Here is a 57,671-nt window from a genome sequence, read left to right as displayed (position 1 = left end):
GCGAAGCGCCTCGACTGCGGCCTCGCGGCTATCTTTGGAGCCTGCCTTGTCGGGCTGCTTCGGGAGCTTGCCTGGTTCCTTCTTGGCTGGCTTGCCGGAGTGGTCGGTCGCCTTCTCCGACTCAGCGGCGCCGGCTTCGGGAGTTCCGGCAGAGGTCTCAGCTTCCGCGGCCGCAGCTGCCGCAGCGTGCATCTTGTGGATTGCGTTCGTGTCGTCGATGCGGATCGTTTGCGTTTCGTTCAGCGCGGAACTGGGGCCAAGCAACCATTCCGAGATATCGGCGTCGCCCACCGAATCGGTCGGTTTGCTAGCGGTCCGAGCTACCGCTTCAGCGACGCTCTTCACTTCCGGCTTTTTAACGCTGTTCAGGCTAGTGCTGATCGTGAGCAAGAACTTGAGGGGACCGACGGTGATTTCGTCGCCCGAGGCGAGCTCCACCGTTCCCTCGATCTTGTTGCCATTCACCAGGGTGCCGTTGCGGCTACCCATGTCTTGAACGGTAACCTTCGATTCGTCGCGACTGATCATGCAGTGCTGACGACTGACCGCGCTGCTGCCAGCGCAAAGGCTGCAACTCTGGCTGCGGCCGATGGTGAATTCGGCCTTCTTGATGGCGATCTTCGCGCCGACTTTGGCGCCTTCCAACACTTTTAACGTAACGTCCATGGCCGAGCCTCTAATGAAGCCGGCGCGTAGCGGGGCGCTAGGAGCGCGTGCCCATAGGCCCACCGCGCGCAGGCTGCTGTCCCTGAACGCGCTTCCACGCGCTCAAAAGCCTTTGGTCGCAGTGAGATCAACCCAATGAGATCAACCCTGTCGGCGAGTCTGGTCTCTTCCGGCCGTATCGAATAGTCAATCGGAGCCCCCCACAGGCTCTGATTGCGAGAATAACACGGCCGCTGTAGTCCGTACAGCAAAATCCAGACCCGGTCCTGCGGGAATTCTACCGCTGGACCCGAAATCACAAACCCCCCTCGGGCGTTATTTTATCTGCGCCGCGGGAAGCCGCACGTGGGTCGGGCATTCTTGCCTAACTGACCGCCTACTCAAATCCGATGCCCAAACGTTTCGTCGCCAGGCCCAAGGCCTCACCTATGTAGGTATCGGGCCTCGCTCGCCGGGCTCTCCACGCCAAATCAGCGGCGTTGGGTCCAAGCGGAATCGGCGTATTTGCCGGCGCGCAACTCCTCAGCGCGATCCATTAACGCCGAGTCGTCGGCTGGTTGAAAGGGCGTTAGCTTAAGCTTCAGTAAGGTTGCTAGAGATCCTTTCCAATTCTTAACGATCCAGTCGGGCGTGATAGACACTCCCGAAATTTGTTCGATGCCGGCGAGCTCCGGCGCAGCGGGCGACCGGTCGAGCAAGATGGAGCCGTGCTGGAGGACGGCGCCCCGTCGTCGTCGCTGGGCGCTGCCGACAATCTTCACGGGCGGTTCCGCGGCGACCGAGCCAGGCAGCACGATGTCCGCCGAGGTGCGACGGGCGAAGCAGAGGAAGGGCTCAGCAGCGTCGCTGTCGCTTGGCTCGACCTTGCCGGTCAGGGCAGGGGAGGCGGCTGCGGCGGGAGGAGTGTCACGATCGCTGTGGAGTGCCGCACCAACTCCCTCGGCGGCGAGGCACTCGATCAGCGAGCGATGGGCGACGTCGTATAACTGCGGCGACTGGCGGGCGAGTGGATGGTCGGCCGGCAAAGAGAGCGAGTAGGTCAGCTCGCGGTCGTGCATCAGGGCGCCGCCGCCGCTTTGCCGCCGGACGACCGCCGCCTGCCGGCTGGCGGCGTGGGTGTCGCGTTCGTCGTACGACTGGAAGTAGCCGAGCGAGAGGGTTGGCTCCTGCCACTGGTAGAAGCGAAGCGTCGCCGTCCCCGCGTCGGCCGCTTGCTCCAGCAGGGCCTCGTCGAAGCCCATGTTCCAGGCGCCGTCGAGGGGCGGGTCAACAATCAATCGGCAGGGCGTCATCTGGAACAGTCTCTCGCAGAGGCGCAGAGACGCAGAGGGAATTCAGAGCAAGGAGTTGGCTGAATGGGGTATCCGGAAACATCCTTGAGAAAATTCACTGCACGTGCCGCCCACGGTTTCGTTGTAAGCGTCGATTCAATCTCTCTGCGTCTCCGCGCCTCTGCGAGAGATTTCTTACGAAGACCAGCACTCAATCAACCCGGCAGCAGAGCATTGGATTACGCGCTGCGGCGACTTCGTCCGGTCGGCTGATCGCCGTGGAGTGCGGCGCTTCATGCAGCAGCTCGGGGTCTTCGCCGGTGATGCGGAACAGCGTTTCCGCGAACGCGTCGAGCGTCTCTTTGCTCTCCGTTTCGGTCGGTTCGACCATGATCGCTTCGGGCACCGTCAGTGGGAAGTAAACGGTCGGGGCGTGGTAGCCGAAGTCGAGCAGCCGTTTGGCGAGATCCATCGCCGCGACGCCGCGCTCGGCCTTGAGCTTCGAGCCGCTGGCCACGAACTCGTGCATGCAGCGATCGCCCTGCGGCACTGGCAAGATGTGCTTCACCTTGCTGAGCAGGTAGTTGGCGTTGAGGACCGCGTTCTCGCTGACGCGGCGGAGCCCATCCGGCCCGTGCGTGCGAATGTAGCAGTAGGCTCGCAGCAGCACGCCGACGTTGCCAAAGAACGAGCGGACGCGGCCGATGGAGCTTGGACGATCGTAGGCCAGTGCGTACTTGCCGCTCTCGTCCTTGGTGACGATGGGCGACGGCAGGTACTTCGCCAGTGTTTCGGTGACGCAAATCGGCCCCGCGCCAGGACCGCCGCCGCCGTGGGGGCCGCTGAAAGTCTTATGCGGATTGTAGTGCTGCATGTCGGCGCCGAAGTCGCCGGGTCGAGTGACGCCGAGGATGGCGTTCATGTTGGCGCCGTCGAGATAGACGAGGCCACCCTTCGCGTGGACCGCGTCGGCGATCTCGCGCATGTTCGGTTCGAAGATGCCGACCGTATTCGGGTTGGTGATCATGAACACGGCGATGTTGTCGTCGAGCTTCTTGTAGAAGTCTTCCATGTCGACGCCGCCGTTGCTGCGGGTCTTCACGGTGACCGTGTTGAAGCCGGCCATCACGGCGCTCGCCGGGTTGGTGCCGTGCGAGTTGTCGGGGGCGAGCACCTTTACGCGTTGAGCCGCTTGGCCTATGTCGCGGAAGTAGGCGGCGGCCACGAGCAGGGCGGCGTACTCGCCATGGGCGCCGGCGGCGGGCTGCAGCGAGCAGGCGGGCAGGCCTGAGATCTCCGACAGGTACTGCTGCATCTCGTAGAGGACGTGCAGCATTCCCTGAATCGTCTCGGCCGGCTGCAGCGGGTGCAGGTCGGCGAAGCCCGGCATCGCGGCGGCCCGCTCGTTCCGCTTCGGGTTGTACTTCATCGTACAGCTGCCGAGCGGATAGAAATGGGTGTCGACCGACATGTTGAGCGTCGACAGGTTGAGATAGTGCCGAATGATTTGCGGTTCCGGCACTTCTGGCAGCGCGGGGGGAGCGGCGGCGACGGCGGTCGTCGGCAGCAGGTCCTCAATCGCCGACTCCGGCACGTCGCACGCCGGCAAGCGAGCGGCGCGGCGGCCTGGCTTGGAGAGATCGAACAAGAGCTGCGTGTCGCGGGTGTTTCGCATCGTCTTTTTTACTTCGGTTTTTGGACCGCCAAGGACGCCATGAGCGCCAAGGGGGAACTTGGGAACCGCCGATGAACGCAGATACACGCCGATAAGAAATTAATTCATCTGCGTTAATCTGCGTTCATCCGCGGTTCCTGTTTTTCTTTGTATTTCTTGGCGCTCTTGGCGGTTAAGTATTTTCCGCTTACACGTGAGCCGGTTGGCGTGCGGACTTGGCAGTTAGCGACTTCACCAAGCCATCGATGTCGGCCTTCGTGCGCTTCTCGGTGACGGCTACCAGGAAGCAGTCGCTCAGCTCGGGGTACCAGCGCCCGAGCGGCAGGCCGGCGAGGTAGCCGGCGTCGATGGCTTCGCGGAGCAGGCCGTCAACGTTGTTCTCGGCGTCGCGGATGACGACTTCCTTGAACGTCGGCGCGTCGAAGGCTTGGCTAAAGCGTTCGTTCTGGCAGAGCTGTTCGGCGAGATAGCGCGTCTTCTGCAAGCAGAGATTGGCCGTTTCGCGGAGCCCCTGCGGGCCGGCCTGGGCGAGGTAAACGCTCGCGCGAACGGCGAACAGCGCCTGGTTCGTGCAGACGTTGCTAGTCGCCTTGTCACGGCGGATGTGCTGCTCGCGGGTTTGCATCGTGAGGACGTAGCACTTCTTGCCGCGACGGTCGACTGTCTCGCCGACGATGCGGCCCGGCATGCGGCGGACGAGCGAGTTGTCGCACGACATGATGCCGAGGTAGGGGCCGCCGTAGCTCATCGGCGTGCCGAGCGTGTGCCCTTCGGCCACCGCGATGCTCGCGCCATAGTCGGCGGGACGCTTCAAGATGCCGAGGCTGATTGGATCGAAGACCGAGATCAGTAGGGCCCCCGCGCCCTTCGCGACGGCGGCGATGCGGTCGGCGTCTTCGATGCATCCGAAGAAGTTTGGCTGCTGCAGGATGACCGCGGCCGTCTTGTCGTCGATTGCCGCGGCGAGGGCGTCCGCGTCGAGGACGCCAGCCGGGCAGTCGAGCGTGACGAGTTCCGCGTCGATGTTCTCGAAGTAGGTCGCGATCGTCTGGCGATATTCCGGATGGAGCGACGACGGCGCGATCACTTTGTTCCGGCTGCCGCCCGCGTGGAGCGCCATCAACACCGCCTCGGCAGCGGCGCTGGCGCCGTCGTAGAGGCTGCTGTTGGCGACGTCGAGTCCCGTCAGCCGCGTGATGAGCGATTGGTACTCGAACATCACCTGCAGGTTGCCCTGGCTGGCTTCCGCCTGATAGGGCGTGTACGAGGTGTAGAACTCGCTCCGCGAACCGATCACGTCGCACACTGACGGCACGAAGTGATCGTAGCTGCCGCCGCCGAGGAAGCAGACCTTCGTGCCGGCGTAGTCGTTCAGCGCGGTGAGCTGCCGCAGGTGCTGATCGAGCTCCATCTCCGACAGCGCCGGCGGCAAGTTGAGCGGCCGCTTCAACTGCAGCGCGTCGGGGATCGGAGCGAAGAGCTCGTCGATGCTCGCTGCGCCGATCGAGGCGAGCATTTCGGCTTGATCTTCGGGCGTGTTGTAGTGGTACGGCATGGTTTGAAAGGCGAAAGTGGAAATGGGAAAGGGGACGCTTAGCGATAAGGATGACGCAGGTTAGCGCCTCTCCACTTTCGCATTTCCCCTTTGTCTTAGTGCCCTTCTTCTTCGCACTGCTTTTGGTAAGCGGCGAAGTCGAGCAGGTTGCCGAGGTTCGACTCGTCGGTGATGCGAATCTTCGCGATCCAGCCTTCGATGTACGGATCGGTGCTGAGGATTTCGAGCTTGTCGGGGAGCGCCGTGTTCACCTCGATCACCTCGCCGGTGACGGGGGCGTAGACGTCGCTCACGGCCTTCACCGATTCGACTTCGCAGAAGGGCTGCTCCGCCTCGGCCTGGGCGCCGACCTTGGGGAGTTCGATGAACACGAGGTCGGTGAGGGCCTCGACGGCGAACGCCGAGATGCCGACGGTGGCGATCTTCTGCCCGCCCACTTCGGCGACAGAGACCCATTCGTGTGTTTTGGCGTAATGAAGATCTTCGGGCTTCACGGCCAGACTCCTTCGTGATTCTGTGCAGTCTCTCGCAGAGGCGCGGAGACGCAGAGGGATACGGTTGGTCTACTCGATGTCTCTAACTCGCCTCGGTGCTGAACAAGCAACGAGGGGCTTATGTATATGAAAACTCACAGGCTCTGTATTTAAACTCTGCGTCTCTGCGAGAGACGATTATTTCCCGCGCTGATAAAACGGCAGCGGGACGACTTGGGCGGGGTGGTGTTGGCCGCGGATGTCGACGGCCAGCGGGGTGCCGGGGGCGGAGGCGGTTTGCTTGACGAAGCCCATCGCGATCGGCCGTTCGAACGTCGGCGAGAACGTGCCGCTCGTTACCGCACCGACTGCCTCGTCGCCGTGGAGGATAACGGCGCCTTCGCGGGCAGGGCGTTTGCCTTCGAGCTGCAAGCCAACGCGCACCGATTGCTGCTCGTCCTTCTGGGCTTTGACGATTGCTTCGCGGCCGACGAACTCGCGATTGCGGAGGTTGACCGCAAAGCTGACGTCAGCCTGGACCGGGTTGATCTGTTCCGACAGCTCATGACCGTACAGCGGCATGCCGGCTTCGAGCCGCAGCGTGTCGCGCGCTGCGAGGCCTACTGGGCCGCCGCCGAGCGGTTCGGCGCGCTCAATGAGCCGCGTCCAAATGATGCCGGCGTCGGCCGCGTCGCAAATAATCTCGCAGCCATCCTCGCCCGTGTAGCCGGTACGGCTAACGAAGCTGCGGAACGCGGCAACGCGAGTCATGACTCCGAAGTAGTAGCGAAGCGAGGTGAGCTCGTGGTCGCAGATCGCGTCGAGCACTTCGATTGCCCGTGGACCTTGGATCGAGATCATCGCGTACTCGGTCGTCTTGTCGTCGATGCCGACGTCGAAGCTGCCGCGGCGCTGGTTGAGCCAGGAGATGATCTTCGTGCGGTTGCTGGCGTTCACCACCAGGCCGTAACCGCTGAGGCCCCCTTCGGGGAGTTGAATCTGATAGACGAGGATGTCGTCAAGCACTCCGCCAGTCTCGTTGCAGACGAGCGAGTAGCGGACCTGCCCCGGCGTCATGTCGTCGATCCGCCGCGTGAGGAGCGAATCGAGAAACCGCTGGGCGTCGGGACCGTCGATAATCAACCGGCCCATGTGCGAGATGTCGAACAGGCCGGCGGCTTTGCGGGTCGCCTGGTGCTCTTCGACGATCGAGCTGTATTGCACCGGCATCGACCAGCCGGCGAAATCAACCATCCGCCCGCCGTGGGCGACGTGCCAACCATGAAGCGGCGTCTGCAAGAGTTGAGAGTCGTCGTTCATGGCGTTCGCGAGTTGAGGGCGGCGGGGAGTCGTTTGTTGTACGGCAAGCGGGCGCGGGGCGGAAGAATCGCGATTGCGCAGAGTTTGGTTGAAATCTGGTGAAATCTAGGCGTGCGAGCCCGCAGCGCACGGGACCACGCGGGCTGCCGTATTCTACGGGCAGCCGAGCCAGTCGCCAGGGGCGGCGCTACTTCCGGCCTTTGCCTCCTTTGCGAGGCCCCTTCTTCTTACCAGGCTTCGTAGGCCCATGCGGAGCTTCGCCGCCGCGGCGGTTGCGTCCGGTCGAGGCGGGGCCGCTCGATTTGCCGATGCGGCCGATCAGGCGGAAATCGAGCTCGCGGCGATCGACGTCAACCGCAGCCACGGCGATCCGCACCGCATCGCCCAATCGATACGAATTACCGCCTCGCAGGCCGTGGACCACGTGGCCCGCGCGGTCGTAGCGGTAATAGTCGTCCGTGAGGGCGGCGATCGGGATGAAGCCCTCGGCTGGGATGTCGGACCCGGTGATGAACAGCCCGAAGCTTTCGACGCCGGTGATGTAACCGTTCATCTCCGTGCCGATTTTATCGGCGAAGTAGTTGAGCAGTTTCACTTTGTTCAGCTCGCGCTCGGCCTCGGTCGCCCGTTGCTCGCGGTCGCTGCAGTGGTCGCCGAGGATCAGCAGCGCTTCGAGGCTCTGAACCGGCTTCTTGCCTTGGGCGAGATCGTCGAACAGCCGGTGGACGGTGAGGTCTGGGTAGCGGCGGATCGGCGAAGTGAAGTGGCAGTAGCAGTCGCTCGCCAGCGCGAAGTGCCCCTCTTCCTCGGGACTGTAAACGGCCCGTTGCATTGAGCGGAGCGTTGCGTAGTTAATGGCATGCTCGCGCGGATCGCCTTCGACGTCTTTGAGCAGCTTTTGCAGCGCGAACCGGCTTTCGAGGCTGTCGGTCTTGATGCCAAGCTCGCCGACGAACGCGGTGAGCGACTTCAGCTTCCGCGGATCGGGCGCCCCGTGGACGCGGCGGAGGAAAATTAGCTCGTCATCGAAGAGTTTCTCAGCGACCGCTTCGTTCGCGGCGAGCATGAACTCTTCGATGATCTGATGGCTCTCAGTGTTGATCTCCAGATGAGCGCCGGTGACGCGGCCGTTTTTGTCGAGATCGATTTCGAGCTCGGGGCGATTCAGTTCGAGCGCCCCGCGACGGAAGCGGCGTTCGCGGAGCTTCATCGCGAGCGTGAACATCCGTTCGAGGAGCGAGTCGACGTCGGCGGTAAGTTTTAAGTGCGGCGGCGCCGCTCCAGTCGCTTTCCCCTGCGGGGTTGAGGCAGGAGCGGGGGCCTTCTGGTCAAACTTTTCCGCTTCCTCGCCTCGCAACGCGGCTGGTGCAGATTTTTTGTCTTTGCTGCTCCGGTCGACTAGCCCCTTCGCCAGCAGATACTCGTCAACCTCTTCGTACGTAAACCGCCGCCCGCTCTTGATCGCGCTCTTGAACACTTCCGTCCCAATCGGCGTGCCGTCGGCGGTGAACTCGATGCGAGCCGTGATCGCGTACCGCACCCTGTCAGGCTGCAAGCTTGCCAGGTTGTTCGAGATGATCTCCGGCAGCATCGGGATGACGCGATCGGGCAGGTAGACGCTCGTCGCCCGCTCTTTCGCCTCACGATCGAGAGCTGTCTTCGGCTGGACGAAGTGCGACACGTCCGCGATGTGGACGCCGAGGATCCAGTGCCCCGGATTCCCCACGTGATCGTCGATCTGCGTCAGCGAGATCGCATCGTCGAAGTCGCGGGCCGTCACGGGGTCGATCGTGATGATCGTCTCGTTCGTAATATCCTGGCGGTGCAGGCCCGAGCTTTCGGTGCCGATCGATTCGTCGAATTTCTCTGCCTGCTGGCGAGCTTCTTCGAGGGCGTCCTCGGCGAACGGGCCGGGGAGGCTGTACTCGTGCATGATCGAGAGCGTGTCGACGCCCGGCAGGCCGCGACCGCCGAGCACCTCGATGAGCACGCCTTCGCCATCGTGGACGTGCGAGGGGAAGCGGACCATCTCGATGACGACTTTGTCGTCGGGCTGCACGCCCTTCGCACCCGGGTCGCGACGTAGATCGCTTGGGCAAAGAGCTTGCCGTCGATCTGCACCATTCCCATGCCACCCTGCTCGAAGTACGTGCCGACGAAGCGATTGGTAGCGCGGGTGACGACCTCGATGATGTGGCCTTCCATCTTGCCGCCGCGACCGCGATGGCTGAGCCGAACGCTCACCGTATCGCCGCTGGCCGCATCGCCGCTGGCGTTGGCGGGGATGAAGATGTCGGCGTCGCGTCCTTCAACGCGCTGCGTTCCCTCGGGGCGGACGAAGCCGAAGCCGGCTTCCATGCGGCGAAAGGCGCCGACGATGTGATTCGGGTCGCGGTTCGACTTTTTCTTCTTGGTCCGTTTTTGTTCTGTTTGGCCCCCCTCCCCTTGATGGGGAGGGGATAGGGGAGGGGTGTCGCCTGCTGAGTTGGCATCTGTGTCGCCATCAGCGCGTGTACCTGCTTCGCCCCCCTCCCCAGCCCTCCCCTCGGAGGGGGAGGGGGCCAGAGCGCGTGGGTTTGCGACCGGCAGCACCATGTGGTTCGAGCCGTAGGCTAGCAGCCCTTCACGCACCATCTTCTTGACGGTCTTGCGCACCGTCTCCGCCTCGTCGCCGCTGAGCCCGAGCCGCTTGGCGATCATCTTCGGCTTCATCGCCTTGTAGTCGGCGTGATTGACGATCGAAAGGATTTCTTCGCGGAGATGTTGCATTGTCGGTTGTTCTTAGGAGGAACCACGAAGGCACTAAGAGACGAAGGCGCACGAAGAAGAGCCGAGAGCCGGATCAGCGGTTTCGCAATTCCCTTCGTGTTTCCTTCGTGCCGTCGTGTCTTCGTGGTTAGTCTTTCCTTAGTGCGCCGGGGGCGGGGACGCCCCGGCTCGCTTGGTGGCTTACATCGCTCCCTTGTAAAGCTTCCGTCCAATCTGCGTGAAGTACTGCGTCCACGGACTATCTGCATTCGGGCAGTCGTTGATCAGTTGGGTGAAGCTCGCCAGTTTCGCGTCGAGGTTGTCGAGGTGGTGGAGCGCCACCGCTTCGAGGGTCATCGGCAGCTTCGAGCTGCCGTACTCGTACTCGCCGTGGTGGCTGATGATCATGTGCTTGATCTCGGTGATCAGCTTCTCGGGCATCGGCATGCCGTCTTTGCGAACGGCTTCGCGGACTTTGTCGTCGACCATCGTGACGCCCATGATCATGTGGCCGAGCATCTGGCCTTCGTCGGTGTAGGAGATGTCGCGGTCGTAGCTCAGCTCGTCGACTTTCGCGGCGTCGTGGAGGAAGGCGCCGACGAGTAGCTTGTCTTGGTCGAGCTGCGGATAGCGCGGGGCGACGACGAGCACGAGCTCCAGCAGGCTGACGACGTGTTCGAGCAGGCCGCTTTTGTAGCCGTGGTGGTTCTTCATCCCGGCGGGGGCGATACAGAACTTGTCCATGAAGACCGAGTCGTCGACGAACGCCTTCACGAGTCGCTGCAGCGGCGGCGTTTGGATCTTGCCGAGGATCTCGACCAGGCGGGCCCGCATCCGGTCGACGTCGGCCGACTGCAGCGTCATGAAGTCGGCTTCGCAAACTTCGTCCGGCCGCGCGCGGCGGATGCGGTTAGCGATCAGCTGCATGTTCCCCTGGAACAGCTGCGTGGCGCCGTCGACCACCACGAAGTCGCCGTTCTCGAACGCCTTGTAGTCATCCTCGCTGGCATTCCACATGCGGGTGTTGATCGACCCGCTCCGGTCGCTCAGATCGACCTGGAGGTAGAGGTTGCCGTTCTTGTTCGGCCGCAGCAGCTTCTCGGAGGCGAGAAAGACCTGCTGAACCGGTTCGTTGTGGGCGAGTTGGCTAACAAAGCGACGATCAGGCATAGGGAAGGGTTCAGGCGTCGGGGTTCAGGTAGCCGCGGGTCAACGACCCGCCGGAGCGCGTGCAGGAAGGAACAATCATACCAAAACCAGCCCCGCCCGTATTTGCCGGCGGCTGGGCCGGTGCTGGCGAACTTGTCGTCCGCGGCGGCTGCCTTTCCTGTATTCACGCTCGCATTCCGCAGGGGAGGGGAGTCGTTTAGAATGGCCCGCTTTCCTTGTGACGCTCCGGCGGGTCGTTGACCCGCGGCTACCTCAACCTGAACCCTCCGCTCTAGCCCATGTCCGGTAAAACCGCCATCACGCCCACCCGCAGCGAAAACTACCCGGAGTGGTACCAGCAAGTCGTGAAGGGCGCCGATCTCGCCGAGAATTCCGACGTCCGCGGCTGCATGGTCATCAAGCCGTGGGGCTACGCGATCTGGGAGAACATTCAGCGGCAGCTCGACGCGATGTTCAAGGCGACTGGGCACGAGAACGCATACTTCCCGCTGTTCATCCCGATGAGCTTCCTTGAAAAGGAGGCGGAGCACGTCGAAGGGTTCGCGAAGGAATGCGCGGTGGTGACGCACCATCGGCTGGAACCAAACGGCAAGGGGGGCCTCCGCCCGGCGCCCTCGGCCGAGCTCGAAGAGCCGCTGATCGTCCGTCCGACGAGCGAAACGATCATCGGCGCCACGTTCGCGCGGTGGGTGCAGTCGTATCGCGACCTGCCGATTCTCATCAACCAATGGGCCAACGTCGTCCGCTGGGAACTGCGGACGCGGATGTTCCTACGGACCACGGAGTTCCTCTGGCAGGAAGGGCACACCGTTCACGCGACGGCCGACGAAGCGCAGATCGAGACGCGGCAGATGCTCGACGTGTACGCCGAGTTCGCCGAAGGCTCGATGGCGATGCCGGTCATTAAAGGTGAGAAGACCTCGGGCGAACGCTTCCCTGGCGCGGTGAGCACCTACAGCATCGAAGCGATGATGCAGGACCGCAAAGCACTGCAAGCGGGAACGAGCCACTTCCTCGGCCAGAACTTTGCGAAGGCCCAGGAGATCAAGTTCCAAAGCGAAGCGGGCCAGCTCGAATACGCCTGGACCACCAGCTGGGGCGTCTCGACCCGGCTGATCGGCGGGTTGATCATGACCCACTCCGACGACGACGGCCTCGTGCTGCCGCCGAAGCTCGCGCCCGCCCACGTCATCATTCTGCCGATCTACAAGACGCCGGAAGAACGGGCTAAGGTCGTGCCGTTCTGCGAGGGGCTGAAGAAGGATCTCGCCGCCCAGCAATACGTCGGCGAAGCGGTCCGCGTGCGGATCGACGACCGCGACATCCGCGGCGGCGACAAGAAGTGGCAATGGGTGAAGCGCGGCGTGCCGATCCGTCTGGAAATCGGCCCGCGCGACATTGCCGATGGGAAGTTGTTTCCAGCCCGTCGCGATGGTGTGAAGTACGAAACGAAGCCGACGCCTGAGGAGTTCGTCGCCAACATTGCTGCGACGCTCGCCGAGATGCAGCAAGGCCTATTCGACCGTGCCGCGAAGCTCCGCGACGAAGCGACGGTGAAGATCGATTCGCTCGCCGAGTTCGAAAAGTTCTTCACGCCGAAGAACGCCGACAACCCCGAGATCCACGGCGGCTTGGCGTACTGCCACTTTGTCGATTCGCCCGAGATCGAGGAGAAGCTCAAGGAGCTGAAGGTGACCGTCCGCTGCGTGCCGCTCGACGGCGAAGCAGAGCCGGGGACGTGCATCTTCACTGGCAAGCCAAGCGCGAAACGAGGCGTGTTCGCGAAGAGCTACTAGACCGTCTCGACTGCGCAGCGCTGTTCGGGGATGGACAGGATAACAGGATTGCGCAGATCAACAGGATAGGATTGGAATGAGGTGGCGGGTTGGCTGCTCAGCTCGCCTACTCTTTCTTCGCTCTTCATCCCGTCGATCCGCGAAATCCTGTTGTCCCGTCCATGATTCGAGCGAGCTAACTACACGCAGAGGCAATGCAGCGATGGGCGACATTCACGAACCGCTGCCAGTCCAGTTTCTCGTCGCGGCCAGCAGCCGTTACGAGGAAGCCCTCGTTTGGGGCCTGCGTGAATGCGAAGCTGAGTACGGCCCGCCCGCCGCGGTGAGCTCGGCATTCGACTTCACCGAAACCAACTACTACGACGCCGAGATGGGCGTTGGGCTCAAGAAGCAGTTTTGGGTCTTTGAGCAACTCGTCGATCCGGGCCGCTTGCCGGCAATCAAGCGACAGACGAACTTTCTCGAGGCGGAGTACGCCGGCCTGAAACTCCACGCCGAACCGCGGCCGCTTAACCTCGATCCTGGCTATATCACTCTGGCGAAGCTGGTGCTCGCCTCGACGAAAGACCATGCCCACCGCATCTACCTCGCCGATGGCATCTACGCCGAGGTGACGCTGTCGTACCGGAAAGCGGGTTGGCAGCCGTTCGAGTGGACCTATCCCGATTATCGCCGGGCCGACTTTCAGGCGTTCTTCACGAGTTGCCGGGAATTGCTGCCGCGCGTCCGCCGGCAAAATTGACGCCCCGCGGAGGCGGCATCTAGAATCGAAGATACGCGGAGGCTCCGCGGCCACAGACTTCGGCTCCGACTTCCACGCTCCTGGCGACGATCACGATGAAAACGACGCTTGTTTGGTTCCTCTCGGCTGCGACCCTCGGCATTGCGGCGGGCGCGGCGCTCGGCTACTGGGAAGCCCGCCCCTGGACGATGCGTAACGGCTCGAAGCCTGCCCCAGCGGCGACCGAGCCGGCGGCCAAGGGCGACGCCCCGCCGAGCAATTCCGCTCAAGCGGTGATCGACGAAACGACGTTCAACTTCGACAAGATGGAGAGCGGCACGACGCAGCAGCATACGTTCGAAATCAAGAACGACGGCAAGTCGCCGCTCGATCTGGAGTTCGTTTCGCACACCTGCAAGTGCACGACGGTCGAACTCAATGGCCAAGACGTCGAGCCGGGCGCCGGCGCGACGGTGAAACCGGGCGAGTCGGCGAAGGTGATGCTCGAATGGGCGGCCAAAGTTCCGCCGGGACCGTTTCGCCATGGCGCCACGTTTCGCACGAACGACCCGGAACGCGATCGGATCGAACTGATGGTTGAAGGCGACATTGTCGATTCGACGACGCTCTCGCCATCGGTGCTGAACTTCGGCAGCGTCAGCATCGGCACGGACGGCGTGGCCGAGATGCTCGTGACTTCGTCGCTTGAACCCGAAGTGAAGATCGAATCGACGGAGGTCCTCGACGCAAAGCTGGCCGAGCAGGTCGACGTCAAGGTTGAAGAGGTTCCAAAGGCTGAGTTGCCGCCAGGCGCCGAGACCGCAGCCCGGGTTGTGGCGACGTTCAAGCCAAAGGGGACGATTGGACCGTTCGTCGGCTCGCTCAAGATGAAGACGAATCTCAAGCGGGCGCCGAGCATCGAGGTGCCGATCTATGGCTCGGTGAAGGGCGATATTTCGATCTTTGGCGCCGGCTGGAACGAACCGAGCGGCGTGCTGCGGCTCGCTCCGACGACGAGCGCCGAGGGTTCGACGACGCGGTTGAGCATCTCTATTCGCGGCGACCATGCGAAGTCGACGACGCTGAAAATCGCATCGGTGAAGCCGGAAGAATTGAAGGCGACGCTGGGCGATCCGAAGGTAATCCGCGACAACCTCGTGCAGACGCCGCTAATCGTCGAGATCCCAAAGGGAACGCGGCCGATGGTGATGATGGGCGAGGATCAGGGTGGCGAAGGCGAGATCATCCTGTCGACGACCCATCCCGAGACGTCCGAGGTGCGGTTGCGGGTGACGTTTACGGTGAAGCCGTAGGGGGGCCGTAGGGGGAAAGTCGGCAGTGAGCAGTCGGCAGGGGGCGGTTGAGTAACATGCAGCCCCGACCCCTGCCTCTTTACTGCCCACTGCCCACTGCCCACTGCCCACTGCCCACTCACCCAACCGCGGTGGCCCCGTTTTGCGGCAACCGGTACCATAAAGGTTCACCTGCGATCCTTTACGGCTCCATTTCCGGCGGCTTGCCACCATGCGAATTGTCACCTTTGCGGCCTCCGCGTTCGTCGTTCTCGGGCTGCTAGCATTCGTCGGCAACGCCGCCGATCCGACCGCGAAGCCGACGATCGACCCGATCAAAGCGAACGGCGAAATCTTCGTCGGCTGGCCGAAGCCCGAATTCGCGCTGGTGATTTCCGGCGAACTCGACGGCTATCTCGAACCATGCGGTTGCGCGGGCCTTGAGAATCAGAAGGGCGGGCTCAAGCGTCGCGAGACGCTGCTCAACGATCTTCGCGCCAAGGGTTGGCCGCTGGTAAACCTCGACATGGGCGGCCTCGTCAAACGCGACGGCGTTCAGGCCGAGATCAAGTACAAGTACGCCCTCGAGTCGCTCGTCGACCTCGGCTACAACGCGATCGGCTTGGGCGTCAACGAGTTGTCGTTGGGGAACGTCGAAGCGGTCTCGGTCGCGCTGATGAATCTCGACCCGGCCAAGAACCCCGTCACCTCGGCCAACGTCGGCGTCTACGGCCTCGACGAATCGGTTGAGATGGGAATGACGGCTCGCTTCCGCGTCGTCGAAGCGGGCGGCAAGCGGATCGGCGTCACGTCGGTGCTCGGCGCCAAGCACATCGCCGCGATTAAAGGCCGGGCCGATATCGCGACGATCCCGCCCGCCGAAGCGATTGCGAAAGTCGTGCCGCTGCTCGCTGCCGAGAAGTGCAACCTGCAGGTGCTGATGGTCCACGGCGACCCAGCCGAAGCGGCGACGCTCGCTCAGCAGTTTCCGCAATTCCAGGTAGTCGCCACGACTGGCGGCGCCGAGGAGCCTCCCAGCAGCCCAAAGGTGATTCCCGGAACGAAGACGCTGTTGATCGAGGCGGGGCACAAAGGGATGTACGTCATCGTGCTCGGCTTCTTTGCCGACGCCCAACAGCCGATCCGCTACCAGCGCGTGCCGCTTGATTCGCGGTTCGTCGAGGGGCCGAAGATGAAGAAGCGGCTCGTTGATTATCAAAAAGAACTCGCGACGGCGACGTTCGAGGGGCTGGGGCTGAAGCCGGTCGCTCATCCCGATGGCGAGTTTGCCGGTTCGGAATCATGCGCGGCGTGCCATGCGGCCGCCTGGGATGTGTTTGTGAAAACGCCGCACGCCCACGCGACCGATACGCTGGTGAAGCTCGACCCGCCGCGGCACTTCGATCCCGAGTGTCTGTCGTGTCACGTGACCGGCTGGAATGCTCAGCAATACTTCCCGTACAAGAGCGGCTATCTCGGCCTTACCGAAACACCGTTAATGACGCAGAACGGCTGCGAGAACTGCCACGGTCCCGCCGCCGCGCACGTGAAGGCTGAAAGCGGCGAAATCGACGCCACCGACCAAGAGAAGCAGGCGTTGCAAGTCGCGTTGCGGATGAAGATCGAAGACAACGAAGGCAACAAAGACGGACAGAAGTACGGCGAGGTGGTGAAGAACTGCATGGAGTGCCACGACCTCGACAACAGCCCCGACTTCGACTTCCAGAAGTACTGGCCGCAGACTATGCATTCGGAGAAGTAGCGGCGGCAATAGGTTTGCGTGCTAGAGCCAGTGAGTCGTTTAATGCACGAAGGCGAACTTCATCGACCGACGCTCGATGTGCGGATTGTTTTCCGCGATCCGCCTGATCTCTTCGAACTTGAGGCAAGTGTTAGGACCGGTCGATGGCAAGGCGTTGCGACCGCTTACTTTTCGCCGACCAACCTTCGAACGAAGGCGGGTGACTTGGCCGGTTGGTCGCGCAATCCTCGAAGCGACTTCAAGATTGAGGCCGGAATTGTTGGCAACTCTGGAGCGATTGCATTGAGTTTCGCGCCGCGTGATCAAATCGGTCACCTTGAATGCGGGGTCTCACTCGCAACCAGTGACTTGCGGTCTCAAGTCGCTGATCGATGGCGATTGTCGCTCTCGATTCGCACGGAGCCCGGACTCGTTCAGCGATTTGCAGAGCAATTGCTGGCACTCTGCGACGGAACAATAGACAAGGCCGTTCTTGAGGGGCTCGCAATTTAGCTCGCGATCCCTGTGCCGTTGCGCAACGATCAACCGTCAGTTCCACATCGGCGACTTAGCTGCGAGCGGGCGTGGCTGAATGGAGAGCCGTCACGCATTGCATTGCCGCAGCCAGCGGCTTAGAGCTGCAGTTCCGCCATCACGTCGCCGGGAATGTTGAAATTCGCCGACACGGTTTGCACGTCGTCGTGATCGTCGAGCGCCGTCATCATCTTGAGCACGCGACGGGCGTCGTCGCCTGAAATGTCGACAGTATCCTTCGGGATGCGCGTAATCTCGCTTCCCTCGGTCGTGATGCTGGCCGCTTCGAGGGCCGAGCAAACCGTGGCGTACGATTCGGGCTCAGCGATGATCTCGTAGAGTTCGCCCTCGGTGCGCACGTCGTCGGCGCCTGCTTCGATGGCGAGTTCCATCAACGCATCTTCGCCGATCTTGTCCTTGGCGACGCGGACGAGCGATTTGCGATCGAACATCCAGGCAACGCAGCCGGTGGCGCCGAGCTTGCCGCCGGCGACTTCGAAGATCTTGCGAACTTCGGGAGCCGTGCGGTTGCGATTGTCTGTCAGAATTTCGCACAGGACCGCGACGCCGGCCGGGCCGTAGCCTTCGTACAGCACCTGCTCGAGGTTGCCGCCTTCGAGCTCGCCGGTTCCCTTCTTGATCGACCGCTCGATCGTGTCCTTGGGCATGTTGCCCGCTTTGGCGTCGTTGATCGCGTAGCGGAGCTTCAGATTGGTGGCCGGATCGCCGCCCCCCTCTTTGGCCGCCACGATGAGCGCTTTGGAGAGCTTGCTCCACAGCTTGCCGCGCTTGTTGTCGATTGCGGACTTTTTGTGGGCGATATTCGCCCAGTGGGAATGGCCGGCCATGGGGAGTATGCGGGGTTCAGAGGTCGGGGTTCAGGGTTCAGAAGCTCATGAGGAGATTGGGTGCGATGTCAGACGTCCATTACTGAATCCTGATACGTGAACCCCAACCCCTCGCGCTAGCGCGGCTTCTTCTTCACAAGTTTCTTCGTCGCCGTCGCCGTCGTCGGCTTCTTCTTCGCCGGCGGAGCGGCCTTTGCAGCCGGCTTCTTCGCGGGCGGGGCCGGCTTCTTTTCGGGTTTCTTTTCCGGCTTCTTCGTCGCGGCCGGCTTGGCTGGCTCTTCTTTCTTCGGCGCCGGCTTCTTTGCGGGCTCGGCAGCCTTTGCTGGAGCAGGGGCCGTCTTGGCGGGAGCGACAGCGGCGGGGGCCTTCACCGGTTCCGGCGGGGCCGGCTCGTCGGCCTTCGGACGCTTCGGCAGGTTGTCCTTCGCGTCGGGTTCAATTTCCAGCAGCAACTTGCGGATCGTCGGGCCGTACGGGCTGCGGTGCATTTCGACGCCCAACTGGTGCAGCAGCGAACCGGTTTCGACGCCCTTGTTCTTCGGGACGGTCCGTTCAAGGCCCGGGACGGCGCCCTTGGCCGCTTCGGCGTCGGTGACGACGCCGACGACGCGCATCGATTCAAGCAGGCCTTGGTTGACCGGAATCGAGTGCCCGCCGAGCGATTGTTGCGTCACGTAAGCGACGATGAACGGCGTGCTGCCGTTGTATTTTTCGATCGTCTTCACCGCGACGCCGATGTTCTGCTTCTTCAGCGGCTCGAGATCGAACGAGTAGTGCGTTTCGAAGACGCTTTGCAGCACGCGCTTTAGCCGCGTCGCCGCTTCAGTGGGATCATTCAGTGGCTTAAGCGCCTCCGACAGTTCCCGAATTGTGCTGACGCGCACTTCGTTCCAATCGAAGTAGTCGGTCGCCAATGAATGAAACACCTTCTCAGCCGGCTCATGCAGCGAATTCTCCAGGCAGCAGGAGAAAATCAGATTCTCCAGCAACGAGCGTTCCTTCGGCGGAGCGGTCGGCTTGTAGTGCTTCTTGACGACCTTGAGCACTTTGGTGATGAGCGCTGCGCGATTCTTGCTGGCCATGGGCGAATTGTCTCAGTTGATGGCTTCTATGTTTCTTCGCGGCGGCGGTTCCTCCTGAACGCAGCGGCCGATGATGGGGCGGAGACGACCAAGCCAATCGACGAAGACTAGACGGGGAGGCGAGCTCCTCCGGTCGGTCAACGGGATCGGGCGGATGGGCGGTTCCTGTTTTGTCTAATTATCGCTCGTAAAGTCCGTCTGCGAGCAGGTTTCGGGCATTTGCGGCGTCCCTTTTAGGATGGGACGCCCGTGCGAGCCGCAGGCCCTATTCCGGCGAATCCTCAGCGGATTCATCGGCTTCCGGTTTTGCTGGTTGTTCCGGCAGAACGTCTTCCAGGAGTCGGGCGATGGCGATCGAGTTTTTCACCCCCATGTCCAGTTCGAATATGACGCGGGGGGTGTAGCGGGTGTCGATCCGCTTGGCGATCTTCTGCTGCAAGTAGCCGGCGGAACTTTGCAAACCGTGCATGCATAGGTCCGCAGCGCGGTCGTCGCCCATGATCGAGACGTAGACCTTCGCCTGCCGCATATCGGGCGAGACTTCCACCTTGGTGACAGTCACGCCTTCGATGCGCGGATCTTTCAAGTCGGCCAGGATCGCCATCCCAACGACTTCCCGAATCGCTTCGGCAGCTTTCAGTACGCGTCGTGAACTCATAAGGCGATGCAGTCGAAATACAGGTTAAAGGCGATGCGGCATAGGAGCTAAATGAAGAATGACGAAAGCTGAATGAAGTGCGACGGCGCCAAGAGGCACTCCGACACTCGTCATTCGTGCTTTGTCATTCAGGCATCCTTTTCCTCTAGCTGTCGAACTTGCGTCCGATCTCCTCGATGCGATAGGCCTCGAGCAGGTCGCCTTCCTTGATGTCGTTGTAGCCTGAGAGCTTGATACCGCACTCCAGACCTTCCCGGACTTCCTTAGCGTCGTCCTTTTCACGCTTCAGCGTGTCGATGGCGTAGTCGCCGACGACCGTGCTGTCGCGAATGATGCGGACGCGAGCGTCGCGGGCGATGATGCCGCCCAACACCCGGCAACCAGCGATGGCGCCGACGCGACTGATCTTGAAGACCTGCTGCACAAGAGCCCGGCCGAGATCGACCTCGCGTTCTTCCGGCTTAAGCATCCCTTCGAGCGATTGCTTCAGGTCGTCGGCGATCTTGTAGATCACCTCGTAGCGACGAACCTGCACGCCGCGCTGATCCGCTGCGGACTTCGCGCGATCGTCGGGGATGACATTGAACCCGATGACAATCGCGTCGGAAGCATCGGCCAGCATGATGTCGGCTTCGGTGACGCCGCCAACCATCGCTTGGAGGATCCGCAGCTTCACTTCCGGATGGTCGAGCTTGCCGAGTTCCTTGCGGATTGCTTCGATCGAACCACGAGTATCGGCCCGCAAGATGATGTTGAGCGTTGAGACCTCGACGGCGCCATCGAGGCGGTCGAAGAGGTTTTCGAGCGTCACATGCGTCGGAGCGACGCCACTGAGGAATTCCGAACGAACCCGCTTGGCGCGAGCTTCGGCGATTTCGCGAGCCAACCCAATGTCGTCGAGCACGTAGAAGTGCTCGCCGGCGGCCGGAGCGATGTCGAGGCCCCAGATGTTGACGGGCATGCTCGGGAGCGCTTCGTCGTAGCGAACGCGCGAGTTGAGCGTGTCGTCCATGCTCTTCACACGGCCGAACGCATCGCCGCAGACGACGACGTCGCCCACGTGCAGCGTACCGTTTTGGACCATCACCTTGGCCATCACGCCGCGATCGGCCATTTGCTGGGCTTCCAAGCAGGTGCCGATAGCTTCGCGCGAGGGATTGGCTCTGTACTCGTGAAGTTCCGCCACGGTGAGCAGCGTGTCGAGCAGGTTCTCGATGCCGGCCCCGGTGGTGGCGCTGGTTCTCACCACTTCCACGTCGCCGCCCCACTCGCTCGGGAGCAAGTCGTTGGTGGCGAGTTGCTGATAGATCTTGTCGTAGTCGATGCCGGGGAGATCGGTCTTGTTGAGCGCGATCACGATCGGTACGTCCGCAGCGCGGGCGTGGCTGATCGCTTCCTCAGTTTGAGGCATGACGCCGTCGTCGGCAGCCACGACGATCACCGCGATGTCGGTGACGTTGGCGCCGCGGGCTCGCATCTCGGTGAAGGCCTCGTGGCCCGGCGTATCGACGAACGAAATCCGCTTGCCGTTACGGTCGACTTGGTAGGCGCGAATGTGCTGCGTAATGCCGCCGCTTTCGCCGCTGACGACGTTGATCCCGATGATCTTGTCGATGAGCGACGTCTTGCCGTGGTCGACGTGACCGAGGAAGGTGATGACCGGCGGTCGCTGGACGAGCGACTCTTCCGGATCAACCATGCTGCGGATTTCGTTCAGGAACTCGTCTTCGAGGCTCGTCGGAGCCTTGAAGTCGATAGTGATCCCGAGCTCCGCGGCAACGAGCTCCGTCATGTCGGGATCCATCTGACTGTTGAGGGTCGCCATGGCGCCCTCGCTCATCAAGATCCGCAGAATGTCGATGCCCGGCACGCCGGCCGCGGCCGAAAGCTCGCGAACGGTGCAGGGAAGCTGAATGCTGATGCGCTCTTTACGCGGCGCGGTCGAGCTAACGCCGGCGCGACGCTTCGGCCGATTACGGCGCGGACCGCGCGAGGGACGATCGTCGTCGCCGGGCCGATTGCCCGTGCGGCGGCGAGCGAGCTGGCGTTCTTCGCGACCACCGAGCAGCGGGCCGCCGCCTTCGCCAGCCTTGCCGTCGATCATCGGCTTGCCGCGGCCGCCGCGCTTGCCAGCCTTGGCGGCTTCGTCTTCTGCAGCCTTGGCTTTCTTGGCGGCGTCCACGGCGTCTTCGTGACGACGGAGGTGAGCTGCCAGCGGTTTGCTGCCGCTCTTGCCGGCGCGCATCGCGTCGGCAGGCAGCTTCATGTCGGGCTTCATTACCTGCTCGCCGCCTGCCTTGCCGCGGACCGGCTTGGGAGGTTCGACGGTGGGCATCGGCGCGAGCTTGATCGCGGGACGCTTCGGCGGGGGCGAACCAGCCGGCTTGCCGGCGTTGCCGCCGCGGTTGCCGGTCTTCGGCTCTTCGAAGACGGGCGGCTTGCCCATCATGTTGCCGGGGCCAACATAGTCGTCGCGACGCATGACGCCGGCGAGCGGGCCAGGCGAGCGGGGGACGTCCGACTCGGGCGGGGTAGCACGAGCGACGGGCGCCGCGGGTTCGATCGTTTGCTCTACGGCAGCGACTTCTTCCACCGCGGGAGCTTCAACGGCCGGGGCGAGCGGGGCAGCGAGTTCAGCTGCTTCCTCGAAGACGGGCTCGGCAGCCTGCTGCTCTTCGTCGCGCAACTTACGCAGACTTGTGAGCGGATCCGACGTCTTTTGGGTAACGATCACCGGCATGCGGTTGCCGGCGGCCGCTCGCTCGCGGGGGCGTTCCGGAGCGGCGATGCCCGCGGAGCCTCCCTTGGCGGCGGGCGGCTTCGAGCTCGAACCCTTGAAATAGTCCTGAATCTTGACGACTTCGTCTTCAGACAAGCTGGCTAGCGCCGACCCTTTGCCGGTGATGCCAATTTGCGTGCAGAGATCGACCAGCTCTTTGCTGTCGACCTTCAGTTCTTTCGCGAGTGAATAAATACGAACCGCCAAGATGATCTCCCGTTATCGCCGAGCGGCGGCGGATGACCCCTCCGCACGCCACACCGGCATTTAAAGCCCTAGCACTTAAACCGCCATCGGTCTGCTCCTTCAAAAACGTCTTGCGTCGTCCGGCGTCGATCATGGCGCCGAACCTTCGCTTTCAGTAGCTTCGTCAGCTACGTCCGCCAATGCTTCGCTCTCGCCGCCGTCGACCGGAGCGGTCGGCGCTGTCGGCAAGCGACCAGCGGCAATGTCAGCGGCCACGTGCTCCGCTTCGATCGCCGCGATTCGATCTTCTTCACGCTTCTTACGACGCGCTTCCTGAGCGGCAGCTTCGGCTTCCATCGCCTTGTCTTCCGCTTGAGAAACAATCGTGTCGACTTGCTCTTCGCTCAACTCGCCGATGGCCATTAGCGCGTCTGGCTCGATGACCGACAGGTCGTCGTAGCTCAGGAAGCCTTCTTCCACGAGCCGCTCGGCGAGATCGACGCTCATGCCGTCGAGTTGGCTGAACCCGGTGACGGCGCGGTCGATCGACTCGGCCAACTCGTCCTGGGTCATGATTTCGATGTCCCAGCCCGACAGCTTACTGGCGAGCCGCACATTCTGTCCGCGACGACCGATCGCCAGCGAGAGCTGATCCTCGCGGACCAGCACGATCGCGCGACCGAGCATCTTGCAGAGAATGACCTGCTCGACTTCGGCCGGCTGCAGGGCGTTCGGGATGAGAATTTCGAGGTTGTCGTCCCAACGGACGATGTCGATCCGCTCGCCGCCGAGTTCGTCGACGATGTTTTTGATGCGATTGCCGCGAACGCCGACGCAGGCGCCAACGCAATCGACGCGGGCGTCGCTCGAGCTGACCGCCACTTTCGAGCGGTAGCCTGGTTCGCGAGCCATCGCGCGAACTTCAATGACGCCGTCGATGATTTCCGGGATTTCCTGCTCAAACAGCCGCTGCACCAGTTGCGGGCGGGTGCGGCTGAGGATCACCTTCACGCGGCTGCCGCTCTTGCGAACTTCGAACACCGTCGCACGGACGCGTTCGTTCACATGATGCGTTTCGCCCGGGATCTGCTCGCTGCGGGGCAGGATCGCTTCGACGTTCGGCAAGGCCACGGTGGCGGCGGCGCCTTCATAGCGGTGGATCAAACCGCTCACCATGTCGCCGATTTGTTCGGTGTATTCGTCGTACAGAGCGTCCCGCTCCGCTTCGCGAATCTTCTGAATCATCACCTGCTTGGCGGTTTGAGCGCCAATGCGGCCGACGACTTCCTCCGACGGAAGTGCTTCGCCATCGCAGACAGCGGAGACGTTGCCCGACTGACGGTCGATCGCCACAGTGATGTCGGCTTCTTCGCCGTAGTGCTTCTTCAGCGCCGAGACGAGCGCAGCCTCGATCCCCTCGAACACGATCTCTTTGCCGATGTTCTTGTCGCGATGGATCGCATCGACGATGCGAAGAATTTCGTTGGGATTCATAGGCTTTGTACTTTCGCGGCGTATTCGCCCGTCGCGCGGCAAACCGGGATGTTCAAGTTGTTCGAATTGTCCGCCGTCGTTGGCGACGGCGCTGCGTCAGCAGGCGAAATCGTTCGCCAACTGCAGCGAGAGCTTCGGCGCTGTTCGCAGGAGCTGACCCCAGCGAAACGCCAAAACTCGTTCTACGGAAGCACTTAAGGCGTTCCGCAATCAGGTTAGGTTACCGGCGCCAAAGTGGAGTGTCAACCCGCTGGAATGGGGCGACGCCGCAGCAAACGCGACCCCGTCGCTCTCGGCAGAGCGGTTGGAGCGATCGCGCGGAAGGGGAGGGGAACTGCCGCACTTCAGCAACAGCCGCAGGCCCCGGTACTGACCGCCTGAATAGTACGGGGAAGGTCAACTCTGACTAAACCTTGGCGACCACCAACGCAGCCGCTTGGCCCTGCGGGGTGACGCTGAGCTTCAAAAAGCTCTGTCCTGCGGAAAGATTGGCGGCTCCGGAGGCGTGTACCGGACACTCCGGATCGGGTGTCGAAAAATTGAGCGTCGGGAACAGCGTCCCTTCGCGGAGGGCCAGTAGGCTGGCGACCGTTTCGACGACGCCGCCGCCGGCGCCGAGGTTGCCGAAGAAGCTCTTCGCGGCGACCACTGGCACTTCCTTCACCCGGTCGCCGAGCGCCTCGCGGAGGGCGACCGCTTCTTCGACGTCGCCGGCGCGGGTCCCCATTGCGTGGGCCGAAACGTGACCAAGTTGCGCCGGATCAATCCCCGCCGCGACGAGGGCGGCCTTGGCGGCGTTCGCCAGGGCGACTTCGCGGGCGCCTTTCAGGTTGGCGTCCGCCACCGCGCTGCTGCCGGTGCTGAGCAACTCGCCATAAATCTTGGCGCCGCGAGCCTTCGCCGACTCATATTCTTCGAGCAAAATCGCGCCGGCGCCTTCGCCGACGACCATGCCGCTGCGGTTGAGGTCGAACGGCCGGCACGCTTCGTGGGCCGGCAATTCAGCGTTGGCGAGCTGCTCCGACTGCGTCGCATGGACCGTCTTGAACGAGTGAATCCGCGTTCCCGTGGCGCCGGCGATCATGCGGTCGGCATGGCCGCGAGCGATGGTTTGCGCCGCCTCGCGGATCGCCATCAGCCCCGATGCTTCACGCATCGTGAGCGAATTGTTCGGGCCCTGCAGGTCGTTGAAGATTGCCACGTGGCTGGCCGGCATGTTGGGCAGGTAGCTCAGCATCCACAGCGGGTTCATGTCGCGGAGACCGTCGGTCCCCCATTTGCCGTACTCGAAACCGCCGGCGCCGATCCCCGCCTTCTTCATCGCACTGATGAAATCTTCGGGCGGGCTGAGCATATAGTCGCTGCCAAAGACGACGCCGGAGCGCTCGGCCTCCATCGGCGTGGCGCCGAACCCGCCGTCGACGATCGCATGCTGCGACGCGGCGACCGCCATCATCGACTCGCGGCACATCATTTTGAGAGCCTTGCGGATCGACTTTTTGAGGTCTTTTTCGAGCTCGCCGAAGTTGTCGATCTCGCCCGCAAACTGCCGGCATTCGCCGCCGAACGCGACCTTGCCGTCGAGAGCGGGGAGGTTCACCAGCGGCTCGATCCCGCTGCGGCCGCCGATAAGCGCCGACCAGAACTCCCCGAGGTCGCTCCCCAGCGGCGAGACGATCCCCAAGCCAGTGATGACAACGCGACGATCAGCAGCAGACATAGCAAGTTCCAACAAACAACAGCGAGCCGGGCCGTCCCGGCCCCGGCGCTCCGCCCGGGCTCTCCGGCAAACAATCAGCCTACCGCCCCCCCGCCGGGTCGCCTACCCCGGCTGAAACAGCCATGGCGCCCGCCATTTTGGGCCGCGTAAAGCCGCAACCGGGCGGTTTGCAGGGCGCCGTTCACGGTCAGAGCTCGCAGCTCCGAGATTCAGTTTCCGAACCTGCTTGCACTCCACGAAACCGGCCAAATCAATTAGGCTCACCGTCGAAAACAACATTACGAGACGGCGAAATCCACTCGACGCATAGCAACCAGCAGAGCAGGAAGAGCAAACGATGGCAGGACGTCCCCGAGCTTTTGCGGCATCCAGCGACGTAGGCGTTTCACTGGGCTTCGAGTCGCTGGAGAGGCGAGAGATGCTTAGCGCCTCGCCGCGTTTGATCGACGTTAATCAAACTCTTTACAGTCCGTCGAGTATCGGCGACTTCACCGAGGTTGGCGACATCATGTTCTTCACCTCTTCGGACTTTCCGGAGGAGAACGACAATCGGACCGGCGGCTACGAACTCTGGCGCACCGACGGAACCGAAGTGGGAACTTATCGGGTTAAGGATATCGAGCCGGGCAATATCGGGTCGGATCCGTTGGAGTTGACGAACTTCAACGGCACGCTCCTCTTCACCGCAGAGAGCAGTAATTACGGGCGCAGGCTTTGGCGTAGCGATGGAACCGACGCCGGCACCTTTCCTATTCATGACCTGCAGACGCAGTCGGGGTCTTCTTTTTATCTTCCTGTGCCCATCGGTATTGTCGTCGTCGGCGACTCGGCTTATTTCGTCGACCGCAACTCGTCGCAAGAGACGTCGCTTTGGAAGACTGACGGAACTGTCGGAGGGACGTTCCGCGTTGAAGGGGGCGGCGACGCTCAATCGTTGACGAACTTCAACGGAGCGTTGTACTACTCCTCGTCAGTAGCGGGGGCCACGCATGCTTCTGGGCGCGGTGAACTCTGGAAGACTGATGGAACGCCTGCCGGCACGATAAAAGTCAAGGACTTCGGCGCAGGGCATCCGTACGCTGCGGGCGCGTCGGTCGCTGTCGGCGGAACGCTCTATTTCATCTCCACCGGCTTGCAAGGACGCGAATTATGGAAAACCGATGGAACCGAAGCGGGCACTGAGCTCGTCAAAGGGTTCAATCTGGGCGGCCGTGATCAGAGCAGCGTGAACTTGACGGTCGCCGGCGACACAATCTACTTCACGGCGAATGCTCCCAATTACGGAGTCGAGCTTTGGATGTCCGACGGCACCAGTCAGGGGACGGTGTTGGTCGAGGACATTCGCCCCGGCTCAGATTGGTCTTCTCCCACCAGCTTGACCAACGTCGACGGCAAGCTGTTCTTCCTAGCATACGATGGTGCGGGCGGAGCCCCATTGTGGGTGGTCGATGGCTCTGGCGGGGGCGTCTCGCGCGTCGAAGGGTTCCCCGTCATGAGTCCTGGCAGTCAATTGAAGTATCTCACGGCTCATGCGGAACGGCTTTACTTTAGCCTGAACGACGGAACAAGCGGCGAGGAACTGTGGAGTACAGACGGCACGCCGACAGGCATGATGCGCGTGCGAGACATCAAGCCGGGCAGCGGCAGCTCCTCGCCAGCGAATATGCGATCGATTGGCGGCAAGCTGTTCTTCTCGGCGCAGTCAACATCTGGTCAACAGTTGTGGACCAGCGACGGAACGACGGACGGCACGGTTTTCGTCAAAGCTTTTAACGTCGCCACGGCGTCTTCAAATCCCCGCCAGCTAACGCAAGTCGGCGACGAGCTCTTCTTCTTCACCAGCGCTCCCGCTGGTCCCAATAGAACCTACCAACTTTGGAAGACCAACGGATCGCAGGCCGAAACGAAGTTGATCGCCAGTTTCGAGAATCTTCCCTACTACCAGGCCATTGAGGCAACCAACGTCAACGGGACGCTCTTCTTTTCTCTGGATACCCCGGGGCGTGGTTTGGAGCTTTGGAAGAGCGACGGCACGCCTGGGGGGACCGGTCTCGTCCTCGACGTCGCTCCGGGGCCTACTGGCAGCCAGCTGCAAGGCTTGGTGAACGTCAACGGAGCGCTCTACTTCCTTGCGAGCAACGCCGCCAGCGGCACGCAACTCTGGCGTAGCGACGGCACGGCCGCGGGAACCGTTCCGATCACGTCGCTCCCATCGTCTGTTGCTTCATGGGTCAGCACGAATGTTTGCGCGGTCGACGGCGTCCTGTACTTCGCTGCGAATACTTCGAACGGATATGAACTTTGGAAGTCCGATGGAACGCCGGCCGGAACAGTTGCGGTGAAGGATATTCGTCCTGGCCAATCAACGGCAGGCATTAGATCGATGCTCGCTCTGGACGGCATCCTCTACTTCCTTGCCAACGACGGCGTTCACGGCGAAGAAATGTGGCGCAGCGACGGTACGGCCGTCGGTACATATATGGTGAAGGAGATCTCTCCGGGCAACTCGTCTTGGATGATCGGGAATCTGAGCAAGGCTGGCGATGCGATCTACTTTAGCGCGAACGACGGCATCCACGGCAGCGAGCTTTGGCGCAGCGACGGAACCGCAGCGGGGACCAACATGGTCCGAGACCTCATACCTGGCGACATCGGCCCGACGCCGACCTCGTTCGTCGCTGTCGGCGACGCGGTCTATTTCGGGGCGCCGAGATACTACATTTCGAGCATGAGCCTGTGGCGGACCGACGGAACCTCGGAGGGGACAGTTGCGTTCGACTTGGACGCTCGTTCCCACGTTGATCCGCTCGGCGAGTTCAACGGCGAGGTCTACTTCATCATGGATAGCCAAAATACCGGAACGGAACTCTGGCGCATCGACGCCGCCTCCGGGCAAGCCGTGCAGGTTGCAGATCTCAACATTGGTCGCGGCCATTCCACCCCGCAGCAGTTGATGAACGTCAACGGTAAGCTGTTCTTCGCGGCGAACGACGTTGTCCACGGCCGCGAGCTGTGGGTCATCGATCCCGAGTCTCCTTCCGGCGATTTCACCGGCGACCGGCGCGTCGACGGCGCCGACTTCATGGCCTGGCAGCGGCAGTTCGGCACGACAGGTTCGGGCAACTCAGCCGATGACGACGGCGACGGCGTCGTCAACGGCGAGGATCTGCAAGCTTGGCGCAACAACTTCGGTTCCGTTGGCGGCCTCGCGGCGGCGGCTGCAAAGGCGCCGGAACCTGCTCCACGATTCCACGCTGCTTCGTCTAGCGGACTTTCGGCAGCCGACGCTTCGCAGACGCCGTTGCGTGCCGAAACGCTGGAACCTTCCGTCGCATCGCAAGCAGCTGTGCCCCTGAGGTTTCAACTTCCGCGCACGGTGACCGGCTTGTCTGCCGAGAAAACGGCTGCGGAACGGCCGGCTCGCGGTGATTCGTCAACGATTCGCCGAACACCCGAAGCTCGGGCGGCCGCTCATGCTGCTAGTGCGTTCGAAGTTCGCGGGTTGCAGGAAGTCGCTACAGTGCCAAGGCGGCAGTTTGCACCGCTCGCGTCCATCGTTAACGATCCCATTCGTGACGCGGATGACGTTACCGCCATCGACGATGCGTTCGAGCAAGAGTCTTGGCGGCATAGCGAGTGATTGAGATTTTTGGATTCTAGAGGAGGCATGGAGCGCCCGATGCGAACTCGAATGATGTTGCTGACATGCGCGGCGCTTGCCAATGCATGGTGGTCTGGCGGCGCGTGTGCGCTGGCTCAACCGCCGGAGGCTGCCGCTCACGCCGGCGCTGTTGAGACGAAGGCCGGCTCTCAGGCCGCGGCGTTCGTCGGCGAATGGCGCCTCGACGAGAAGAAGACTGCGTTTGTGATTACGCAAAACGCTGCGGGGCAGCTCGTCATCGAGATGCCTGCGGAACCAAACCAGCAAGCCGAGATTCGCAACGTCGAGTTGCAGGCAGGTCGACTCTCGTTTGACGAAATCATAATTGACGTCTCCCCCGATTCTGAGGCGCGATACTCGGCGGTCGTATCGCTGTCGGTCGCCGAGCGGACAGTCACGATCGAATCGGAATTGTCCATCGTTCCCGGCAACGCCGATGAACTGAACTATCGCATTGTGGCGGAGGGGAAAGCGGATCCGGTCGAGCATCTGCTCACTCGCGGCGATCCCAATCTCGACGATGGGTCGCCCTACGGCTGCTTTGGCGAAGTAGATTCTGCAGCGTTCAAGCAGCTTGTCGCGAAGCATGGCGTCGACCTGGATCGCGACGAAGAGAAACTGCGGGCCGCCGACGCCGAGACGCTGAGTCGATTCTTCGCTATTTCGCTCGAGTTCGAGCAACTCGACTTGCAGGCCCGCATTTACGCGCACGCGGTCTACTGCCTCAACCTGAACGCCTACACCTACGCCATCTACCATCGTGAGGAGGGACTGCGAGCATTGAGGGATTTGGTCGCAACGATTAAATCCCAGCCGCCGGCGGTGAGGCAACGGATCATCGACATCATCGTCTGCGGTCCCACGTTCGCGTCAGACGAGGAGAGCCAGGAATTCAAGAAGAAAATTAGCGCGTTGTCGGAAGAGGAAACAGATCCGACGTGGCTGCTGCTCATCGATCACAAGTATGGAGAGGGCGACCCGGTGTTCGCGCCGTGGCCGAACCGCGTTCGCGAAGACGAAAGCGATCTAAGCGAATAGACGCGTTGCGCAGGGCGTGACTCTATGCGGCGCCGTTGCAGCCGCGGCCGCCTACCGGCGCTTGCGCCACCGTTCGCGGAATCCATCGCTCTCGCTCGCGGCCGCGTAGAGCCGTGAGAAGTCGCCGGCGGCAAAGATGCGGTCGCGCGCCGTCGCCTGGGGGGCGTCGTCATCGAGCGCGTCGCTTTCGAACTCTTCACTCGCCATGATTGCCGCAGCAACGCTCGGCAGCGCGTCGGACGCCGCCATGGCTTCTGCTACCACGATGGTTGCAGCGCCGTAACTTCCCTTCCACACAGCAAGATCACCGCCAGCGATTGTCCCGTCGCCATCCCCGTCGGCGCCGCTTCCCGCGGGCGTTGCTGCAGAGCCAAAGTCTCGCTGCCACGCCAAGAAGTCTGCTCCGTCGACGCGGCCGTTATCGTTGTAGTCGCCCGCGATCGGTGCTTGAGGGCGCACCACCCACAACTCCTTACCGTGCGATCCGTCATCAGCAGTGAAGTACAGATCGCCCGCGACGTTCATCAAGTTGGCGATCGTCGCTCCCTGCGATCCTGGTCGCAAGTCGGCGACGCGCGCCACGCCGCCGCCGACGGTTCGCCAAAGTTCGCTGCCGCTCGCGCCGTCGTTGGCGACGAAGTACAGCGTGCCGTTGACGTTGGTTGCAACCAATACTCCCTGTTCGAATGGAGGCTCGCGTTGACTGGAGAAGTTGCTCACTTGCACGGGCGTCGAATCGCCGGCTGTGAGCTTGAAGAGTTGCAGACTTCCCACGCCTGGATAAACGAAATAGAGCGATGAACCTGCTACCGTAAATCCTGGGTCCAGGTTGTAGTAGCCGGTCGGCACGGTTGCATTCGGGGAATTCCACGCGACCGGAATCGTCCCTGCTTCCGTCCCATCGCTTTTCCAGAGTTGCCCCTGCTGGTTGGCGCTGATCGTGACGAAGAAGTAGAGCTCGCCGGCGAGTTCGGAGATCGTCGAATTCGCGTACGAATAGACGCCTCCGTAGGGGCCAAGTTGAATGTCTTTAACGATGTGCGTTCCCTCGGCGGTGCCGTCGCTGCGCCATAAATCAACGCCATGTGCCGGATCGTAGGCCGCGTAGTAGAGCACCCCGTTGAGATTCGTCAGATCGATCGGCCCGTATTCGTAGTCGGCAACGGCGAACGTCCCCGCGCTCGTTCCGTTGCTCCGCCATAGTTCTTTGCGAGTGCCGTTCGTCGCCACGAAATAGAGGAGATCGTTTACGGCCAGAAACTGGCTGCGCGTCGAAAAGCTGAATGCGTACGAGGTTCCCTCGTTTTGAAAATCCTTGACCTGCGTGGTTCCTGCTTCCGTCCCGTCGCTTTTCCACAGCCCGTAGTTGTCGTTGGCGTCATTGGCGAGAAAGTACAATGTGCCGTTGACGTTCGTAAAAATGATTCCCGTCTCGGCGAACGCGGACCCGGCGCGGATATCCTTGACGATTCCGGTGCCCGCAGCCGTTCCGTTGGTCTTCCAAAGTTCGGCACCGTGAACGTCATCTCTGGCCACGAAGTAGGTCCAATCACCAGCGGTCGCCGCACTGAATGGGGCGCTCTGAAGGAACGCCGGTCCCGTAATCGTCATTGTTCCCGCCGACGTGCCATCGGTGATCCACCGTCTAAGGCTCGTCATCTCGTTGGCCTGAAAGAGAAGCTGTCCGTTGAGATTCGCGAAAGAACTTGGTTCCGAACTTGTGTTTTTGCTACTTCCGAGGAGGTCTTTAACGAATCGCACGGCTCCGTCATCGCCCAGGCGAAACAGCTCCGCGCCGCCAGCCGGATGAATCGCTGCGAAATAGAGCTTGCCGTTGACGTTCGTGAGGTTGGTCGGCGAGAAGTTGGTGCTGGGATAGAGGTCGGGAAGCTGCGTCGTCCCGGCGGCGGTTCCGTCGCTCTGCCAGAGTTCGACGCCATGGGTGCCGTCGTTGGCGCTGAAGTACAGCGTTCCGTTCACATTGGTCAGCGACTTGGGCGATTCGTTGCCGCCTGGCCAAATATTTTTCACGAGTGAAGTACCGGCGACGGTCCCATCGGTTTTCCAAAGATCAAAGCCGGATGCCGCGAAATAGACGAGACCGTTCATTTCCTCTATCTCGACGCCAGTGCTGCCCAATGCACGGATCGCCATCGTTCCCGCGACGGTCCCATCAGTTTTCCACAGCGAAGAGCCAGCGGTGAATAGCAGCGTCGAACCATAGACGAACAGGTTCGCAGGCGACGACGAACTGGAGCCAGGGGCCAAATCAGCGACTCGATACGTGCCCGCTTCGGTGCCGTCGCTACGCCAGAGTTCTCGACCGCTGGCGCCGTCGTTTGCTGCGAAGTAGAGGGCCCCGTCCATGACGACGAAGTCGTCGGACGAGCTTTCGCTCATGCTCGGGATCCCCGCAGCGCTGCCGGGCCTAATGTCGCGGACTAGCATCGTTCCCGCCGCGGTTCCGTCGCTTTTCCAGAGTTCTGGGCCGCTGACGCCGTCGTTCGCCTTGAAGAAGAGCGTTCCGTTGATGTTCTTCAGGCGATGCTCATTTGTAGATATTCCGCTCGAGGCAATCGTGCTGATTGTTTTGACCACTTGCGTGCCCGCTTCGGTGCCGTCGGTTCGCCACAATTGCACGCTGTTCGAAGCTGGAGTTAAGAAGTAGAGCCAATCGCCCACGACGCAGAAGTTTCGAGGGTACGACGGCGAGTTGTTGAAACCGCCGACCTGAGTTGGTTCGGAGGCGCCAGGATCAAGACGGAAAACCGTGGAGAAATTTCCGTTAACTTCACGCCCCGTGAAGTAGAGCGATCCCTTAAAGATCGTCGACTCGCCGTATGAAGTGATTCCCCCGAATGCCTCGGTGCCGGCCGCACTCCCGTCAGTCTGCCACATCACTCCCGAGAAGTAGGCCGTCGAGAAGAAGGTCTTTCCGTCAAACTCCACGAAGCGATAGGGAGCGGAGCCCGTCGTGTTGGAGACGCCGCCCGAGTCGGTCAGCATCACCGGCGTCGCGCTTAACATCTGGCGCGGTTCGAGCGCTTCCAGCTTGAGCTGTTTGCCGATGGTGCGGGAGGTCTCAGCAGAGCGGCGGCGCGGACGAAACATCGCGAGGAGTCCGGGAGTCGAGGCTTCCAGCGTTGCCGGGAAGCGGGACAAAATCGGCCTCGCCAGTATATTTGAACTTCGATCCGAAGTCTATTGATTAGACGGGTCCGGAATTTGACGCACGATCTTGCCGTGCGAGCGCTCGGCAGCGACCGGGAACTAGGTGCGAGTTACCGTCTATTTGGCCCTCTGGGACTTCAATTCCCAGCCTCTGAACAGGTCGCTTTCGAACAATCGATCGCCCACCGTAAACCCAGCTCCGGCGATCGCCTCCATCACCCACGCCTCCGTCTCTGGGAAGTCCGCGGTGCGGATATGCTCGCACGCTCGTTCGCGCTCGTCGATGGTGAGGGCCGTCCACGAATCCATCACCTCGCCGGTGAGCGTTGCGATGTACTCGTCGCGTGATTCGTCATCCCGGCGTACGGCGTCGAGCCACAGCAACACGCCGTTCGGTTCGAGCACGCGGGCGATCTCGGCTAGCAGCGTCCGCTTCTCTGCCGTGCCGAAGTGGTGGAGCGAATAGCTGGCCAATACGACGTTCGCCAAGCCCGCGGGCATTTGCTGCAGCGCGTCGAGCAAGTCGCCGCAGATGAGGTCAACGCGGTCGCTCCACACCGCGGTGTTGCGGCGGGCTTCGGCAATCGACGACTCGGCGAGATCGACGCCGACGTAGCTCGCCACCGCGGCGTCGGCAAACCCGCGAGCCGCGACGCGGGCGTCGCCGCAGCCGAGGTCGACGATTCGCAATGGCCGGCCGAACGCTCGCGACCACTCACCGAGCGCCACGTTGATCTCAGCGTGAAACATGTAGTCGCCGTCGACGACGGCGTCGTACATTGATCGCTGTTCAAAAACAGCCTTCACGCTGGCGGAGTCGATGGTCGACATGACGGTGACGAACCTCTGGCACGCAAACGGGAACCGGATGTCCTCGTTGGACTGCCAAAGTATAGGTCGCCGAACGGGTTTGATGCAGTGGCTAAAATCGGCCACTGACTAGCGCCAGTCACCGCGCTAGTACCGCCCATGAAACGTCGGCGTCGTCTGCCGGGCCGTCATCGGTACCGCGAGCGGCGTGACGCCCGGCGTGCCGGCGACGCTCGGCAGCGGTTGGTTGACGGTGCCGCTGCTCTCGACGAGCAGCAACGCGTCGGCCCGCGGGGCGCTCTTGGGGAGCGGCAGCATGTCGGTGAGCGGGTTCGCCTTTTCGGGACCTGGCGTCGCGACGACGCCGATCGACAGCAGCAGCACATGGTCGGTTGGCCAACGGAAACGTTCGTGCAGTTGCACGGCCGTCACTTGCGGCACGTCGATCTGCGCCTTCTGGTTGGCCGCCGCGACAGAGGGGACTTCGAGCTGCACCGGAATCATCTTTTCGATCTGCGACAGCTTCAGCTTCACCACCGCGTCAGTCGTCGCCGCGTCGGTCGACAGCAGCGGGCTGAACTCCAACGAAAAACCTTCGTCGATTTGGCCGAGTTCCGGCTGGAAGCCAGGCCAAGTGGTTTGGTTCGCGATGATCCCCTTCGAGTACGTTCGCGGCCGCATCGTCGAGACGATCGACGTCTGCCCATTGAGGACCATTTGATGGGCGGTCGTGTGTTCGCGGAAATCGGTGCGGCTGCGCATCTCGGCGAGCATCACCGCCGCGTCTTCGCGAGCCATGATCCAAGCCTGCACGCCCGGCGACTGGACGGGGATCGGCGTCATCAGCGGAATCGCCCGCGTCCGCCAGTTCGGGTTCTTCAGCGTAAGGATCCGCAGGCCAAAGCCGTGGTTCTGCGCTTTGGTGCTGACGAAGCGGTCGACGATGTCGGCGACCACCGCCTGCATCTGCGGCGTGTGGTAGACGCGAAGCGTCGTGCGATCGGCCGAGAGGAGTCCGACCGGCGTCGAGTGCCAGGTTTCGAAACCCGTTTCGCGGAGGATCCAATCGACGATCAGTTGCTCAGGGTGAGCACTCGATTCCAAGCGGATCGTGTAGGGGCTGATGTCGTACTCACGCCAGACTTGGCCGTGGTCGTTCGGCAGCTGGTTCGTGCCGCGGCTCACTTGGGCGTGCGTGATCGGCTCGTTGGCCGCCATTGGCGTGGGCGTGATCGGCGCGGCGGCGGGCGCTCCCCCGGGCAACGGCTGAGCTGCGGCGGCCCCGGGATCGCCGTAGCGCGAGTCCATCGTTGGCGTCGCTGCTTTCCAACCGGTGACTTCCGGCGCCTGAGCGGCGGCGCGGTCGAGCGCGGTTGGTACGGCGCACGCGAGCGAGAGGAGGGCGAGGAGGAGTGAGCGCGACATGGATCGAGTCTCCGAAAAATCGATTCGGCGAGACGGCGGGATTGCAGGGGCGGGGAGTTTAGGAAAGCGGGCAGGGGCCGGCAAGGTCGGACCTGGGGCGGGGCCGACGCTCGTGCTTGCGCACGCTGAGAATGTTTTTGCGCTGAAGCTCGCCGCAGCTCCCCATGGCGCCAGCATTGGTCCCAACCTCTTGCTAAGATGCCGCTTGTCGTCTGGCGGCGAGTCACGTCTGCAAGCACTCAAGGGTAGTTGAAGCCTTTATGCCTGAATCAGCCTCCTGGATGGACTCTCTCGCCGAGTCAGTCGATAAAATTTCGGCCACGATGTACTGGCCGTGGGCCATTTGCCTGCTGTTCTCGGTGGCCATCTTCTTCACGTTCCGCAGCGGCTTCGTTCAGGTGCGGCGGTTCGGGGAAGCCTTGTCGACGATGGTCGCGTCGCAACAGGCGGGGGCCGGCGGTGCTCTCTCGCCGTTCCAGGCGTTCATGATGGGCCTCGGCTCGACGATCGGCGTAGGCAATATTGCCGGCGTCGCGGCGGCGATCATCACCGGCGGTCCGGGGGCCTTGTTCTGGATTTGGTGCTACGGCTTCTTCGGCATGGCGGTGAAGTTCGGCGAAGCGGCCCTCGGCTTGAAGTACCGCATCGCCAAGGGCGAGCAGACGCTGGCCGGCCCGATGTACTACCTGCGCGACGGCCTCGGCTCGCCCGCCCTCGCCTGGATTTACGCCTTTGTCGCCGGCATTGCTTGCTTGCTGACGACCCCCTTCACCCAGCCGAACTCGATCGCGATCGTGATCGACAGCCAGTTCAAGAAGGCGGGGATGGACCTCGGCACGTTCAACGTTGCCGGAGCTGACTTGCGGACCATGAGATTGGTCGTCGGCGTCATCCTGGCCGTGCTGGCCTGGGCGGTGTGCATCGGCGGCGTGAAGTCGATCGGCCGCGTGCTGGAGAAGCTTTCGCCCTTCAAAGTTGGGTTCTACTTGCTCGGCGGCCTGGCGGTGATCGCGATGAACATCGGCAATCTGCCGGCTGTGCTGCACGACGTCTTCACCGAGGCGTTTTCGCTGCGTCCGATCGCCGGGGCGACTGTCGGCGGCTTTATGGGAACGGTGATGGGCCAGGCGCTACGCCTGGGCCTCGCCCGCGGCGCCTATGCGAATGAAGCCGGCTACGGCACGGCGGCCGTGGTTTACGGCGTAGCGAAGAGCGATCGTCCCGAGCAGCAGGGCCTCAACGCGGTGATGGAAGTGTTCATCATCACCTTCATCACCTCGACGATCAGCGCTCTCACGATCTTGCTGACTGGCGTCTGGAAACTCGACGGCATGGAAAGCTCGGCCGCGGTAGCCGAGGCGTTCAATACCACGATTCCGACCGCTGGCGGTTGGATGGTCGCCTTCTCCGTGCTGCTGTTCGGCTACACGGCGCTCGTAGGCTGGTCGTTCTACGGCGAGCAGTTTCTTGAGTACCTGTTCGGCCGGCGGATCGTCATGCCGTACCGCTGGCTTTACTGCCTGTTGGTGCCGGTGGGCGCTGTGGCGAAGGTCGACCTCGTTTGGTCGTGGGGCGATATCCTGAACGGCGCGCAGGTCTTCCCGAATTTGATCGGGATCGTGGGCCTCAGCGGCATCGTGGCGAAGTTCGCGTTCGCACGGAAGGTGGACAACACCACCAAGTCATAAAGCCGCGGGCGTCGCCCGCGGTGAGGCACGCGCGACTCTGCGTCTTAGCTCAGAGCCAATTCGGCATAGCGCGAGAGATTCGGCATCGACACGCTGCTCGTCCGCTCTTTGCGGGGCTTCGGCGTGGCGGCGATCGTCGGCGGGACGATGCGGGCGACGGCCTTGCCGTGCCGCATGATGGTCACTTCTTCGCCGGCCTCGATCAGTTCGAGGAGTTCGAAGAAGCGGGTCCTGGCGTCAAAAGCGCCAACGTTCGTATTCGGGAGAGACATCGTATCGATCACCTGCGGTACGTCTTGAGCTGTGCAACTCTAGGTCGCACTCGTACCAGGTCAAACCGATTCGTCGCAAGGTCGTTCCAGAAACGTCTTCCAGAACCGCGACGGCCTACGAATTCCCGCAACTACTTCAAAAGCCCGGCGATAATCGTGGCATTGTGGCCGCCGAAGCCGAAGCTGTTGCTCATCACCGCATTGATTTTGCGCTGTTGAGGAACCTTGGCGGTATAGTTGAGATCGCAAGCCGGATCAGGGTTGTCGAGGTTGATCGTCGGCGGGCAGACCTGATCGCGGAGAGCCAGCAGCGAGAAGATGAGCTCGACGCCGCCGCTCGCTCCTAGCAAGTGGCCGAGTTGGCTCTTTGTGCTGGAGACGTTGAGCTTGAAGGCTTGATCTTCGAAGACGCGCTTCACGGCCACCGTCTCGGCCTTATCGCCAAGCGGGGTGCTGGTGCCGTGGGCGTTGATGTAGTCGATGGCGGTCGGATCGAGTTTCGCATCGCGGAGGGCGTTGCTCATCGCGCGAGCGGCGCCGGTGCCGTTTTCATCGGGCTGGGTGATGTGCCCGGCGTCGGCGCTGGCGCCGTAGCCGAGGACTTCGCCGAAGATCTTCGCGCCGCGAGCCTTAGCGTGTTCGAGTTCTTCGAAGACGAGGATGCCCGCGCCTTCGGAGAGGACGAAGCCGTCGCGATCGGAATCGAACGGCCGGCTCGCACGAGCGGGGTCGTCGTTCCGTTCCGAGAGGGCTCGCATGTTCGAGAAGCCGCTCACGCCGATGGGCGTGATGGCCGCTTCGGCGCCGCCGGTGACCATGACGTCGGCGTCGCCGTATTGGATTGCCTTGAACGCGTCGCCCATCGCGTTGGTCGCGCTGGCACAGGCGGTAGCGATGGCGTAGTTCGGGCCACGGAGGCCGAAGCGGATCGAGATCTGACCGCTCGCGGCGTTCAGCATCAGCTTCGGGATGGTGAACGCGCTAACGCGGTCCGGGCCTTTGAGGATCAGCCGACGCTCTTGCTCTTCGATCTCGTTGAGCCCGCCGATGCCGGAGCCAATGATGGCTCCGCACATGTAGGGATCTTCCTTCGAGAAGTCGAGTCCCGACTGCGCGACGGCGTCGATCGCGGCGACGAGCGCGAACTGCGTGAAGCGATCGACTCGCTTCGCGTCCTTCGCATCGACGTAGCCGTCGGTCGTCCAGTCATGCACGTCGCCGCCGAACTTCACTTTGTAGTCGGCAGTGTCGAAGCACTGGAGGGTGTGAATGCCGCTTTGCCCCTCAAGAATGCGCTTCCAGAGCTCCTCAACTTTGCAGCTGAGGGAGGTAACGGCGCCCATGCCTGTGACAACGACTCGTCGTTTCATCGCTTCGTGGGGAGTACGGATTCTGAGCCTGGAGTTCAGTCGAAGCAGCGACCGAGTCGAGGCTCAGGCCCTCGTCGCTGCGGCGGTGACGCTGCTGATATTATCGGCGCGTCGGACCGTTTGGGCCAACGTCAGTCTGCCCCCAGCGATCCGCACAAACCTGCCGCCAGCTAGCTCTTCGAGTTCTGCTCGATGAATGCGACCGCCTGGCCGACCGTTTGGATCTTCTCAGCGGCGTCGTCCGGGATGTTGATGTCGAACTCTTCCTCGAGTTCCATCACGAGCTCGACGGTGTCGAGCGAGTCGGCGCCCAGGTCGTTCACGAACGACGTTTCAGCGGTGATCTTGTCCTTATCGACGCCGAGTTGCTCGGAGACGATATCCGTTACGCGTTCCATGATCGAAGCCACGCTGAAGTTCCTCCCTACAAATTCCAGTTGATTCTATATGTCTTGATTTGGGGAAACGGCGTCGTCTAGGACGATCGCGAGGCTCCTCAAAATCCGTTTTGCTTTGTACTGCTAGTGCGGGGGTGCCGGCGTGCCGGCTGGTTCCGCTGCTGTCCTTGCAAGCCCTGTAAGATAGAGGGGGCTTGCGAAGGAGGTCAAGATATAACGTCTCGTCGGGGGGCTGTCCAGGTCGTCCCCGGTCTGGGGAAACGACGCAAACTGCCGCAAACAGGGCCTCTACGCGGTCATGCCGCCGTCGACCGTGATCACCTGGCCAGTGATGTAGCTGGCCGAGTCGCTCGACAGGTACAGGACCGCGTCGGCCACCTCGTCGGCCTCGCCGATCCGCTGGGCCGGGATCCGCTTCTTCACCTCGTCGATGATCGCCGGGCCGAGGGCCTCGGCCATGTCGGTGGCGATGAAGCCGGGGCAAATCGCGTTGACGGTGATCTTCCGCTTGGCGAGTTCGCGGGCCACGGTTTGCGTGAAGCCGATGATGCCCGCCTTCGACGCCGAGTAGTTGGACTGGCCCGGGTTGCCCACGAGGCCCGAGACGCTCGACATGTTGATGATCCGGCCCGACCGTTGCCGCATCATCACCTTGGCGGCGGCGCGGCTGAACAGGAAGACCGACCGCAGGTTGGCGGCGATCACCTGATCCCAGTCGTCGTCGCTCATGATCGGCAAGAGCGTGTCCTTGGTGATGCCGGCGTTGTTCACGACGATGTCGAGGCGGCCATGCTGTTCGACGACGGCGTCGACCGAGGCCTGAGCGGCGTCGGAGTTCGTCACATCGCACGAATGGATCGAGGCCTTGCCGCCGGCGGCAGTGATCTCAGCGGCGGTCTCCTTGAGCTTCTCTTCGTTGCGAGCGAGGCATGCGACGGTGGCGCCAGCCTTGCCGAGAGCGATGGCGATCGCCTTGCCAATGCCGCGCGAAGCGCCGGTCACGAGGGCGACTTGGCCGGAGAGGTCAACTTGAATGCGACGCGAGGGGGTGTCTGCCATGTTGGGCGCCTTGGTCGTTTTTCTGATTGTGTTTTTTTGGTCTCTCGCAGAGGCGCGGAGACGCAGAGGGGAGAACTCTCGATCGCTAATGGCTGCTAATGATTTGCGGTTAGCGGCGATCTGCGATGGCTTGCTTTCCTCTCCTGTGATTTGGTCTTCACTCTGAATTGTTTTCTCTGCGCCTTTGCGCCTCTGCGAGAGACTCTTCGCATTCGCTTCTAAGCCGCCACGTTCTCGCAGGGGAACTTGCGTTCGATTCGTTTCATCAGGCCGGTCAGCACGCGGCCGGGGCCGATTTCGTAGGCTCGCTCGACGCCGTGCGGGCCGAGCAGGTTGCGCATCGATTGTTCCCACTGCACAGGGCTCACGAGCTGCTTCACGAGCAGCTGGCGGATCTCGGCGGGGTCGCTGTGGGCTTCGGCGTCGACGTTCGAAATGACCGGGATGCGGGGCGATTTGATCTCGGCGTCGGCAACAGCTTTCGCGAGGCGATCGTAGGCGGGCTGCATCAGCGGCGTGTGGAACGCGCCGGCGACGGTGAGCGGAATCACCTTCATGGCGCCGGCGGCTTCGGCCAGCTGAGCGACGCGGCTGCAGGCCTCGCGGCCGCCGGAGACGACGATGTTGCCGGGGCAGAGCAGGTTGGCCACTTGCAGGACGTCGCCATTGCGGGCTTCGCTGCAGAGATCCTCGATACGGTCGCGTTCCATGCCGAGGATGCTGACCATGCCGCTCGGCGTGAGGTCGGCGGCGGCTTGCATCGCACGGCCGCGCTCTTGCACCAGGCGGAGGCCGGTCTCGAAGTCCATCGCTCCGGCGAAGACCAGGGCGGTGTACTCGCCAAGGCTGAGGCCGGCGGTGGCGGCGCACTCGTCGATGATCTGCGGCTGCTCAGCGCGGAACTTTTCGAGCGCTGCGAGGCTGCAGGCGAAGAGGGCTGGCTGGCTGAACTCGGTGGCGTTGAGTTGCTCGGCTGGGCCTTCGGCGCAGAGCTTGAGCAGGTCGTAACCGAGGATCGCGGCGGAGCGATCGAACAGCTCGCGAGCAGCCGGAAGCGTGGCGGCGAGCTCCGCGCCCATGCCGACGGTTTGGGCACCCTGTCCGGGAAAGAGAAAAGCAGTTTTCATGAGGCTACAGGCAGCGGGCCGCAGGCTTCAGAAGCGAAAGGCTCGATTCTTAATTGCCTGCTGCCTGAAGTCCGAAGCCGGCTGGCTTCCCTTACTCCCCGGTCTCGACCATCGTGCGGCCCATGTAGTGGCCACAGTTCGGGCAGACGACGTGGCTCGGCTGCGGGGTGGCGCACTTGGGGCACGATTGAAGCTGCTTCGGCTTCAAACCGTGGTGCGAGCGACGCTTGCCGGTGCGGGAGTTGGAGTGTTTACGCTTGGGGACGGCCATGGCAGGTGCTCCGCAAAGGGAGCCGGTAAGGATCCAGTTGCCCGGTGAGGGGCCAGGAAAGTAAGTCGAATCGCTCAAGGTACAGGGGGCCGGCCGGGTGGTCAATGGCGTGGGGCGTCAGTTGTCCGTCGTCAGTCGTCAGTGGCGGAGAGGGGGCCTGCCGGCTGTGGCTGGGATGTCGTATCGGGTGGGTCGAAGAGCAAATCGCGATTTTAGGCGACACTAAGGAATGGCGACTAAGTGTTTGTCTCAGATGGTGTTACAGCATCGGCGTCGCCCCTGATGTCGCATTGGAGGCGACATCAGGGGCGACATGACATGTGCGGGGCTACCCGGCCAGGTTGCATCGACGGGCGGCGTGGCGGAGTTGATTGTCAAAGAGCGAAGGGGTGAGCAGGCGGTCGCGTCGCCCGATTGGGCGGAGATCTGGCCTAGCACCATCTGCTCTGTAGTGAGAGGCAACGTGAAGCCTAGCAAATGAGGTGGCCCAGTTTCGACACAAAAATTTGCAGTTTTGCGCGAAGGGCGGGGCGTTGGTTGGTGGGGGCCGCATTGGACTGGTCGCTTAAGCGACCAGTCCGCAGTGGTGAGGAGCTTTGCCTGAGCGCAAGAAAATGGGCGAGGCCGTTGGGACGGCCTCGCCCGGGGAATTCGCGTGAACGTCGACGTTCACCAACTCGCGATCATGTCTGCCCTTAGGCAGCACGGCGGCGACGGAGGAGTGCGACGCCCGCGACCGCGGCGATGCTGAGTAGACCAGCCGTGGCGGGTTCCGGGACCGGAATCGGGCGGAGGGGGCCGTCGAAGAACGTCGGCACGCCGCCGCCGCCGTTCATCGTGTGGGTCTCGATGCTGCCGGTCAGCGAGGCGGCAATCAGGTTGCCGTTGAAGCCGCCGAACGAGGTCGAGATGGCCGCCTTCGGGGCGAGGAACGTGCCGGCGGCGCTGCCTTGGATCGTGAACGACGTGGCGTCGTAGAAGTTCCAGAGCAGGTTGGCGACGGTGATGCCGCCGCTCAGGTTGAAGCCCGTGTTGGGGATCGTGAAGCCCGAGCCGGAGACGTTCAGGATGACCGTGGCGCCGGCCGGGGCGCTGATGTTGAATCCGCCCGGCGAGCCGGCGATCTGGGCGCCGGTGAGGTTGTAGTAGTTGGCGCCAGCGCCGGCGGTGATGAACATCTGGCTGAACTGGAACGTCGGCGTCGGGTCGGCCGGGTTCACTTGGGCGGCCGAGAGGGCCGTCAGGTAGGCGCCTTCGGCGGCGAAATCAACCGGAACGGGCGTGGCGACGGGGCCGGTGATCGTGCCGCTGATCGTGGCGCCGTTTTGGTTGAAGGTCGTGCCGTAGCGGACGTTGCCGTTGACCGTGCCGCCGCTGCCGAACGTGAGGCTGCCGTTCGAGCTGAAGTTGCCGTTGACCGTGGGCGTGGTGTAGGTGGCGTTGCCGCCGGTGACGATGTGACCCTTCACCGAGGCGGAATTGGCGCTCAGCGTGCCGCCGACGACGAGGTTCGTCGTGTTCGTGGCTTGTTGGCTGGCGACCGTGAAGTTGTTGAAGTTGACAATGCCGCCGACGGCGACTTTGCCCTGGGCGTCGACGTTCGAACGGGTCGAGTTGCCAAGGATGAATTCGCCGTATTGGCCGGCCGTGCCGAGCAGGCTGGCGCTCGCGGAGGAGACGCCGAGGGCCAAAACGAGGAGGCCGGCAGCGCCGGCGCGGGCGGCCGAGCGGGCCCGCAGGAGGGAGGACATCAGACTGGTGCTCTTCATTAGACTACTCAACTCATCATCAAAAGGTGTGCATCTGTGGTGACCCGAACAGGTTAAATTAGTCGTACGGCGAGGCGGTTCAAGTGGTGCGGTCAACGTGGCTCTCCACGCTCAGGTTGCGAAAGAGGAGATTTGGGCGTGACGATTTTGCCGGCTACGATGCGTAACTCGATGATTGGCGATGCTTTATGTCGTCAATGCCGCGGCAGACGCGGCGTTGCGGCTCACCGCGAGCGGGTTGCGGGTAGCTGCGGTTTGGGCGGAAAATTTTTTTAAATTGCCTTACAAATCGGCAACGGAGCGGCAAGTGCGATTTGCTGCCAAGGAAGTGGATATTTAGCGGGAGACGGCGAGATGTCGAAGCGACTTGATTACGCCCGCGTGGCCCCTGACGCGGTGAAGGCGCTGGCGGCGACGCGGCCCTACATCCAATCGACGGCGATCTCGCCGCGGCTGCGGGCGCTGGTGGAACTGCGGACCTCGCAGATCAACGGCTGTGCGTATTGCGTCGACATGCACTCGCGCGAGGCGCGGGCGGCGGGGGAGGGGCAGCAGCGACTCGACTGCTTGCCGGTGTGGCGCGAGACCGACTTGTACGACGACCGCGAACGGGCGGCGCTGGCGTGGGCCGAGTCGGTAACGCTCGTCGCGCAGACGGGCGTACCGGACGAGGCGTTCGCGGAGGTGCGGCGGCACTTCGAAGAGAAGGAGGTCGTCGACCTGACGCTGATTATTGGGGCGATGAATGCGTGGAATCGGCTGGCGATCAGCTTCCGGCAGGGGCCGCCGAAACGGGCGGAGTAGCCGCGGGTCAACGACCCGCCGGAGCGGCTTATCGGTAGTCGCACCGTTTCGATCGCCTCGGATGCAACCCCTGCAGGGTTGAGGGCCGAAATCGTTGGGGCGACCCGGGGTAGATTGCTGCTGCAATCAACCCCGGGCTGGATGACGGAACGCCGTTGGCGTTCGGTGCTGGGATGAATCGCGTGGGGGCGTTAGCTGTTTCGATCACTGCTCCGGCGGGTCGTTGACTCGCGGCTGCTGGTCGGCGGATGTCCTATAGGCCGCGGATTGCCCTCTCCGCTATAATCCGCGCGGAGGGAGCCTAGGCAATTCACGCAAACCAACCACGGATCGGACTGGGAGAGGATTCCCATCGCCTCGCGCCCGGCGGACCGCTGCGGCTGGGGGGCCTCGACGTGCCGCACGATCGGCATGCGGTGGGGCATAGCGACGCCGACGTGTTGCTGCATGCCGTGACCGACGCCTTGCTCGGCGCCGCGGGACTGCCCGATATCGGCGTCTTGTTCCCGAACACGGAGGAAGTGAACCGCGGCCGCGACTCGGCCGACATGCTGCGATTGGCTTACGACCGCGTCGTCTCCGCCGGCTATCGGCTGGCGAACCTCGATGCGGTAGTCCACGCCCAGCGCCCTAAGCTTTCCCCCCACAAAGCCGCGATCGTCGATCGCGTGGCCGCGATCCTCGGCGTCGAGCCGAGTCAGGTCAATGTGAAGGCGAAGACCGGCGAGGGAGTGGGGCCGGTGGGGCTGGAGGAGCTGATTGAGGCGCGGTGCGTGGTGCTGCTGGAGAGGATTGGGGCGTGAGCGCGGTGGAGCTGAACTATCGCCGCTCCGGCGGGTCGTTGACCCGCGGCTACGACACAACTGACTACTGACCTTGGACAACTGACATAATTCCATGAGTGCTTCCGCTTCTACGCAGTCGCCGGCTGGCGAACTTTCGGCTCCGCATCCGACGCTGACGGTTTACAACACGCTCTCGAAGAAGAAGGAACCGTTCCGCACCGTGCAGGCGGGCAAGGTCGGCGTCTACCTCTGCGGGCCGACGGTGTACGACAAGGCCCACATCGGCCACATGGTCGGGCCGGTAATTTTCGATTGCATCAAGCGTTACCTGAAGTACTGCGGCTACGACGTCACGTGGGTGGTGAACATCACCGACGTCGACGACAAGCTGATTAATAAGGCGAACGAGCGCGGCATCTCGATGCTCGACGTAGCCGAGGAAAACATTGCCGACTACAACGGCAACCTGTCGGCGCTGGGAGTCGATCAGATCGATCACTTCCCGCGGGCGACCGAGTGCATGGACGAGATCATCGCGATCATCCAGTCGCTCATCGACAACGGATATGCGTACGAATCGGCGGGCGACGTGTACTTCGACGTCGCGAAGGATCGCGAGTATGGCAAGCTGTCGAACCGCACGCTCGACCAAGTGCAGGGCGACGGCGGCGGCGGGGCCGATCGGAAGCGGAGTGCGGCCGACTTCGCGTTGTGGAAGAGCGCCAAGCCGGGCGAACCGGCGTGGGACAGTCCGTGGGCGAAGGGCCGGCCGGGGTGGCATATCGAGTGCTCGGCGATGAGCAAGAAGCTGCTGGGCGAGACGTTCGACATCCACGGCGGCGGGCTCGACCTCGTGTTCCCGCATCATGAAAACGAAATCGCTCAGAGCGAATGCTGCCACGGCAAGACCTTCGCCACGTACTGGGCTCACAACGGGTTGCTGCGGCGCGATGCGAACGCCGGCAAGATCGGCGGCCGTGCCGAGCGGACCGGCGATGCGGCCGAGGCGCCGGCTGAGGAGCAAGTGAGCGGCAAGATGAGCCGTTCGAAGGGCGCCGGCGGTTTGGCGACGCTCATCGCCAAACAAGGCGGCGAGCGGATTCGCTTCTTCCTGCTGCGGACGCACTACCGCAGCACGGTGCTGTTCAGCGAAGAGGCGATCGAAGAGGCGGCGATCGGTCTCGAATCGTTCTACCGGTTGTTCAAGCGTTACCACCGCATTACGAAGGGCGATTTTTATCATCTGCAGGCCCGCGCTCATCGGACCGAGGGCGATGTGCAGTCGACCGGCAATGAAACGCTCGACGCCGCGGCGGCGTGCAAGGCGCGGTTCATCACCGCGATGGACGACGACTTTAATACCGGCGGCGCCATTGGCGAGTTGTTCGAACTTGCGAAGATTGCGAACCGCTACTGCGATGAAAAGAACCTGGAGAACGGCGGCGCAGACAACGCCACGATCGGCGACCTGACGCTGCTGATGGCAACGATCAAGGAACTGGCGAACATCCTCGGTATCTTCCAGAAGGCGCCGGCGGTGGCTGCCGGCGGCAGCGACGAGACGCTCGGCAAGGTGATGCCGCTGGTGATCGACCTGCGGGCGAACGCCCGCGCGGCGAAGAACTTTGCGATGGCCGACGCGATTCGCGACGGGCTGGCCCCCGCGGGGATCAAGATCGAAGATCGTACCAGCGGCGCTGAGTGGACCGGCGGCGGCGACGGCGCCGTCGACAAGGTGATGGCGATGCTGATCGAGCTGCGGCAAACGGTTCGCAAGAACAAGGATTTTGCGACGAGCGATGCGATTCGCGATCGTTTGAAAGAGGCGGGGATTGTCCTGGAAGATCGCGCTGGGGGGACGGAGTGGAGCCGAGGGTGATATAATTGGGGCGGCTAGCCGATTGCCACACGCCCGTTAATGCGCACGGCCCACGGAGAAAGTTTCATGCGATACAAAGTGATCCTGCAACCGTCGGAAGAAGGCTTTGCGGTCTCGGTGCCCGGACTACCGGGTTGTCACTCGCAGGGAGTCGATGAGCAGGACGCCCTCAACAATATCACCGACGCTCTCCGCGAGTATCTCGAAGTTGTCGACGACCTGAGTCGCGAACAAATTGTTCGTGAAGTCGAAATTGGGGCCTAAACGTGCCGAAGCTTCCAGGCGTCAACCACCTCAACGCGGTGCGCGCCTTAGAAAAGGCCGGGTTCTACATTGCTCGGCAGGGCAAGCATATCGTGATGACCGACGGCCTGCGGGTGTTGACCATTCCGCGCCACAACCCAATCAATGCGATCACGATGGGCAACATCGTGCGCGACGCTGGGCTTACGATCGACGAGTTTAAGAAATTACTCTGAGCCTGTATTTCGTCAGCAGCAACGTCCCATGCGCATCCTCGGCATCGATCCTGGCCTCAACACCACCGGTTACGGGGTGCTGGAGATCGTCAATCGGCGGGTGCGGCTCGTCGAAGCCGGCGTCGTGCGCGGCAAGACGAAGGGTTCGCTCACTGCGCGGGTCCGTGAGATTCATGACGGCGTTTCCGACGTGATTGCGTCGCTCAAGCCGCACGCGCTGGCGCTTGAAAAGATCTATGCCCACTACGATCGGCCGACGACGGCGATTCTCATGGGGCACGCCCGCGGGGTGATTGTGCTGGCGGCGGCGCAGGCGGGGATCGACGTGCACGATTACGCGGCGACGCAGGTGAAGAAAGCTCTAACCGACAACGGCCGCGCGCCGAAGTCGCAGATGCAGCTGGCCGTGCAGCGAGAATTGCGGCTGTCGACGCTACCGGAACCGGCGGACGTGGCCGATGCGCTGGCGATTGCGTTGTGCCATGTCTACTCGTCGACGGCGTCGGCGGGGGGGCTGCGGCTGGATGTCGTGGTGACGCCGACAACGGTCCCCAGGCCGCTAGGATGATGAGCTCGCGTGCAACGGGCGTGTTCCAAATCAAGCTATTACTGCTCCGGCGGGTCGTTGACCCGCGGCTACTTTTTTGCGACTGCTGATGATTACCAAGATTACCGGTGTGCCGATTTCTGTGATGGGCGACGTGCTGACGCTGGCCGTTGGCGCTTTTGAATATGAAGTGCTAATTCCCGAGTTCACGCGCCGGCAGTTGCAGGCGTCGATTGGGCAGCAGACGAGTTTGCACACGATTGAATATCTGGAAGGGAACCAGATGGCGAGCCGGCTCACGCCGCGGCTCGTGGGGTTTCTCAACCCGATTGAGCGGGAGTTTTTCGAGCTGTTTTGCCAGGTCGACGGCGTCGGCGTGAAAAAAGCGCTGCGGTCGATGGTGCGACCTGTCCAAGAAGTGGCCGCGTTGATCGAAGATCAAGATGCGAAGGGACTCGCGGCCTTGCCCGGCATCGGCCCGGCGACGGCGGAGCGGGTCATTGCGAAGTTGCGGCGCAAAGTGCCGAAGTTCGCCCTGCTGGTTGGCCGCGACCTGCCGGCCGACACGGCAACCGAGCGCGACGTGCTGAGCGAAACGTTCGATGCGTTGCGGGCCCTCGGCCACAGCGAAGCGGACGCCCGCAAATTGCTCGATGACGCCCTCGGCCGTAAGAAGAAGTACAAGGACGTCGACGAAATGCTGCGGGCTGTGTACGAGCAGCGGCAGAACGGCTAAGTGTCAGTTGTCCGTGGTCCGTTGTCAGTCGCTGGAGAAATCTTGGCGTTTTCCCGCAACTGACAACGGACCACTGACCACGGACGCCCCACCGGGTAACAAAAACTCGCCCCAGCCGCTTCAGGGACTAAAATGGAGATATCGCCGACCATGGCGAAGGCCGTCCGCCGCGTGCGTCGCGTCGTGCTGCCGCTCCTTTTCTCGTACCTGGCGGTGGTGGTTATGCTCAGCCTCGTGGAACGCTGGCTCGTCTATCCCGCTCCGAGCGCCCGCGAGGGCGATTGGGTCGCCGCCGATTTCGAGCACGAGGACATCGAGTTCAGCGGGGCCGATGGCGCGAAGCTCCACGGCTGGTATGTGCCGCATCCGCATCCCAAAGCGGTCGTGCTGTTCTGCCACGGCAACGGCGAGAACGTCGCCGAGTTGCGGCCGCTGCTGGAGAAGCTGCACGATCGAACCGATGTGAGCATCTTCGCCTGGGACTATCGCGGTTACGGCAAGAGCGTCGGCCGGCCGCACGAGAGCAACCTGCTCGCCGACGCGCGGGCCGCGCAGTTGGTGCTCGCGAAACGGGCCGGCGTGGCGCCGAGCGATATCGTCGTGTACGGCCGCTCGCTCGGCGGGGCCGTGGCGGTGGGGCTGGCGTCGGAGCATCCGGTGCGCGGCATGGTGCTTGAGCGAACGTTTGCCGACATGGTCGAAACGGCCGCGTATCACTTCCCCTGGTTGCCGGTGCGGTGGGTGATGAGGAATCGCTACCCGTCGATTGAGCGGATCGTCACTTATCGCGGCCCGCTGTTTCAAAGCCACGGCACGGCCGATGAGGTGGTGCCGTTCGAGATGGGGAAGAAGCTGTTCGACGCGGCGACGACGGCGCAAAAGACGTTCTTCGTCGTGGAAGAGGGAAGCCACAGCGCGCCGCAGCCGGATGAATATTACAAGGCGCTGGGCGAGTTTCTCGATTCGCTGCCGCCGGTGGGCAGCGGCGTTGGTCAACGCGAACACACCGCAGCGGGATAACGCAGTAGCCGCGGGTCAACGACCCGCCGGAGCGGTGTTCGCTGGGCGCTGCAACCCCTTCAGGGTTGTGATGCGCTGCGTTCAGTAACCCAGGGTAGATCGCTGACGCGATCAACCCTGGGCTGGATGATGGAACGCCGTTGGCATTCGATGCGGCGCGATTTTCTCTTGCTGCATGCTGTGGGTGCATGCCGGTTTGCGTCACCGCTCCGGCGGGTCGTTGACCCGCGGCTGCCTCACACCGTCACCATCGTCTCCGGCATTTCGCGGAGGAAGAGGTAGACCATCACGCTCTGGGCGACGATTCCCATCACCAGCACGTCGCCGGCGTCTTTCCAGCCGACGGCCGCGCACAAATAAACGAACGTCGCCGCGGCGACTGTTGAGACGCAGAACAAAAAGTTTGCGGTCAGGCTGATTGGCTCCACGCGCAGTGCCTGCAGCGGCCGCAACTCGCGGAAGAACTGGAAGACTAGCAGCAGAAAGATCGCTGGCGCGGCGATCGCAATGTCTTTGAAGATGGGCATCAACAGCGAGTCGTACAGGCCGTGCGCCAATACGATCACGCCAAACACGGCAATGAATTGCAAGCCGCACTCTTTCGGCCAGACGCACGCGCGATAAGCGGCTAACCCGACCAGTCCGGTGAGCGCCATGTGCGCGGGCGCCGGCATCATTAGGCGGCTCAGCGTGCCGCTGGCCATGCTGCTCCAGATGTAGCCGACGTTCTCCTCCATCGCGAACCCCAGCCCGACCGAGCCTGCCACGAGCAGCGCGGCCAGTTGATCGCGGCGGTAAACGAGCCAAGGGAGAAATGGCAGAAAGCAGAGGAACTTCGAGAGTTCTTCGCGCAAGCCGACGCCGAGCGTGAAGTAGCGAATCCCTCCCGCGAAGTCGTCGGCATCGACAAGCCCCCACTCGCGTTCTTGCCACATGATCAGAAAGAGCGTCGGCCAAATGCTCGCCACTCCGAGCAGCAGGCCCAGCGGCGGGAACCAGAGCCGATAATCTCGGAAGCTGCGAATCTGAATGGCCTGCATTACAAACGCCAGCCAGCAGACGCCGGTCAACACGCCCAGCCCGGTGGTGCCCCATTGCTCCCAACCCAAAACCATGTAAGGGGGAATAGCCCACCAGACGGTTTGCCAGTCGCCCGCGTCTGCCAGCCGCTCGATCTCGTCGTAGGCGCGGCTCTGCGGCGTCGGCTCTGGCTTGACCTCTTCCTCTTGCTTCATTGCTTTCAAGTTGATCCATGCTGGCACGTAGGCGTCGACCGCGAGGCCGGCGACCACGCCGATGGCGAGGATCGAGATCACCATCTTCCACAAAAATCGCGGATTGCGGGTCTTCGTGCGTAGGTAGTTTCGCCAGACGATCTCAGCCATCGTTCCGCCCTGGTGCGTGCATTGGGCCGCTGTTTCGCGGTTCACTTCTCCCGTTGGATTCGGGTATAGTACCACCAGTAGTAGCGTACAAGTGTTCAGAAAGTTCACAAGCGCCGGGGGCGGGGACGCCCCGGCTCGCTTGCTCGCTTGCTCGCTGCTTGTTATCGACTTTTGAATTCATTCCTCTGCCCTTTAGCTGTGCTTCATGTCGCGCGAGCCGATTATTTCTAGTGACGATGCCTTTGAACCCGACGAGCCCTCGGGATTCACTCCGCTTGGCCGCGAGGACGATCAAGTTCTCCGTCCGCAGCGGATGGAGGACATGGTTGGCCAGCGCGAGGTGTACGAGCGGCTGATGATCGCCGTCGACGCCGCTCGCATTCGGCAGGAGACGCTGGGGCACATTTTGCTCGACGGACCGCCGGGCCTCGGCAAGACGACCTTCGCCACCTGCATTCCGCGGGCGCTCGACGTGCCGCTGCAAATCGCCAGCGGCGCCGCCCTTAGTGCGCCGAAGGATTTGCTGCCGTACCTGACGAACGCCCAGGAAGGGTCGGTGCTGTTCATCGACGAAATCCACCGCCTGCCCAAAGCGGTGGAAGAGTTCATGTACCCGGCGATGGAAGACTTTCGCATCGACATCACGCTCGGCGAAGGGGTAAGCGCGCGCACGGTGAACATGGCGCTGCGGCCGTTCACGATCATTGGCGCCACGACGCGAAGCGGCTTGCTGTCGGCGCCGCTGCGCGATCGGTTCCAGGTGCGCGAACATCTCGACTTCTACTCGCACGAGGAACTCACTGAGATCATTCGCCGCAACGCCCGCAAGCTGCGGGTGGAGATCGACGACGAAGCGGCGCTGAAGATTGCCATCTGCAGTCGCGGCACGCCGCGCATTACGAACAACCGCCTCCGCTGGGTCCGCGACTACGCGACGACGAAGGCGACGGGCAAGATCACGCTGCCGGTGGCCGAGGCCGCGCTCGGCATGCTCGGCGTCGATCCGCTGGGGCTCGACCCGCAAGATCGGAAGTATATGGAGACAATCCTCCGCGTCTTCCACGGCGGTCCGGCGGGCGTCGAAGCGATTGCCCACACGCTCAACCTGGCGGTCGACACGCTCACCGACGAAGTCGAGCCGTTTCTGCTTCGCTCGGAGTTGGTCGTTCGGACGCCGCGCGGGCGGAAGCTGACCGCGAAGGGGTACGAGCATTTGGGGGCGACGCCCGACGCGGTCATTAACGGCGCTCGACATGGCCGCGGAAACGGCGACAGCGACCGGCCGCTATTTGCGGAATAGGGTTTGCCTTGCTTGGTAGCCGCGGGTCAACGACCCGCCGGAGCAAACCACAACGGATTTATGATTGCTGATTGATGATTTCTGATTTGAAGAGGTCGTCTCCACCTCGCCAGCATCATCATCAATCAGCAATCCTAAATCATAAATTTCCATCTCGCCGCATGAAGGTCATCGCCCTCCTGAACCGCGACTCCGGCACGTATGCCGCCAGCGCGAATGCTAACTCCGATCCCGCCCAGCAAGTGGCTGATGCACTCTCAGCCGCCGGCGTCGACGCCGACGTGCGGAGCGTGGCCGGCGATCAACTCGATGACGAAGCGCGGGCCGCCGTGAAAGCCGGCGTCGACGCGGTGGTGGCGGGCGGCGGCGACGGTACGATCAGCACCGTGGCGGCGGCGCTCGTCGGCGGGCAGACGCCGCTCGGGGTGTTGCCGCTCGGGACGCTCAACCACTTTGCCAAAGACCTCGGTATTTCGTTTGATCTTGCCGAGGCAGCGAAGGTCATCGCCGCGGGCGACGCGCGGCCGGTTGACCTTGCCCGGGTGAACGACCGGATCTTCATCAACAACTCGTCGGTCGGCGTCTATGCCCGTGCGGTTGTCGATCGCGATGCGACGCGGAGCCGATTGAAGCTCAGCAAGTGGCCGGCGATGGCGCTCGCGGCAATGAAGACGTTTGTGCGGGCGCCGATGATTCAGGTGCGCCTCGATGTCGAGGGGAAGGTTGACCACTTGAAGACGCCCCTCATTTTCGTGGGCAACAATCGGTACCGGCTCGATCTACTGAAGATTGGCGCCCGCGATCGGCTCGACGAAGGTGTGCTGTCGCTATACGTCGCTCGCGCGCAAACGCGGTTGGGGATGTTGAAGTTGCTGCTCAACGGAGCGCTCGGGCGGCTGGAGCAAGATCGCGATTTCGAAACGCTCTATCCGCGCGAGGTGTGGATGGAGACGCGGCGGAGCCGGCTGCACCTCGCGGCGGATGGGGAGGTGATGCGGATGGAGGCGCCGCTGCATTATGAGATTTTGCCGCGGGCGCTAAATGTGTTGTTGCCGTAGTTGTCTCCTAGTCCCCGGCTCCGCCGGGGGGTGAGTCTCGGGCTAGTTGGACGTTTCCTTTACTTCGAACCGACCCCCGGGCGGAGCCCGGGGCTAGAACGCGCGATGCGACGCATTATTCATCTTTCCGACCTCCACTTTGGCGCCGAGGAGCCGGCGATCGCCGAAGGTTTGTTGAAAGACATTAATCAGCAAGCGGCGCAGTTGCTCGTGGTGAGCGGCGATCTCACGCAGCGAGCGCGGGCGGCGCAGTTCGCTGATGCGGAGCGGTTTCTTAAGCACGTCGAGTTGCCGCGGATCGTGGTACCGGGGAATCACGACATTCCGCTGTACAACGCGATCGCGCGGTGGCTGACGCCGCTTGACAACTACCGGCGGTTCATTGGCGTGAATGTCGAGCCGACGTTTTACGATGCGGAGCTCGCGGTGGCGGGCGTGAATACGGCTCGCTCGAACACTTGGAAGGATGGCCGCATCTCGCCGGCGCAGGTCGAGCGGCTGCGGCAGTTCTTCGTTGCTCAGGCGGATGCGGCGTGCAAGATTCTGGTCGCCCATCATCCGTTCATTCCGCCGGCGAAGGAGCCAAACGCGGCGCTCGTCGATGGCGGGCCGGCAGCGCTGCGGGTGTTCGAAGCGTGCGGCTGCCATCTCATTCTCGCGGGGCATTTGCACGTGGCGTATTCAGGCGACGTGCGGCCGCACCATGTGGAAGTGAAGCGATCGATTCTCGTGATTCAGGCGGGGACGGCGATCTCGCATCGTCGCCGCGAGGAGCCGAATGCGTACAACGTACTCACCGTTGACGGGACGACGCTGACGCTCGAGGTGCGGACGTGGGATGGCCGTGAATTTATTGGCACGGTGCCGCAGCGTTTTGTGCAGACGACGGAGGGGTGGAGTAAGAGTGGTTCGTAAGTTTGGTGGATACCGGACGCGGCGCTAACTACACCACATGAAAGTTCTGGATCCCTCCCCCTGGAGGGGAGGGGACCTCAACTTCTATTGGCGCGACGCTGGCCGGCGTGGTGAGCGACCCCCGGGGCTAGAGTGGCGCCGCGGTGAACTCGATGAGGACCGAGCACTCCTCGGCGGCTGGCGTCGCGAGTCGAACTTCGAGCCGCGTGCCGTGGGCGAGCGATTGAATCACTTTCACCGTCGCATCGGGCCCGTCCGACGGGTCGGCCTCGATCGTCGGCCGTCCGGCGAGCGGCGGGCAGAAGCCGACGTGGAGCGTCGCGTGTCGTTGCCCGGCGACGAACTCGGCGCGGAGCGTGCCGAAGATGGTTTCGACGCCGGCCTCGTCGCGAATGCGGGTGAGTTGTTGCAGAACATTGGCGTCGAGTGAGTCGACAGCGTGTTCAGCATCCTCAAGTTCTTCGTCGTGTTCCTCGTGGAGCGCGGTCTTGAGTTCCGCGTCGTCGAACTCGCGATCGAACAGCGGGTAGTGCTCGCGCCGCTCTTCACGCAGCGAGAGGACGTCGGAGGCGTCGACCAGTTCGCCGCGCGGGCGCCAGGGGCAGAGGCCCGACTCGTGATCGACGAGCCGCGGCGTCCAGCCGGGGGCGGCGTCGAAGAACCAATCGCGCTGCAGATAGTCGGCGACGACGAGCGGCAGCCAGCAGAGCCAGTTCCAATAGTCGAACGACGGGAACGAGCAGCCGAGGAACATCAGGCCGATCGTGAGCGTGCCGCCCCAGCCGACAAGTTGTTCGCGGAATTGGAGCTGTTCCCGCCGCCGCGGCGGGCTGGTGAAGCGCCAAGCGACGCGGCCGCCGAGTAGGACCAGCGCCGTGAGTAGGATCGTCGCCAGTAGCGGCAGCGTCGGCAGGTGCGAGGTGAAGGCGCCGGCCGCGCGGCGGGTGACGAGCACCGAGCCGACGACGAGCAGCGCGATGACGCCGCCAGGCGCAGCAGCCCGGACCCACGTGATTGTGAGATTGCGCGTCCGTTCAGGAAGGGTAGCGGTGGATCCAACCGTCGCCATGCCAGGTACGATACCCGACGAAGGGGCGCGCGGCCAAGCCGAGTTGAAAAGTTGCGTTGATCGGGCAGGGTGGGATGAGTGCGAACGAAATAAAAAAACAGCCCCGACCTAGCTAGGTCGGGGCTGCTCGTTAGTACTTCAAGCGTGATCGCCGCTTACAGCTTGTCAGCTTCAGCCTTGATCTTCGCGGCCATGTCGGTCTTCTCCCACGTGAATTCCGGCTCGTTGCGGCCGAAGTGGCCGCCGGCGGCCGTTTTGCGGAAGATCGGGCGACGCAGGTCGAGGTGCTTGATGATCCCCGACGGCGACAGCGGGAAGAGCTTCTTCACGATGTCGCAGATCTTCGAGTCTTCGATCTTGCCGGTGCCTTCGGTGTCGACGTAGACGCTCACCGGGTCGGTGACGCCGATGGCGTAGGCGAGCTGCACTTCGCAGCGTTCGGCCAGGCCCGAGGCAACGATGTTCTTCGCGACGTAGCGGGCCATGTAGGCGGCGCTGCGATCGACCTTGGTCGGGTCCTTACCGCTGAAGGCGCCGCCGCCGTGGCGACCCCAGCCGCCGTAGGTATCGACGATGATCTTACGGCCGGTGAGACCGCAGTCGCCGTGCGGACCGCCGACGACGAAGCGACCGGTCGGGTTGATGTGGTACTTGATCTCGCCGGTGACGAGCTCAGCCGGCAGTTCCGGCTTGATGATGCTTTCGATGACGAACTTGCGAATCGCTTCGTTCGAAACGTCTTCGCTGTGTTGCGTCGAGACAACCACGGTGTCGATGCGGGTGGCCTTGTTGCCATCGTATTCGACCGTGACTTGGCTCTTGCTGTCGGGACGGAGCCAATCGACCTCGCCGTTCTTCCGGGCGGCGGTCAGGCGGTTCATGATGCGGTGCGACAGCGCGATCGGCAGCGGCATCAGCTCGGGGGTGTCGTTGCAGGCGTAGCCGAACATCAGGCCTTGGTCGCCGGCGCCGATGTCCTTGCCCTTCGAGGCGTCGTCGTTGACGCCCATCGCGATGTCGGCGCTTTGCTCGTCGATGGCGACGAGGACCGAGCAGTGGTCGGCGCTGAGACCCATCGGCGAGTCGGTATAACCGACGTCACGGATCACCTCGCGAACGACCTTCTGCATGTCGACGTAGGCCTTCGTGGTGATCTCGCCGGCGATGACGACCATGCCGGTGGTGACCATCGTCTCGCAGGCGACGCGGCTATAGGGATCTTGGGCGAAGAGGGCGTCGAGCACGCCGTCGGAAATCTGGTCGGCCAGCTTGTCGGGATGCCCCATGCTGACTGCTTCGCTAGTGAACAGGTATTTTCCGGATGCCACGAACGTCGTCTCCACAAGTAGCGTTAAATAGAGTGAGGCCGCGCTTGGTGGCGCGGAACCGGCAGTATAGTGCTTTGGTTCGCAGGGCGGCAACCGGCTGGAATCCGGCGGTAACTGGCGGTTGCGGGCTACTAGCCAGTCCGCTCCGCTTGCGGATAATCGGCCACTGCGGCCGCGAGGCGCGCTTTTCCGCAACGGCTTCTTCCTATTTCACTTGAAACGACCCCTGCCCATGGCCCGCTGGCCGCGACACTTTTGGACGACGCTGTTCACCTACAGCGTCATCTTCATTGGTTTCCCGCTGCTCTGCTGGTTGGCCTATCGATGGGTGCGAGGCTAAGAATTCACCATGACTGCCACAATCAACAAGTCGGAACTCGAAGCTCTGCTGCAGCCGCACAATCAACTTCACGTGCTGCAGTTCTGGGATGAACTCGACGCCGCGGGCCGCGAGCAGTTGGCGGGGGAGGTGGGGTCCATCGATTTCGACCTGCTCGATTCACTGTTCCGCGACGAGATCGATCAGCCCGATTGGGCGGAGCTCGCGCGGCAAGCGTCCCCCCCGCCGGCGGTGCGGT

At 62.7% G+C, this 57,671-nt stretch carries 47 protein-coding genes and 1 pseudogene (2 of these 48 cut by a window edge); 20 read left to right on the top strand and 28 right to left on the bottom strand.

The window, feature by feature from the left end:
- The 9 genes and pseudogenes from ACQY7R_RS15240 to ACQY7R_RS15200 all read right to left on the bottom strand — a co-directional run.
- Positions 1-666: the 5' portion of an FHA domain-containing protein gene (locus ACQY7R_RS15240; RefSeq protein WP_428306442.1), read on the bottom strand. The gene continues 21 nt to the left of window position 1, outside the view; 666 of the gene's 687 nt are visible here — the first part of the coding sequence; it begins with the start codon at positions 664-666; the stop codon falls past the left edge of the window.
- 470 nt (positions 667-1,136) lie between these two features.
- Positions 1,137-1,958, bottom strand: a complete 822-nt coding sequence (locus ACQY7R_RS15235) for a lipoate--protein ligase family protein (protein ID WP_428306441.1) — start codon at positions 1,956-1,958, stop codon at positions 1,137-1,139.
- A 190-nt stretch (positions 1,959-2,148) separates the two neighbouring features.
- A complete protein-coding gene (gcvPB, locus tag ACQY7R_RS15230) occupies positions 2,149-3,612 on the bottom strand; it encodes an aminomethyl-transferring glycine dehydrogenase subunit GcvPB (protein WP_428306440.1) in 1,464 nt (487 codons plus the stop codon).
- Positions 3,613-3,799: 187 nt separating this feature from the next.
- Positions 3,800-5,167 (bottom strand): aminomethyl-transferring glycine dehydrogenase subunit GcvPA, encoded by a 1,368-nt coding sequence (gene gcvPA / locus ACQY7R_RS15225; RefSeq protein WP_428306439.1) that lies wholly within the window; start codon positions 5,165-5,167, stop codon positions 3,800-3,802.
- A gap of 95 nt (positions 5,168-5,262) precedes the next feature.
- Positions 5,263-5,661, bottom strand: coding sequence for a glycine cleavage system protein GcvH (gcvH, locus tag ACQY7R_RS15220; protein WP_428306438.1), 399 nt, complete (start codon positions 5,659-5,661; stop codon positions 5,263-5,265).
- A 177-nt stretch (positions 5,662-5,838) separates the two neighbouring features.
- Entirely contained in the window at positions 5,839-6,960 is a 1,122-nt protein-coding gene (gene gcvT / locus ACQY7R_RS15215; RefSeq protein ID WP_428306437.1) for a glycine cleavage system aminomethyltransferase GcvT, read from the bottom strand.
- Between the two features lie 187 nt (positions 6,961-7,147).
- Entirely contained in the window at positions 7,148-9,019 is a 1,872-nt protein-coding gene (locus tag ACQY7R_RS15210) for a ribonuclease R family protein (protein WP_428306436.1), read from the bottom strand.
- A 182-nt stretch (positions 9,020-9,201) separates the two neighbouring features.
- Positions 9,202-9,318: pseudogene (locus ACQY7R_RS15205) on the bottom strand (hypothetical protein); the annotation flags it as partial.
- 591 nt (positions 9,319-9,909) lie between these two features.
- On the bottom strand, positions 9,910-10,878 hold the full coding sequence (locus ACQY7R_RS15200) for a 3'-5' exoribonuclease YhaM family protein (RefSeq protein ID WP_428306435.1): 969 nt from the start codon (positions 10,876-10,878) through the stop codon (positions 9,910-9,912).
- A 278-nt stretch (positions 10,879-11,156) separates the two neighbouring features.
- On the opposite strand from ACQY7R_RS15200, the gene proS reads away from it, so the two are divergent.
- The 4 genes from proS to ACQY7R_RS15180 all read left to right on the top strand — a co-directional run bounded on the left by proS (position 11,157) and on the right by ACQY7R_RS15180 (position 16,449).
- A complete protein-coding gene (gene proS, locus ACQY7R_RS15195) occupies positions 11,157-12,674 on the top strand; it encodes a proline--tRNA ligase (RefSeq protein ID WP_428306434.1) in 1,518 nt (505 codons plus the stop codon).
- Positions 12,675-12,876: 202 nt separating this feature from the next.
- The gene (locus ACQY7R_RS15190) at positions 12,877-13,416 is read left to right on the top strand and encodes a DUF4416 family protein (protein WP_428306433.1); all 540 of its coding nucleotides are present in this window, start codon (positions 12,877-12,879) and stop codon (positions 13,414-13,416) included.
- 95 nt (positions 13,417-13,511) lie between these two features.
- Positions 13,512-14,708 carry a DUF1573 domain-containing protein gene (locus tag ACQY7R_RS15185; protein WP_428306432.1) on the top strand — a complete coding sequence of 399 codons (1,197 nt, stop codon included), beginning with the start codon at positions 13,512-13,514 and terminating at the stop codon, positions 14,706-14,708.
- Between the two features lie 211 nt (positions 14,709-14,919).
- Positions 14,920-16,449: a multiheme c-type cytochrome gene (locus ACQY7R_RS15180; RefSeq protein WP_428306431.1), complete on the top strand. Its 1,530-nt coding sequence runs from the start codon at positions 14,920-14,922 to the stop codon at positions 16,447-16,449.
- 611 nt (positions 16,450-17,060) lie between these two features.
- Here ACQY7R_RS15180 and ACQY7R_RS15175 read toward each other — a convergent pair.
- The 6 genes from ACQY7R_RS15175 to ACQY7R_RS15150 all read right to left on the bottom strand — a co-directional run bounded on the left by ACQY7R_RS15175 (position 17,061) and on the right by ACQY7R_RS15150 (position 25,729).
- Positions 17,061-17,810, bottom strand: coding sequence for a YebC/PmpR family DNA-binding transcriptional regulator (locus tag ACQY7R_RS15175; protein ID WP_428306430.1), 750 nt, complete (start codon positions 17,808-17,810; stop codon positions 17,061-17,063).
- A 116-nt stretch (positions 17,811-17,926) separates the two neighbouring features.
- Positions 17,927-18,892, bottom strand: coding sequence for a hypothetical protein (locus tag ACQY7R_RS15170; RefSeq protein WP_428306429.1), 966 nt, complete (start codon positions 18,890-18,892; stop codon positions 17,927-17,929).
- A 265-nt stretch (positions 18,893-19,157) separates the two neighbouring features.
- The gene (gene rbfA, locus ACQY7R_RS15165; protein WP_428306428.1) at positions 19,158-19,550 is read right to left on the bottom strand and encodes a 30S ribosome-binding factor RbfA; all 393 of its coding nucleotides are present in this window, start codon (positions 19,548-19,550) and stop codon (positions 19,158-19,160) included.
- 145 nt (positions 19,551-19,695) lie between these two features.
- Entirely contained in the window at positions 19,696-22,536 is a 2,841-nt protein-coding gene (gene infB / locus ACQY7R_RS15160) for a translation initiation factor IF-2 (RefSeq protein ID WP_428306427.1), read from the bottom strand.
- Between the two features lie 129 nt (positions 22,537-22,665).
- On the bottom strand, positions 22,666-24,009 hold the full coding sequence (nusA, locus tag ACQY7R_RS15155; protein ID WP_428306426.1) for a transcription termination factor NusA: 1,344 nt from the start codon (positions 24,007-24,009) through the stop codon (positions 22,666-22,668).
- Between the two features lie 406 nt (positions 24,010-24,415).
- Positions 24,416-25,729 carry a beta-ketoacyl-[acyl-carrier-protein] synthase family protein gene (locus ACQY7R_RS15150; protein WP_428306425.1) on the bottom strand — a complete coding sequence of 438 codons (1,314 nt, stop codon included), beginning with the start codon at positions 25,727-25,729 and terminating at the stop codon, positions 24,416-24,418.
- Between the two features lie 418 nt (positions 25,730-26,147).
- Here ACQY7R_RS15150 and ACQY7R_RS15145 point away from each other — a divergent pair, with 418 nt between their 5' ends.
- A complete protein-coding gene (locus ACQY7R_RS15145) occupies positions 26,148-29,369 on the top strand; it encodes an ELWxxDGT repeat protein (RefSeq protein ID WP_428306424.1) in 3,222 nt (1,073 codons plus the stop codon).
- 39 nt (positions 29,370-29,408) lie between these two features.
- Positions 29,409-30,428, top strand: coding sequence for a hypothetical protein (locus ACQY7R_RS15140; protein ID WP_428306423.1), 1,020 nt, complete (start codon positions 29,409-29,411; stop codon positions 30,426-30,428).
- A 51-nt stretch (positions 30,429-30,479) separates the two neighbouring features.
- On the opposite strand, the gene ACQY7R_RS15135 is transcribed toward ACQY7R_RS15140, so the two are convergent.
- The 3 genes from ACQY7R_RS15135 to ACQY7R_RS15125 all read right to left on the bottom strand — a co-directional run bounded on the left by ACQY7R_RS15135 (position 30,480) and on the right by ACQY7R_RS15125 (position 35,834).
- Positions 30,480-33,539: an ELWxxDGT repeat protein gene (locus ACQY7R_RS15135; RefSeq protein WP_428306422.1), complete on the bottom strand. Its 3,060-nt coding sequence runs from the start codon at positions 33,537-33,539 to the stop codon at positions 30,480-30,482.
- Between the two features lie 177 nt (positions 33,540-33,716).
- Entirely contained in the window at positions 33,717-34,430 is a 714-nt protein-coding gene (locus tag ACQY7R_RS15130) for a class I SAM-dependent methyltransferase (protein WP_428306421.1), read from the bottom strand.
- 126 nt (positions 34,431-34,556) lie between these two features.
- Complete coding sequence (locus ACQY7R_RS15125; protein ID WP_428306420.1) at positions 34,557-35,834, bottom strand: hypothetical protein; 1,278 nt, start codon at positions 35,832-35,834, stop codon at positions 34,557-34,559.
- A gap of 260 nt (positions 35,835-36,094) precedes the next feature.
- On the opposite strand from ACQY7R_RS15125, the gene ACQY7R_RS15120 reads away from it, so the two are divergent.
- A complete protein-coding gene (locus ACQY7R_RS15120; RefSeq protein ID WP_428306419.1) occupies positions 36,095-37,522 on the top strand; it encodes an alanine/glycine:cation symporter family protein in 1,428 nt (475 codons plus the stop codon).
- Positions 37,523-37,566: 44 nt separating this feature from the next.
- Here the strand turns inward: ACQY7R_RS15120 and ACQY7R_RS15115 are convergent, their stop codons facing one another.
- The 7 genes from ACQY7R_RS15115 to ACQY7R_RS15085 form a co-directional block, all read right to left on the bottom strand.
- On the bottom strand, positions 37,567-37,794 hold the full coding sequence (locus tag ACQY7R_RS15115; protein ID WP_428306418.1) for a type II toxin-antitoxin system Phd/YefM family antitoxin: 228 nt from the start codon (positions 37,792-37,794) through the stop codon (positions 37,567-37,569).
- 131 nt (positions 37,795-37,925) lie between these two features.
- The gene (gene fabF / locus ACQY7R_RS15110; protein ID WP_428306417.1) at positions 37,926-39,164 is read right to left on the bottom strand and encodes a beta-ketoacyl-ACP synthase II; all 1,239 of its coding nucleotides are present in this window, start codon (positions 39,162-39,164) and stop codon (positions 37,926-37,928) included.
- Positions 39,165-39,334: 170 nt separating this feature from the next.
- Entirely contained in the window at positions 39,335-39,574 is a 240-nt protein-coding gene (locus ACQY7R_RS15105) for an acyl carrier protein (RefSeq protein ID WP_152100835.1), read from the bottom strand.
- A gap of 276 nt (positions 39,575-39,850) precedes the next feature.
- Positions 39,851-40,621, bottom strand: coding sequence for a 3-oxoacyl-[acyl-carrier-protein] reductase (gene fabG / locus ACQY7R_RS15100; protein WP_428306416.1), 771 nt, complete (start codon positions 40,619-40,621; stop codon positions 39,851-39,853).
- A 218-nt stretch (positions 40,622-40,839) separates the two neighbouring features.
- On the bottom strand, positions 40,840-41,748 hold the full coding sequence (gene fabD / locus ACQY7R_RS15095) for an ACP S-malonyltransferase (protein ID WP_428306415.1): 909 nt from the start codon (positions 41,746-41,748) through the stop codon (positions 40,840-40,842).
- 91 nt (positions 41,749-41,839) lie between these two features.
- Positions 41,840-42,019: a 50S ribosomal protein L32 gene (gene rpmF / locus ACQY7R_RS15090; RefSeq protein ID WP_152100833.1), complete on the bottom strand. Its 180-nt coding sequence runs from the start codon at positions 42,017-42,019 to the stop codon at positions 41,840-41,842.
- A gap of 695 nt (positions 42,020-42,714) precedes the next feature.
- Positions 42,715-43,788 carry a choice-of-anchor A family protein gene (locus tag ACQY7R_RS15085; RefSeq protein WP_428306414.1) on the bottom strand — a complete coding sequence of 358 codons (1,074 nt, stop codon included), beginning with the start codon at positions 43,786-43,788 and terminating at the stop codon, positions 42,715-42,717.
- Positions 43,789-43,969: 181 nt separating this feature from the next.
- Here ACQY7R_RS15085 and ACQY7R_RS15080 point away from each other — a divergent pair, with 181 nt between their 5' ends.
- From ACQY7R_RS15080 to ACQY7R_RS15040, 9 genes are all read left to right on the top strand, one after another.
- A complete protein-coding gene (locus tag ACQY7R_RS15080) occupies positions 43,970-44,128 on the top strand; it encodes a hypothetical protein (RefSeq protein ID WP_428306413.1) in 159 nt (52 codons plus the stop codon).
- A gap of 14 nt (positions 44,129-44,142) precedes the next feature.
- Positions 44,143-44,592, top strand: coding sequence for a carboxymuconolactone decarboxylase family protein (locus ACQY7R_RS15075; RefSeq protein WP_428306412.1), 450 nt, complete (start codon positions 44,143-44,145; stop codon positions 44,590-44,592).
- A 308-nt stretch (positions 44,593-44,900) separates the two neighbouring features.
- A complete protein-coding gene (gene ispF / locus ACQY7R_RS15070) occupies positions 44,901-45,395 on the top strand; it encodes a 2-C-methyl-D-erythritol 2,4-cyclodiphosphate synthase (RefSeq protein WP_428308900.1) in 495 nt (164 codons plus the stop codon).
- A 94-nt stretch (positions 45,396-45,489) separates the two neighbouring features.
- Positions 45,490-47,256 (top strand): cysteine--tRNA ligase, encoded by a 1,767-nt coding sequence (cysS, locus tag ACQY7R_RS15065; protein ID WP_428306411.1) that lies wholly within the window; start codon positions 45,490-45,492, stop codon positions 47,254-47,256.
- Between the two features lie 66 nt (positions 47,257-47,322).
- The gene (locus tag ACQY7R_RS15060) at positions 47,323-47,520 is read left to right on the top strand and encodes a type II toxin-antitoxin system HicB family antitoxin (protein ID WP_428306410.1); all 198 of its coding nucleotides are present in this window, start codon (positions 47,323-47,325) and stop codon (positions 47,518-47,520) included.
- A gap of 2 nt (positions 47,521-47,522) precedes the next feature.
- On the top strand, positions 47,523-47,735 hold the full coding sequence (locus tag ACQY7R_RS15055; RefSeq protein ID WP_428306409.1) for a type II toxin-antitoxin system HicA family toxin: 213 nt from the start codon (positions 47,523-47,525) through the stop codon (positions 47,733-47,735).
- A 28-nt stretch (positions 47,736-47,763) separates the two neighbouring features.
- Complete coding sequence (gene ruvC, locus ACQY7R_RS15050; protein WP_428306408.1) at positions 47,764-48,303, top strand: crossover junction endodeoxyribonuclease RuvC; 540 nt, start codon at positions 47,764-47,766, stop codon at positions 48,301-48,303.
- An 88-nt stretch (positions 48,304-48,391) separates the two neighbouring features.
- Entirely contained in the window at positions 48,392-49,018 is a 627-nt protein-coding gene (ruvA, locus tag ACQY7R_RS15045) for a Holliday junction branch migration protein RuvA (protein ID WP_428306407.1), read from the top strand.
- A 150-nt stretch (positions 49,019-49,168) separates the two neighbouring features.
- On the top strand, positions 49,169-50,038 hold the full coding sequence (locus tag ACQY7R_RS15040; RefSeq protein ID WP_428306406.1) for an alpha/beta hydrolase: 870 nt from the start codon (positions 49,169-49,171) through the stop codon (positions 50,036-50,038).
- Positions 50,039-50,274: 236 nt separating this feature from the next.
- Here the strand turns inward: ACQY7R_RS15040 and ACQY7R_RS15035 are convergent, their stop codons facing one another.
- Positions 50,275-51,423 (bottom strand): PrsW family glutamic-type intramembrane protease, encoded by a 1,149-nt coding sequence (locus ACQY7R_RS15035; protein ID WP_428306405.1) that lies wholly within the window; start codon positions 51,421-51,423, stop codon positions 50,275-50,277.
- 205 nt (positions 51,424-51,628) lie between these two features.
- On the opposite strand from ACQY7R_RS15035, the gene ruvB reads away from it, so the two are divergent.
- The 3 genes from ruvB to ACQY7R_RS15020 all read left to right on the top strand — a co-directional run bounded on the left by ruvB (position 51,629) and on the right by ACQY7R_RS15020 (position 54,696).
- Positions 51,629-52,723 carry a Holliday junction branch migration DNA helicase RuvB gene (ruvB, locus tag ACQY7R_RS15030; RefSeq protein WP_428306404.1) on the top strand — a complete coding sequence of 365 codons (1,095 nt, stop codon included), beginning with the start codon at positions 51,629-51,631 and terminating at the stop codon, positions 52,721-52,723.
- A 161-nt stretch (positions 52,724-52,884) separates the two neighbouring features.
- Positions 52,885-53,781, top strand: a complete 897-nt coding sequence (locus ACQY7R_RS15025) for a diacylglycerol/lipid kinase family protein (protein WP_428306403.1) — start codon at positions 52,885-52,887, stop codon at positions 53,779-53,781.
- A 105-nt stretch (positions 53,782-53,886) separates the two neighbouring features.
- Positions 53,887-54,696: a metallophosphoesterase family protein gene (locus ACQY7R_RS15020; protein WP_428306402.1), complete on the top strand. Its 810-nt coding sequence runs from the start codon at positions 53,887-53,889 to the stop codon at positions 54,694-54,696.
- Positions 54,697-54,823: 127 nt separating this feature from the next.
- On the opposite strand, the gene ACQY7R_RS15015 is transcribed toward ACQY7R_RS15020, so the two are convergent.
- On the bottom strand, positions 54,824-55,765 hold the full coding sequence (locus ACQY7R_RS15015; protein ID WP_428306401.1) for a hypothetical protein: 942 nt from the start codon (positions 55,763-55,765) through the stop codon (positions 54,824-54,826).
- A gap of 155 nt (positions 55,766-55,920) precedes the next feature.
- A complete protein-coding gene (gene metK / locus ACQY7R_RS15010) occupies positions 55,921-57,093 on the bottom strand; it encodes a methionine adenosyltransferase (protein ID WP_428306400.1) in 1,173 nt (390 codons plus the stop codon).
- Between the two features lie 349 nt (positions 57,094-57,442).
- On the opposite strand from metK, the gene ACQY7R_RS15005 reads away from it, so the two are divergent.
- Positions 57,443-57,671: the 5' portion of a UTP--glucose-1-phosphate uridylyltransferase gene (locus ACQY7R_RS15005; RefSeq protein ID WP_428306399.1), read on the top strand. The gene runs 1,202 nt beyond the window's last position; 229 of the gene's 1,431 nt are visible here — the first part of the coding sequence; the start codon lies at positions 57,443-57,445; its stop codon lies beyond the right edge, outside the window.

Source organism: Lacipirellula sp. (assembly GCF_965279485.1).
Lineage (GTDB): Bacteria > Planctomycetota > Planctomycetia > Pirellulales > Lacipirellulaceae > Lacipirellula.
This window is presented reverse-complemented; position numbering and strand designations above follow the sequence as displayed.

What these genes read in the sequence shown, in the direction of transcription:
- ACQY7R_RS15235 (WP_428306441.1), bottom strand. Translation starts at nt 1,958, where the DNA reads ATGACGCCCTGCCGATTGATTGTTGACCCGCCCCTCGACGGCGCCTGG.
- gcvPB (WP_428306440.1), bottom strand. Translation starts at nt 3,612, where the DNA reads ATGCGAAACACCCGCGACACGCAGCTCTTGTTCGATCTCTCCAAGCCA.
- gcvPA (WP_428306439.1), bottom strand. Translation starts at nt 5,167, where the DNA reads ATGCCGTACCACTACAACACGCCCGAAGATCAAGCCGAAATGCTCGCC.
- gcvT (WP_428306437.1), bottom strand. Translation starts at nt 6,960, where the DNA reads ATGAACGACGACTCTCAACTCTTGCAGACGCCGCTTCATGGTTGGCAC.
- ACQY7R_RS15200 (WP_428306435.1), bottom strand. Translation starts at nt 10,878, where the DNA reads ATGCCTGATCGTCGCTTTGTTAGCCAACTCGCCCACAACGAACCGGTT.
- proS (WP_428306434.1), top strand. Translation starts at nt 11,157, where the DNA reads ATGTCCGGTAAAACCGCCATCACGCCCACCCGCAGCGAAAACTACCCG.
- ACQY7R_RS15190 (WP_428306433.1), top strand. Translation starts at nt 12,877, where the DNA reads ATGGGCGACATTCACGAACCGCTGCCAGTCCAGTTTCTCGTCGCGGCC.
- ACQY7R_RS15185 (WP_428306432.1), top strand. Translation starts at nt 13,512, where the DNA reads ATGAAAACGACGCTTGTTTGGTTCCTCTCGGCTGCGACCCTCGGCATT.
- ACQY7R_RS15180 (WP_428306431.1), top strand. Translation starts at nt 14,920, where the DNA reads ATGCGAATTGTCACCTTTGCGGCCTCCGCGTTCGTCGTTCTCGGGCTG.
- ACQY7R_RS15175 (WP_428306430.1), bottom strand. Translation starts at nt 17,810, where the DNA reads ATGGCCGGCCATTCCCACTGGGCGAATATCGCCCACAAAAAGTCCGCA.
- ACQY7R_RS15170 (WP_428306429.1), bottom strand. Translation starts at nt 18,892, where the DNA reads ATGGCCAGCAAGAATCGCGCAGCGCTCATCACCAAAGTGCTCAAGGTC.
- rbfA (WP_428306428.1), bottom strand. Translation starts at nt 19,550, where the DNA reads ATGAGTTCACGACGCGTACTGAAAGCTGCCGAAGCGATTCGGGAAGTC.
- nusA (WP_428306426.1), bottom strand. Translation starts at nt 24,009, where the DNA reads ATGAATCCCAACGAAATTCTTCGCATCGTCGATGCGATCCATCGCGAC.
- ACQY7R_RS15150 (WP_428306425.1), bottom strand. Translation starts at nt 25,729, where the DNA reads ATGTCTGCTGCTGATCGTCGCGTTGTCATCACTGGCTTGGGGATCGTC.
- ACQY7R_RS15145 (WP_428306424.1), top strand. Translation starts at nt 26,148, where the DNA reads ATGCTTAGCGCCTCGCCGCGTTTGATCGACGTTAATCAAACTCTTTAC.
- ACQY7R_RS15140 (WP_428306423.1), top strand. Translation starts at nt 29,409, where the DNA reads ATGCGAACTCGAATGATGTTGCTGACATGCGCGGCGCTTGCCAATGCA.
- ACQY7R_RS15135 (WP_428306422.1), bottom strand. Translation starts at nt 33,539, where the DNA reads ATGTTTCGTCCGCGCCGCCGCTCTGCTGAGACCTCCCGCACCATCGGC.
- ACQY7R_RS15130 (WP_428306421.1), bottom strand. Translation starts at nt 34,430, where the DNA reads ATGTCGACCATCGACTCCGCCAGCGTGAAGGCTGTTTTTGAACAGCGA.
- ACQY7R_RS15125 (WP_428306420.1), bottom strand. Translation starts at nt 35,834, where the DNA reads ATGTCGCGCTCACTCCTCCTCGCCCTCCTCTCGCTCGCGTGCGCCGTA.
- ACQY7R_RS15120 (WP_428306419.1), top strand. Translation starts at nt 36,095, where the DNA reads ATGCCTGAATCAGCCTCCTGGATGGACTCTCTCGCCGAGTCAGTCGAT.
- ACQY7R_RS15115 (WP_428306418.1), bottom strand. Translation starts at nt 37,794, where the DNA reads ATGTCTCTCCCGAATACGAACGTTGGCGCTTTTGACGCCAGGACCCGC.
- fabF (WP_428306417.1), bottom strand. Translation starts at nt 39,164, where the DNA reads ATGAAACGACGAGTCGTTGTCACAGGCATGGGCGCCGTTACCTCCCTC.
- fabG (WP_428306416.1), bottom strand. Translation starts at nt 40,621, where the DNA reads ATGGCAGACACCCCCTCGCGTCGCATTCAAGTTGACCTCTCCGGCCAA.
- fabD (WP_428306415.1), bottom strand. Translation starts at nt 41,748, where the DNA reads ATGAAAACTGCTTTTCTCTTTCCCGGACAGGGTGCCCAAACCGTCGGC.
- rpmF (WP_152100833.1), bottom strand. Translation starts at nt 42,019, where the DNA reads ATGGCCGTCCCCAAGCGTAAACACTCCAACTCCCGCACCGGCAAGCGT.
- ACQY7R_RS15085 (WP_428306414.1), bottom strand. Translation starts at nt 43,788, where the DNA reads ATGAAGAGCACCAGTCTGATGTCCTCCCTCCTGCGGGCCCGCTCGGCC.
- ACQY7R_RS15080 (WP_428306413.1), top strand. Translation starts at nt 43,970, where the DNA reads ATGCTTTATGTCGTCAATGCCGCGGCAGACGCGGCGTTGCGGCTCACC.
- ACQY7R_RS15075 (WP_428306412.1), top strand. Translation starts at nt 44,143, where the DNA reads ATGTCGAAGCGACTTGATTACGCCCGCGTGGCCCCTGACGCGGTGAAG.
- cysS (WP_428306411.1), top strand. Translation starts at nt 45,490, where the DNA reads ATGAGTGCTTCCGCTTCTACGCAGTCGCCGGCTGGCGAACTTTCGGCT.
- ACQY7R_RS15060 (WP_428306410.1), top strand. Translation starts at nt 47,323, where the DNA reads ATGCGATACAAAGTGATCCTGCAACCGTCGGAAGAAGGCTTTGCGGTC.
- ruvC (WP_428306408.1), top strand. Translation starts at nt 47,764, where the DNA reads ATGCGCATCCTCGGCATCGATCCTGGCCTCAACACCACCGGTTACGGG.
- ruvA (WP_428306407.1), top strand. Translation starts at nt 48,392, where the DNA reads ATGATTACCAAGATTACCGGTGTGCCGATTTCTGTGATGGGCGACGTG.
- ACQY7R_RS15040 (WP_428306406.1), top strand. Translation starts at nt 49,169, where the DNA reads ATGGCGAAGGCCGTCCGCCGCGTGCGTCGCGTCGTGCTGCCGCTCCTT.
- ACQY7R_RS15035 (WP_428306405.1), bottom strand. Translation starts at nt 51,423, where the DNA reads ATGGCTGAGATCGTCTGGCGAAACTACCTACGCACGAAGACCCGCAAT.
- ruvB (WP_428306404.1), top strand. Translation starts at nt 51,629, where the DNA reads ATGTCGCGCGAGCCGATTATTTCTAGTGACGATGCCTTTGAACCCGAC.
- ACQY7R_RS15025 (WP_428306403.1), top strand. Translation starts at nt 52,885, where the DNA reads ATGAAGGTCATCGCCCTCCTGAACCGCGACTCCGGCACGTATGCCGCC.
- ACQY7R_RS15020 (WP_428306402.1), top strand. Translation starts at nt 53,887, where the DNA reads ATGCGACGCATTATTCATCTTTCCGACCTCCACTTTGGCGCCGAGGAG.
- ACQY7R_RS15015 (WP_428306401.1), bottom strand. Translation starts at nt 55,765, where the DNA reads ATGGCGACGGTTGGATCCACCGCTACCCTTCCTGAACGGACGCGCAAT.